The 57671-nt window shown below is 64.2% G+C and carries 48 protein-coding genes (1 of these 48 running past the window's edge); 35 read left to right on the forward strand and 13 right to left on the reverse strand.

The window, feature by feature from the left end:
- Positions 1-91 precede the first annotated feature (91 nt).
- A complete protein-coding gene (gene gap / locus LU684_RS13270; protein ID WP_016485087.1) occupies positions 92-1093 on the reverse strand; it encodes a type I glyceraldehyde-3-phosphate dehydrogenase in 1002 nt (333 codons plus the stop codon).
- Between the two features lie 264 nt (positions 1094-1357).
- Between gap and edd the strand changes: the two genes are divergently transcribed.
- From edd to LU684_RS13325, 11 genes are all read left to right on the forward strand, one after another.
- The gene (gene edd, locus LU684_RS13275) at positions 1358-3184 is read left to right on the forward strand and encodes a phosphogluconate dehydratase (RefSeq protein WP_016485088.1); all 1827 of its coding nucleotides are present in this window, start codon (positions 1358-1360) and stop codon (positions 3182-3184) included.
- Entirely contained in the window at positions 3181-4143 is a 963-nt protein-coding gene (locus LU684_RS13280) for a glucokinase (protein ID WP_060517591.1), read from the forward strand. The genes edd and LU684_RS13280 overlap by 4 nt, the downstream gene beginning before the upstream one ends.
- Before the next feature lie 129 nt (positions 4144-4272).
- Complete coding sequence (gltR, locus tag LU684_RS13285; RefSeq protein ID WP_016485090.1) at positions 4273-4998, forward strand: two-component system response regulator GltR; 726 nt, start codon at positions 4273-4275, stop codon at positions 4996-4998.
- Positions 4979-6433, forward strand: a complete 1455-nt coding sequence (locus LU684_RS13290; protein ID WP_016485091.1) for an ATP-binding protein — start codon at positions 4979-4981, stop codon at positions 6431-6433. The genes gltR and LU684_RS13290 overlap by 20 nt, the downstream gene beginning before the upstream one ends.
- 229 nt (positions 6434-6662) lie before the next feature.
- A complete protein-coding gene (locus tag LU684_RS13295; protein WP_060517589.1) occupies positions 6663-7913 on the forward strand; it encodes a D-mannose isomerase in 1251 nt (416 codons plus the stop codon).
- Positions 7914-8017: 104 nt separating this feature from the next.
- Positions 8018-9304 carry an ABC transporter substrate-binding protein gene (locus LU684_RS13300; protein ID WP_232894719.1) on the forward strand — a complete coding sequence of 429 codons (1287 nt, stop codon included), beginning with the start codon at positions 8018-8020 and terminating at the stop codon, positions 9302-9304.
- Positions 9305-9485: 181 nt separating this feature from the next.
- Positions 9486-10394: a carbohydrate ABC transporter permease gene (locus tag LU684_RS13305; RefSeq protein WP_232894720.1), complete on the forward strand. Its 909-nt coding sequence runs from the start codon at positions 9486-9488 to the stop codon at positions 10392-10394.
- The gene (locus LU684_RS13310; protein WP_209953365.1) at positions 10387-11232 is read left to right on the forward strand and encodes a carbohydrate ABC transporter permease; all 846 of its coding nucleotides are present in this window, start codon (positions 10387-10389) and stop codon (positions 11230-11232) included. Before LU684_RS13305 ends, LU684_RS13310 begins: the two co-directional genes overlap by 8 nt.
- A gap of 3 nt (positions 11233-11235) precedes the next feature.
- Positions 11236-12390: an ABC transporter ATP-binding protein gene (locus tag LU684_RS13315; protein WP_232894721.1), complete on the forward strand. Its 1155-nt coding sequence runs from the start codon at positions 11236-11238 to the stop codon at positions 12388-12390.
- A gap of 41 nt (positions 12391-12431) precedes the next feature.
- Positions 12432-13775 (forward strand): carbohydrate porin, encoded by a 1344-nt coding sequence (locus LU684_RS13320; protein ID WP_060517584.1) that lies wholly within the window; start codon positions 12432-12434, stop codon positions 13773-13775.
- Between the two features lie 117 nt (positions 13776-13892).
- Positions 13893-14747: a D-hexose-6-phosphate mutarotase gene (locus LU684_RS13325; protein WP_016485098.1), complete on the forward strand. Its 855-nt coding sequence runs from the start codon at positions 13893-13895 to the stop codon at positions 14745-14747.
- Here LU684_RS13325 and hexR read toward each other — a convergent pair.
- Positions 14740-15603, reverse strand: coding sequence for a DNA-binding transcriptional regulator HexR (gene hexR / locus LU684_RS13330; protein ID WP_172455959.1), 864 nt, complete (start codon positions 15601-15603; stop codon positions 14740-14742). The two genes, LU684_RS13325 and hexR, sit on opposite strands and share 8 nt — an antisense overlap.
- A 211-nt stretch (positions 15604-15814) precedes the next feature.
- Here hexR and zwf point away from each other — a divergent pair, with 211 nt between their 5' ends.
- From zwf to LU684_RS13345, 3 genes are read left to right on the forward strand one after another with little or no spacing between them, the layout of a single operon-like run.
- The gene (gene zwf / locus LU684_RS13335; protein ID WP_016485100.1) at positions 15815-17284 is read left to right on the forward strand and encodes a glucose-6-phosphate dehydrogenase; all 1470 of its coding nucleotides are present in this window, start codon (positions 15815-15817) and stop codon (positions 17282-17284) included.
- The gene (pgl, locus tag LU684_RS13340; RefSeq protein WP_016485101.1) at positions 17271-17984 is read left to right on the forward strand and encodes a 6-phosphogluconolactonase; all 714 of its coding nucleotides are present in this window, start codon (positions 17271-17273) and stop codon (positions 17982-17984) included. The genes zwf and pgl overlap by 14 nt, the downstream gene beginning before the upstream one ends.
- 17 nt (positions 17985-18001) lie before the next feature.
- Entirely contained in the window at positions 18002-18682 is a 681-nt protein-coding gene (locus LU684_RS13345; RefSeq protein WP_016485102.1) for a bifunctional 4-hydroxy-2-oxoglutarate aldolase/2-dehydro-3-deoxy-phosphogluconate aldolase, read from the forward strand.
- Between the two features lie 114 nt (positions 18683-18796).
- Here LU684_RS13345 and leuA read toward each other — a convergent pair whose 3' ends face one another.
- From leuA to LU684_RS13365, 4 genes are all read right to left on the reverse strand, one after another.
- Positions 18797-20470 (reverse strand): 2-isopropylmalate synthase, encoded by a 1674-nt coding sequence (leuA, locus tag LU684_RS13350; protein ID WP_023048427.1) that lies wholly within the window; start codon positions 20468-20470, stop codon positions 18797-18799.
- A gap of 380 nt (positions 20471-20850) precedes the next feature.
- Positions 20851-21678, reverse strand: coding sequence for a M23 family metallopeptidase (locus LU684_RS13355; RefSeq protein ID WP_016485104.1), 828 nt, complete (start codon positions 21676-21678; stop codon positions 20851-20853).
- Positions 21679-21681: 3 nt separating this feature from the next.
- Complete coding sequence (gene xseA, locus LU684_RS13360; RefSeq protein WP_024717654.1) at positions 21682-23061, reverse strand: exodeoxyribonuclease VII large subunit; 1380 nt, start codon at positions 23059-23061, stop codon at positions 21682-21684.
- Positions 23062-23266: 205 nt separating this feature from the next.
- Positions 23267-24145 carry a LysR family transcriptional regulator gene (locus LU684_RS13365; protein ID WP_016485106.1) on the reverse strand — a complete coding sequence of 293 codons (879 nt, stop codon included), beginning with the start codon at positions 24143-24145 and terminating at the stop codon, positions 23267-23269.
- Positions 24146-24242: 97 nt separating this feature from the next.
- Between LU684_RS13365 and LU684_RS13370 the strand changes: the two genes are divergently transcribed.
- The 6 genes from LU684_RS13370 to tadA all read left to right on the forward strand — a co-directional run bounded on the left by LU684_RS13370 (position 24243) and on the right by tadA (position 30942).
- The gene (locus LU684_RS13370; protein WP_023047717.1) at positions 24243-24998 is read left to right on the forward strand and encodes a sulfite exporter TauE/SafE family protein; all 756 of its coding nucleotides are present in this window, start codon (positions 24243-24245) and stop codon (positions 24996-24998) included.
- A 47-nt stretch (positions 24999-25045) separates the two neighbouring features.
- Complete coding sequence (locus tag LU684_RS13375) at positions 25046-25603, forward strand: hypothetical protein (protein WP_016485108.1); 558 nt, start codon at positions 25046-25048, stop codon at positions 25601-25603.
- 86 nt (positions 25604-25689) lie between these two features.
- A complete protein-coding gene (gene guaB / locus LU684_RS13380) occupies positions 25690-27159 on the forward strand; it encodes an IMP dehydrogenase (protein ID WP_012270723.1) in 1470 nt (489 codons plus the stop codon).
- Between the two features lie 78 nt (positions 27160-27237).
- Complete coding sequence (gene guaA / locus LU684_RS13385; RefSeq protein ID WP_016485109.1) at positions 27238-28815, forward strand: glutamine-hydrolyzing GMP synthase; 1578 nt, start codon at positions 27238-27240, stop codon at positions 28813-28815.
- Between the two features lie 265 nt (positions 28816-29080).
- Positions 29081-30463, forward strand: a complete 1383-nt coding sequence (locus LU684_RS13390; protein ID WP_232894723.1) for a multicopper oxidase family protein — start codon at positions 29081-29083, stop codon at positions 30461-30463.
- Positions 30463-30942: a tRNA adenosine(34) deaminase TadA gene (tadA, locus tag LU684_RS13395; protein ID WP_023047716.1), complete on the forward strand. Its 480-nt coding sequence runs from the start codon at positions 30463-30465 to the stop codon at positions 30940-30942. Before LU684_RS13390 ends, tadA begins: the two co-directional genes overlap by 1 nt.
- A 107-nt stretch (positions 30943-31049) precedes the next feature.
- Here the strand turns inward: tadA and mltF are convergent, their stop codons facing one another.
- Positions 31050-32507, reverse strand: coding sequence for a membrane-bound lytic murein transglycosylase MltF (mltF, locus tag LU684_RS13400; RefSeq protein ID WP_016485112.1), 1458 nt, complete (start codon positions 32505-32507; stop codon positions 31050-31052).
- A 557-nt stretch (positions 32508-33064) separates the two neighbouring features.
- On the opposite strand from mltF, the gene purL reads away from it, so the two are divergent.
- The gene (gene purL, locus LU684_RS13405) at positions 33065-36964 is read left to right on the forward strand and encodes a phosphoribosylformylglycinamidine synthase (RefSeq protein ID WP_016485113.1); all 3900 of its coding nucleotides are present in this window, start codon (positions 33065-33067) and stop codon (positions 36962-36964) included.
- 3 nt (positions 36965-36967) lie between these two features.
- A complete protein-coding gene (locus LU684_RS13410) occupies positions 36968-37279 on the forward strand; it encodes an NIF3 1 (protein WP_016485114.1) in 312 nt (103 codons plus the stop codon).
- A gap of 105 nt (positions 37280-37384) precedes the next feature.
- Here the strand turns inward: LU684_RS13410 and tatC are convergent, their stop codons facing one another.
- Genes tatC through tatA form a run of 3 tightly spaced genes read right to left on the reverse strand, consistent with a single transcriptional unit; the run spans position 37385 to position 38663 of the window.
- Positions 37385-38143 (reverse strand): twin-arginine translocase subunit TatC, encoded by a 759-nt coding sequence (gene tatC, locus LU684_RS13415; RefSeq protein WP_232894724.1) that lies wholly within the window; start codon positions 38141-38143, stop codon positions 37385-37387.
- Positions 38140-38430, reverse strand: a complete 291-nt coding sequence (gene tatB, locus LU684_RS13420; RefSeq protein ID WP_070086995.1) for a Sec-independent protein translocase protein TatB — start codon at positions 38428-38430, stop codon at positions 38140-38142. The genes tatC and tatB overlap by 4 nt, the downstream gene beginning before the upstream one ends.
- Positions 38430-38663, reverse strand: coding sequence for a twin-arginine translocase TatA/TatE family subunit (gene tatA, locus LU684_RS13425; protein ID WP_023049536.1), 234 nt, complete (start codon positions 38661-38663; stop codon positions 38430-38432). Before tatA ends, tatB begins: the two co-directional genes overlap by 1 nt.
- A 145-nt stretch (positions 38664-38808) precedes the next feature.
- On the opposite strand from tatA, the gene gspK reads away from it, so the two are divergent.
- Positions 38809-39774 (forward strand): type II secretion system minor pseudopilin GspK, encoded by a 966-nt coding sequence (gene gspK / locus LU684_RS13430; protein WP_070086996.1) that lies wholly within the window; start codon positions 38809-38811, stop codon positions 39772-39774.
- A 146-nt stretch (positions 39775-39920) separates the two neighbouring features.
- On the opposite strand, the gene LU684_RS13435 is transcribed toward gspK, so the two are convergent.
- Positions 39921-41996, reverse strand: a complete 2076-nt coding sequence (locus LU684_RS13435) for a PhoX family protein (RefSeq protein WP_023048691.1) — start codon at positions 41994-41996, stop codon at positions 39921-39923.
- A gap of 223 nt (positions 41997-42219) precedes the next feature.
- Here LU684_RS13435 and LU684_RS13440 point away from each other — a divergent pair, with 223 nt between their 5' ends.
- From LU684_RS13440 to LU684_RS13495, 12 genes are all read left to right on the forward strand, one after another.
- Positions 42220-43860, forward strand: a complete 1641-nt coding sequence (locus tag LU684_RS13440) for a lipoprotein UxpA (RefSeq protein ID WP_232894725.1) — start codon at positions 42220-42222, stop codon at positions 43858-43860.
- Positions 43857-44282 (forward strand): pilus assembly protein PilZ, encoded by a 426-nt coding sequence (locus LU684_RS13445; protein ID WP_095115761.1) that lies wholly within the window; start codon positions 43857-43859, stop codon positions 44280-44282. Before LU684_RS13440 ends, LU684_RS13445 begins: the two co-directional genes overlap by 4 nt.
- Positions 44283-44285: 3 nt before the next feature.
- Positions 44286-46052: a type II secretion system secretin GspD gene (gspD, locus tag LU684_RS13450; RefSeq protein WP_232894726.1), complete on the forward strand. Its 1767-nt coding sequence runs from the start codon at positions 44286-44288 to the stop codon at positions 46050-46052.
- Positions 46052-47500 carry a GspE/PulE family protein gene (locus tag LU684_RS13455; RefSeq protein ID WP_232894731.1) on the forward strand — a complete coding sequence of 483 codons (1449 nt, stop codon included), beginning with the start codon at positions 46052-46054 and terminating at the stop codon, positions 47498-47500. Before gspD ends, LU684_RS13455 begins: the two co-directional genes overlap by 1 nt.
- A gap of 3 nt (positions 47501-47503) precedes the next feature.
- Positions 47504-48706, forward strand: a complete 1203-nt coding sequence (gspF, locus tag LU684_RS13460; protein ID WP_060517569.1) for a type II secretion system inner membrane protein GspF — start codon at positions 47504-47506, stop codon at positions 48704-48706.
- Between the two features lie 17 nt (positions 48707-48723).
- Positions 48724-49158, forward strand: coding sequence for a type II secretion system major pseudopilin GspG (gene gspG, locus LU684_RS13465; protein WP_016485125.1), 435 nt, complete (start codon positions 48724-48726; stop codon positions 49156-49158).
- Between the two features lie 2 nt (positions 49159-49160).
- A complete protein-coding gene (gspH, locus tag LU684_RS13470; protein WP_232894727.1) occupies positions 49161-49598 on the forward strand; it encodes a type II secretion system minor pseudopilin GspH in 438 nt (145 codons plus the stop codon).
- Entirely contained in the window at positions 49595-49963 is a 369-nt protein-coding gene (locus LU684_RS13475; protein WP_016485127.1) for a type II secretion system protein GspI, read from the forward strand. Before gspH ends, LU684_RS13475 begins: the two co-directional genes overlap by 4 nt.
- Positions 49964-50025: 62 nt before the next feature.
- On the forward strand, positions 50026-50616 hold the full coding sequence (locus LU684_RS13480) for a type II secretion system protein (RefSeq protein WP_016485128.1): 591 nt from the start codon (positions 50026-50028) through the stop codon (positions 50614-50616).
- Positions 50613-51689, forward strand: a complete 1077-nt coding sequence (gene gspL / locus LU684_RS13485) for a type II secretion system protein GspL (protein ID WP_232894728.1) — start codon at positions 50613-50615, stop codon at positions 51687-51689. Before LU684_RS13480 ends, gspL begins: the two co-directional genes overlap by 4 nt.
- Entirely contained in the window at positions 51686-52072 is a 387-nt protein-coding gene (gene gspM / locus LU684_RS13490) for a type II secretion system protein GspM (protein ID WP_060517566.1), read from the forward strand. Before gspL ends, gspM begins: the two co-directional genes overlap by 4 nt.
- Positions 52069-52728: a hypothetical protein gene (locus LU684_RS13495; protein WP_060517564.1), complete on the forward strand. Its 660-nt coding sequence runs from the start codon at positions 52069-52071 to the stop codon at positions 52726-52728. The genes gspM and LU684_RS13495 overlap by 4 nt, the downstream gene beginning before the upstream one ends.
- Before the next feature lie 85 nt (positions 52729-52813).
- Here the strand turns inward: LU684_RS13495 and LU684_RS13500 are convergent, their stop codons facing one another.
- Positions 52814-57340: a hemagglutinin repeat-containing protein gene (locus LU684_RS13500; RefSeq protein WP_232894729.1), complete on the reverse strand. Its 4527-nt coding sequence runs from the start codon at positions 57338-57340 to the stop codon at positions 52814-52816.
- A gap of 27 nt (positions 57341-57367) precedes the next feature.
- A protein-coding gene (locus LU684_RS13505) for a ShlB/FhaC/HecB family hemolysin secretion/activation protein (protein WP_145913299.1) crosses the window boundary here: on the reverse strand, positions 57368-57671 show its 3' end. 1379 nt of this gene lie beyond the right edge of the window; only the last 304 of its 1683 coding nucleotides appear in the window; the start codon falls outside the window, past its right edge — the gene reads right to left on this strand; it ends in the stop codon at positions 57368-57370.

Genomic DNA, 57671 nt, shown 5'->3' on the forward strand with positions numbered 1-57671 from the left:
GGCCCGAAACAAACGTAGGAGCGAGCGCAGCTCGCGATGCGCCGCGCGGGCGGCGCTCGATCTCATAAGCGATGAAGATGCTGTGTCCGGCTCAACGGGCCTGGCACAACGCCAGGCAGTTATCCAGCATGCGGTTGCTGAACGCCCACTCGTTGTCATACCACGCCAGCACCTTGAGCATGCGCCCGTTGGCCCGGGTATGGTTGGCATCGAAAATCGACGACAGCGGGTTGTGGTTGAAATCGCAGGAAACCAATGGCAACGCGTTGTAGCCCAATACCTTGGAATGCCTGCTGGCTTCAAGGAACAGCTGGTTGACCTGCTCGGCCGTGGCCTCGCGCTTGAGGTTGACGGTGAGGTCCACCAGCGACACGTTGATCACCGGTACCCGCACTGCCATGCCGGTCAGCTTGCCCGCCAGCTCCGGCAGCACAAGGCCCACGGCTTCGGCGGCGCCGGTCTTGCTGGGGATCATCGACTGCGTGGCCGACCGCGCCCGGTACGGGTCGCTGTGGTACATGTCGGTCAGCACCTGGTCGTTGGTATAGGCGTGAATGGTGGTCATCAGGCCTTGCTCGATGCCGAACTCGCGGTGCAGCACCTGGGCGATCGGCGCCAGGCAGTTGGTGGTGCAGGAGGCGTTGGAAATGACCTGATGCGAGGCCCGCAGGATGTCATGGTTGACCCCGTAGACCACGGTGGCATCGGCGCCTTTGGCCGGCGCCGAGACAATCACCTTGCCCGCCCCGGCGGTCAGGTGGGCAGCGGCTTTGGCGCGGTCGGTGAACAGCCCTGTGCACTCGAACACCACGTCGATCGCTTCGGCCTTCCAGGGCAGGTCGGCCGGGTTGCGGATGGCACTGACGGCGATACGGTCACCATTGACCGTGAGGCTTTCGTGGTCGGCCTCGACTGTGGCCTCGAACGTGCCATGCACGCTGTCGTATTTGAGCAGGTGGGCATTCATGGCGCTGTCGCCCAGGTCGTTGATGGCGACGACCTGCAGGTCCTGGCGGTAGCCTTGGGTATACAGTGCGCGCAGGACGTTGCGCCCGATGCGGCCGAATCCATTGATCGCGATGCGTAGGGTCATGGCAGTACCTCTGGCAGTCCGAGTGAAACCTGTGGCAAAAAGGAGCTTCACTGAAACGGTTTTGTTGTTGGAATTACAAGATTATTCACTGGCTGATAGAAAACAAGCCTTTTTAGTGGCAGTATTTTGTTTAAACATACAACGAGTGGTTGGGCGTTGTGCCTCCACCGATGCAGCAGGCTCCTTGCCTTGAGCCTAGGCCGCAATCGTTTGGAGGGGAAATGCCCGGTAAACCGCCCTTACAATTAGCCTGGAGTCCAGTACATGCATCCGCGCATCCTTGAGGTCACCCAACGGCTGATCGACCGCAGCCGTGCCACCCGCGAACGCTACCTGCAACTGATTCGCGGCGCGGCCAGTGAAGGCCCCATGCGTGCCAGCCTGCAGTGTGCCAACTTCGCCCATGGCGTGGCCGGTTGCGGCAGCGAGGACAAGCAGACTCTGCGCTTGATGAACGCGGCCAACGTGGCCATCGTCTCGGCTTATAACGACATGCTGTCTGCCCACCAGCCGTATCTGCACTTCCCGGAGCAGATCAAGCAGGCCCTGCGCGAGGTCGGTTCGGTCGGCCAGTTCGCCGGCGGCGTGCCGGCCATGTGCGACGGCGTGACCCAGGGTGAGCCGGGCATGGAGCTGGCCATCGCCAGCCGTGAAGTGATTGCCATGTCCACGGCGGTCGCGTTGTCGCACAACATGTTCGATGCCGCGCTGATGCTGGGCATCTGCGACAAGATTGTCCCAGGCCTGATGATGGGGGCGCTGCGTTTCGGCCACCTGCCGACCATCTTCGTGCCGGGCGGGCCGATGGTTTCCGGCATTTCCAACAAGCAGAAGGCCGACGTGCGCCAGCGCTATGCGGAAGGCAAGGCCAGCCGTGAAGAGCTGCTGGAGTCGGAGATGAACTCCTATCACAGCCCGGGTACCTGCACCTTCTACGGCACCGCCAACACCAACCAGTTGGTGATGGAGGTGATGGGCCTGCACCTGCCGGGCGCCTCGTTCGTCAACCCGTACACCCCGCTGCGCGACGCACTTACAGCGCACGCCGCGCAGCAGGTGACGCGCATGACCAAGGCCAGCGGCAGTTTCATGCCGCTGGGCGAAATCGTCGACGAAAAGGCACTGGTCAACTCCATCGTTGCCCTGCACGCCACGGGCGGCTCGACCAACCACACCCTGCACATCCCGGCGATTGCCCAGGCAGCAGGTATCCAGCTGACCTGGCAGGACATGGCCGACCTCTCCGAAGTGGTGCCGACCCTGTCCCACGTCTACCCCAATGGCAAGGCCGACATCAATCACTTCCAGGCCGCCGGGGGCATGGCCTTCCTGATCCGCGAACTGCTGGATGCCGGGCTGCTGCACGAAGACGTCAACACCGTGGCCGGCCCCGGCCTGCGCCGCTACACCCAGGAGCCGTTCCTCGACAATGGCAAGCTGGTGTGGCGCGAGGGGCCGCAACAAAGCCTGGACGAAAGCATCCTGCGCCCGGTGGCGCGGCCATTCTCGGCTGAAGGCGGCCTGCGGGTGATGGAAGGCAACCTGGGCCGTGGCGTGATGAAGGTTTCCGCCGTCGCCCCCGAACATCAGGTGGTCGAGGCCCCCGCGCTGGTGTTCCATGACCAGCAGTCGCTCGCCGACGCGTTCAAGGCCGGTGAGCTGGAGCGTGACTTTGTTGCCGTGGTGCGCTTCCAGGGCCCACGTTGCAACGGCATGCCCGAACTGCACAAGCTCACGCCCTTCCTCGGTGTTTTGCAGGACCGAGGCTACAAGGTGGCGCTGGTTACCGACGGGCGCATGTCCGGCGCCTCGGGCAAGATCCCGGCGGCCATCCACGTTTGCCCCGAGGCTTATGATGGCGGCCCGCTGGCGCGCGTGCGCGATGGTGATATCGTGCGGGTCGATGGTGTCGAAGGCACACTGCGGGTAATGGTATCGGCCGAAGAACTGGCCAGCCGCGACCTGCCGCCGGTGCCCCAGGGCAATGACCTGGGTTGCGGGCGTGAGCTGTTCGGCTTCATGCGCATGGCGTTCAGCCCGGCAGAGCAGGGCGCGAGTGCCTTTACCTCGGCCCTGGAGAACCTTAAATGAAAGACCTGCTGGTTGGCGACATTGGCGGCACCAATGCCCGTTTTGCGTTGTGGCGTGACAACCAGCTGCATGAGGTAAACGTTTTTGCCACTGCGGACTACACCAGCCCGGAGCAGGCCATCGAGGCTTACCTCGAAGGCCAGGGCATAGCCCGCGGCGGCTTGGCGGCTGTATGCCTGGCGGTAGCCGGGCCGGTCGATGGCGATGAATTTCGCTTTACCAACAACCATTGGCGTTTGAGCCGTACGGCTTTTTGCAAGACCTTGCAGGTCGACCGGTTGTTGCTGATCAACGATTTTACCGCCATGGCGCTGGGCATGACCCGCCTGCGCGATGGGGAATTTCGCGAGGTGTGCCCTGGTCAGGCTGACCCTTCGCGGCCTGCGTTGGTGATCGGGCCGGGCACTGGCCTGGGCGTGGGCTCGTTGCTGCGCCTTGGCGAACAGCACTGGCAGGCCTTGCCGGGGGAGGGCGGGCATGTCGACCTGCCGGTGGGCAATGCGCGCGAAGCGGCCATCCATCAGCAGATCCACGGCCAGATCGGCCATGTCAGTGCCGAGACCGTGCTCAGCGGTGGTGGCCTGGTGCGGCTGTACCAGGCGATCTGTGCGCTGGATGGCGACACACCCCGACACAAGACCCCGGCACAGATTACCGAAGCCGCGCTGGGCGGTGAGCCAAGGGCGCTGGCGGTGGTCGAGCAGTTCTGCCGGTTCCTTGGGCGCGTGGCGGGTAACAACGTGCTCACGCTGGGCGCGCGAGGCGGGGTCTATATTGTCGGCGGCGTCATTCCCCGCTTTGCCGAACTGTTCCTGCGTAGCGGGTTTGCCGCGAGTTTTGCCGACAAGGGCTGCATGAGTGGCTATTTCGCTGGCGTGCCTGTGTGGCTGGTAACCGCAGAGTTTTCCGGCTTGCTGGGCTCCGGTGTGGCCTTGCAGCAGGCCTTGGACCACAGATAAGTGTAAAGGGCCGCTGATAGTTCCGGCACAGCGCGGTCCCTGTAGGAGCGGCCTTGTGCCGCGATGGGGCGCGAAGCGGCCCCAATAACAGGCAACCAAGACCTGTAACTAACAAGAGGAAGGACCACCTTGAGCACTGCCGGCAAATCGATCCTGATGGTCGACGACGACCAGGAAATCCGCGAACTGCTGCAAACCTACCTGAGCCGCTCCGGCTTCCAGGTGCATGCCGAAGCCGATGGAAAGGGCTTTCGCCGCGCCCTGGAAACCACCCCCTGCGACCTGGTCATCCTCGACGTCATGCTGCCCGACGAAGACGGTTTCAGCCTGTGCCGCTGGGTACGCCAGCACCCGCGCCAGGCGCGGGTGCCCATTATCATGCTCACCGCCAGCTCCGACGAAGCCGACCGTGTCATCGGCCTGGAACTGGGCGCTGACGACTACCTGGGCAAACCGTTCAGCCCTCGCGAGCTGCAAGCGCGGATCAAGGCCTTGTTGCGCCGCGCCGAGTTCGGCCTGTCGGCGCCAGGCAGCGCGGTGCTGGCCTTCGACGACTGGCGGCTGGACACGGTCAGTCACCGTCTGTTCCATCACGACGGTGAAGAGGTGATTCTGTCTGGTGCCGACTTCGCCCTGCTCAAACTGTTCCTCGACCATCCGCAGCAGATTCTCGACCGCGACACCATCGGCAACGCCACCCGTGGCCGCGAGCCAATGCCGCTGGACCGCATCGTCGACATGGCGGTCAGCCGCCTGCGTCAGCGCCTGCGCGATACCGACAAGCCCCCCCGGCTGATCCGCACGGTGCGCGGCAGTGGCTACCTGTTGGCGGCACATGTCTGCAGTGCGCCCTGAGCGGCGCTGGCGCCTGCTGCCGCGCTCACTGCTGGGGCGCATGCTGCTGCTGACCTTGCTGGTAGTGCTCTTGGCCCAAGGCTTGTCGAGCATCATCTGGGTGGCCCAGTTGCGTGCCAGCCAACTGCAGGGTCTGCGTGCGAGCGCCAGCAGCCTGGCCCATTCGATGAGCGCCAGTGTCAGTTACTTCCGCTCGTTGCCGGTGGCCTATCGGCCCATGGTGCTCGACCAGTTGCGCAGCATGGGCGGCACGCGCTTTTTCGTCTCGCTCAACGTCAAGCCGCTGGACATGCCGGTGCTGCCCATCACTGCACGCAAGCAGGCGGTGATCGAGGTATTCCAGCAGGTACTGCACGAGCGACTGGGTTCGCAAATGGACATTTCTGTCGAATTCGTCGGGCCTGACGACCTGCGCATTTTCAACAGCGGCCTGAAACTCGACGAGCTGCCACGCTCCTGGGCGCATTACTCATTGACACTGGAGCCGCTCAACCCGCCGGTGCTGGTGACGCAGATTCGCCTGGACGAGGGCGAGTGGCTGTACATTGCCTCGCTGCTGCCCGAGCCCTATACCAGCCTTGAGGCCGAACGCCTGCCACGGCAGCAGATCGGTTTCATCGTGCTCACCACAGCCTTGCTGCTGTTGTTCATCGGGTTGTTGGTGCACTGGCAGAGCTGGCCGCTCAAGCGCCTGGCGCGCGCTGCCCGGGAGATGTCGCTGGGTGCCGATGTGGCGCCGGTGGTTGAAGGAGGGGGGAGCGAAGTGGTGGAAGTCAGCCGGGCATTCAACAGCATGCGCGAGCGCATCAGCCGCTACCTGACCGAGCGTAGCCAGCTATTCAGTGCCATCTCCCACGACCTGCGCACGCCGATCACCCGCCTGCGTCTGCGTGTCGAACTGCTGGAGGACGAGCGCCTGCAGGCCAAGTTCAGCCAGGATCTGGACGAGCTTGAGCTATTGGTCAAAGGGGCGTTGCAGTGCGTGAAGGACACCGATATCCACGAAAACATCGAGCCGGTCGACCTTAACCATGTGCTGGAGATTCTGGCAGAGCCTTATCTGCGTGATGGCCGCATCACGGTCGACGGCCGGGCGCTGGCGCCTTACCCAGGCAAGCCGCTGGCGCTGCGACGCTGCATCGGCAACCTGGTCGACAACGCCATCAAGTACGGCGAGCAGGCGCGGCTGCGCATCATCGACAGTGCCGAAGGTTTTGTGCTGCAGGTGGACGACCAGGGGCCGGGCGTACCGCAGCAGCAGCTTGAGCAAGTGTTCGAGCCGCATTTTCGGCTGGCCGGACAGCAGCAGGGCTATGGGCTGGGATTGGGGATTGCGCGCAACATTGCCCACAGCCACGGCGGCGAGGTGAGCTTGCTCAACCTGCGCGAAGGCGGGTTGCGGGTGACCCTGTATCTGCCGCGGGGACAGGACTGAGTGGTTGGTGGTGGCAGTTCGGGCCCTATCGCCGGCAAGCCAGCCCCCACAGGTACAGCGTAAACCTTGAAAGTTTTAGGGTCTTTGTGGCAGCTGGCTTGCCGGCGATCGGGCCATTGCAGGCCACATAGATGTCACTGCCCCGTGACAATCCTGGTCTGCTTCGTGACCTGCCGGCCAAACCGGTTGGCTAGAATTCGCACACGACTGGCAAGGATCAAGCTGGCCCATGAACACCTCCAACCTGCCTTCCAGCAGCTGGCTCAACGCCCCGGCCCATGCTGCCTGGCGCCTGGCCGAAGCACAGCGCCTGCTGGCCTTCGCCAAGGCCGCGAAACTGCCCGACGGCTTCGGCAACCTGGACGCCGAGGGGCGGTTAGCGCCCGGCGCCTGCGCCGAAACCATGAACACTGCTCGCATGACCCACTGCTTCGCCCTGGCTCACCTGCAGGGCATGCCCGGCTGCCTGGACTACGTCGCACACGGCGTGGCCGCTTTGCGCGGTGCCATGCAGGATGCCAGCTACGGCGGTTGGTTCGCCCACCCCGGTGGCCACGACGACAGTGGCAAGGCGGCTTACCTGCATGCTTTTGTCGCCCTGGCCGCCAGCTCGGCAGTGGTGGCGGGCGCGGTCGATGCCCCCGCGCTGTTGGCTGACGCCATCCAGGTGATCGAAGCGCATTTCTGGAGCGAAGAAGAAGGCGCCCTGCGGGAAACCTTCTCCCGCGCCTGGCAACTGCCCGAGCCGTACCGTGGCGCCAATAGCAACATGCACGCGACCGAGGCTTTTCTGGCCTTGGCAGACGTCACCGGCAACAGCCTGTGGCTGAAGCGCGCCCTGCGCATCGCCGAACGTATCATTCATACCCACGCCGCGGCCAACGGCTACCGGGTCATCGAGCATTTCGACGCGCTCTGGCAGCCACTGGCGCACTACAACATTGAGCATCCGGCCGACCACTTCCGGCCTTATGGCACCACGCCCGGGCACGCCCTTGAGTGGGCGCGGCTGCTGCTGCACCTGGAGGCCAGCCTCGACCGGGCCGGCCTGCAGGCGCCGCAGTGGCTGGCGGATAGCGCTCGGGCCCTGTTCGACACAGCCTGCCAGCAGGCCTGGAAGGTCGATGGCGCGCCCGGTTATGTCTACACCCTGGACTGGGCCGGGCAGCCCGTAGTGCATGCGCGCCTGCACTGGGTGCACGCCGAGGCCTGCGCCGCCGCCGCAGCGCTCTTGCAGCGCACCGGCGAGGCGCATTACGAGCAGTGGTACCGCAACGGCTGGGATTTCATCGCCAGCCACTTTATCGATACCCATGGCGGCAGCTGGCACCACGAACTCGATGCAACCAACCAGCCGGCCGGGACCATCTGGCCGGGCAAGCCAGACCTCTATCACGCCTACCAGGCGCTGTTGCTGCCAGGCTTGCCGCTGGCATCCAGCCTGGCCAGCAACCTCGCCGCCAATGTAACCAGACGATGACATTCGCGCATCGCTTCGTTACCTGACGAGGCGGGCACGCTGTTTAGACTTCATGCAACGCAAGCGATCGACTTGCACGGCATAACAACAAGAAAGGTGCTTTGATGAATCCCACGTTCCGTCTCGCTGCCGCAATTTCCCTGGCTTCCTTGCTCCCGCTCAGTGCCCTGGCTGCCGAACCCAAAGGCAGCGTCGAGGTGGTGCACTGGTGGACTTCCGGTGGTGAAAAAGCGGCCGTCGATGTGCTCAAGGCCCAAGTCGAGAAAGACGGCTTTACGTGGAAGGATGGCGCCGTGGCCGGTGGTGGTGGTGCCACGGCCATGACCGTGCTCAAAAGCCGCGCCGTAGCCGGCAACCCACCGGGTGTCGCGCAAATCAAAGGGCCAGACATTCAGGATTGGGCTTCCACCGGCTTGCTCGACACCGATGTGCTCAAGGATGTGGCCAAAGAGGAAAAGTGGGACGCATTGCTCGACAAGAAAGTCGCCGATACCGTGAAGTACGAAGGTGACTATGTCGCCGTGCCGGTGAACATCCACCGCATCAACTGGCTGTGGATCAACCCCGAAGTCTTCAAGAAAGCTGGCATCGGCAAGGTGCCCGCCACCCTCGACGAATTCTACGCTGCTGCCGACAAGCTCAAGGCTGCCGGCTTCATCCCGCTCGCCCATGGTGGCCAGCCGTGGCAGGACAGCACGGTATTTGAAAGTGTTGTGCTGTCGGTAATGGGAGCAGATGGTTACAAGAAGGCCATGGTCGACCTCGACAGCGCTACCCTGACCGGCCCGGACATGGTCAAGGCGCTGACTGAGTTGAAGAAGGTTGCCACCTACATGGACCCGGACGGCAAAGGCCAGGACTGGAACCTGGAAGCGGCCAAGGTCATCAACGGCAAGGCCGGCATGCAGATCATGGGCGACTGGGCCAAGAGCGAGTGGACCCTGGCGAAGAAAACCGCCGGCAAGGATTACCAGTGCGTGCCTTTCCCGGGCACCGACAAGGCCTTCCTCTACAACATCGACTCGCTGGTGGTGTTCAAGCAGAACAACCCCGGCACGTCTGCCGGCCAGCAGGACATTGCCCGCAAGGTGCTGGGTGAGGACTTCCAGAAGGTCTTCAGCAGCAACAAGGGTTCGATTCCGGTACGCAACGACATGCTCGCCGATATGGGCAAGTATGGCTTCGATGCGTGCGCGCAGACCTCTGCCAAGGACTTCCTGGCCGACGCCAAAAATGGCGGCCTGCAGCCGAGCATGGCGCACAACATGGCCACCACGCTGGCCGTGCAGGGCGCGTTCTTCGATGTGGTGACCAACTACATCAACGACCCCAAGGCCGACCCGGCCGATGCAGCGAAGAAGCTGGCGGCGGCGATCAAGGCTGCCCAGTAGAGCTGACGCGATCCCCGTTGTAGGAGCGGCCTTGCGTCGCGATGGGCTGCGCAGCAGCCCCAGAACCTGCGCACTCGATCTTCCAGGTAGGTGTTGACCTTGGGTCCGTTGGGGCTGCTGCGCAGCCCATCGCGACGCAAGGCCGCTCCTACAGGGGAGTGCGGTACCTTTGAGGTGAACCATGATCACGTCTACCGCCCAACTGCGGGCCTCACCCCTGGACGCGCTTCAGCGCTGGCTGCCCAAGCTGGTGCTGGCACCCAGCATGCTGATCGTCCTGGTGGGCTTCTACGGCTACATCCTCTGGACCTTCGTGCTGTCCTTCACCACCTCGACCTTTCTGCCCACCTACAAATGGGCAGGCCTTGCGCAGTACGCCCGGCTGTTCGACAACGACCGCTGGTGGGTGGCGAGCAAGAACCTGCTGCTGTTCGGTGGCCTGTTCATCGGCATCAGCCTGGCCATCGGCGTACTGCTGGCGGTGCTGCTGGACCAGCGCATCCGCCGTGAGGGCTTCATCCGCACCATTTACCTGTACCCCATGGCGCTGTCGATGATCGTTACCGGCACTGCCTGGAAGTGGCTGCTCAACCCCGGCATGGGGTTGGACAAACTGTTGCGCGACTGGGGTTGGGAGGGCTTTCGCCTGGACTGGCTGATCGACCCCGACCGGGTGGTGTATTGCCTGGTGATCGCCGCAGTGTGGCAGGCTTCGGGCTTCATCATGGCAATGTTCCTGGCCGGCCTGCGGGGCGTCGATCCTTCGATCATCCGTGCGGCGCAGATGGATGGCGCCAGCCTGCCGCGCATCTACTGGACCGTGGTGCTGCCCAGCCTGCGCCCGGTGTTCTTCAGTGCACTGATGATCCTCTCGCACATTGCCATCAAGAGCTTCGACCTGGTGGCGGCGATGACTGCCGGCGGCCCGGGTTACTCGTCCGACCTGCCGGCAATGTTCATGTACTCGTTCACCTTCAGCCGCGGCCAGATGGGCATGGGCTCGGCCAGCGCCATCCTCATGCTCGGGGCGATCCTGGCGATCCTCGTGCCGTACCTGTACTCGGAGCTGCGGAGCAAACGCCATGCATAGCCCTGTCGACAAACCGGCGCTCAGCCTCAGCCGCATCGCCATCCACGCGGTGTTGTGGATCGCTGTGCTGTTGTACCTGGTGCCGCTGGTGGTAATGCTGCTGACCAGCTTCAAGACCCCCGAAGACATCAGCACCGGCAACCTGCTGAGCTGGCCGGCGGTGATTACCGGCATTGGCTGGGTCAAGGCCTGGGGCACGGTCAGCGGTTATTTCTGGAACTCGATCATGATCACCGTGCCAGCGGTGCTGATCTCCACCACCATTGGCGCGCTGAACGGCTATGTGCTGTCGATGTGGCGCTTCCGTGGCTCGCAGCTGTTCTTCGGCCTGCTGTTGTTCGGCTGCTTCCTGCCATTCCAGACCGTGCTGCTGCCGGCCTCGTTCACCCTCGGCAAGCTGGGCCTGGCCAGCACCACCGGCGGCCTGGTGCTGGTGCACGTGGTCTACGGCCTGGCCTTCACCACGCTGTTTTTCCGCAACTTCTACGTGAGCATCCCCGATGCACTGGTCAAGGCCGCGCGCCTGGACGGGGCCGGGTTCTTCACCATCTTCCGGCGCATCATCCTGCCGATGTCCACGCCCATCATCATGGTCTGCCTGATCTGGCAGTTCACCCAGATCTGGAATGACTTCCTGTTCGGCGTGGTGTTTTCCAGCGGTGATTCGCAACCGATCACCGTGGCCCTGAACAACCTGGTCAATACCAGCACCGGGGCCAAGGAATACAACGTCGACATGGCTGCAGCGATGATCGCCGGCCTGCCAACCCTGCTGGTGTATGTGGTGGCTGGCAAATATTTCGTGCGCGGGCTGACGGCCGGCGCGGTAAAGGGGTAAGTCATGGCAACGCTCGAACTTCGCAATGTGAACAAGACCTACGGCAGCGGCCTGCCGGACACCCTCAAGGACATCCAGCTGTCGATCAAAGATGGCGAGTTCCTGATCCTGGTCGGCCCCTCTGGCTGTGGCAAATCGACCTTGATGAACTGCATCGCCGGCCTGGAGCAGATCACCGGCGGTGCGATCCTCATCGACGAGCAGGACGTCAGTGGCATGAGCCCCAAGGACCGTGACATCGCCATGGTGTTCCAGTCCTACGCGCTGTACCCGACCATGAGCGTGCGCGAGAACATCGAATTTGGCCTGAAGATCCGCAAGATGCCGCAGGCGGCCATCGATGAAGAAGTGACGCGGGTCGCCAAGCTGCTGCAGATCGAGCACCTGCTGGCGCGCAAGCCGGCACAGCTGTCCGGTGGTCAGCAGCAACGGGTAGCCATGGGCCGGGCGCTGGCGCGGCGGCCGAAGATCTACCTGTTCGATGAGCCGCTGTCCAACCTCGATGCCAAGCTGCGGGTCGAGATGCGCACCGAAATGAAACTGATGCACCAGCGCCTGAAGACCACCACCGTGTACGTCACCCATGACCAGATCGAGGCCATGACCCTGGGTGACAAGGTGGCGGTGATGAAGGACGGCATCATCCAGCAGTTCGGCACCCCGCAGCAGATCTACAACGACCCGGCCAACCAGTTTGTGGCCAGCTTCATCGGTTCGCCGCCGATGAACTTCATCCCGGTGCGCCTCACGCAACAGCAGGGGCGCCTGCGGGCCGTGCTTGACAGTGGCCAGGCGCGCTGTGAGCTGCCCTTGGGGGTGGCCGATGGCGAGCTGGATGGCCGCGACCTCATCCTTGGCATCCGCCCCGAGCAGATCGCCCTGGGCGACGGCGAGTGCAACGGCCTGCCGGGCATTCGTGCCGAGGTGCAGGTAACCGAACCTACCGGGCCGGACCTGCTGGTGTTCGTCACGCTCAACCAGACCAAGGTGTGCTGCCGCCTGGCGCCGGATGTGGCGTGCCGCGTGGGTGACACCCTCAACCTGCAATTCGACCCGGCCCGGGTGCTGCTGTTCGACGCCGACAGTGGCGAGCGCATACGCCTGGCCAGCACGGACGCAACCGCAAAGGACAACGTGGCTCACTTCAAAGGCCGTTGACTCGTCTACACCATCAATAAGAAAAAAGAGGACGCATAGGGATGGAACAGCGCAAACGTATCAGGACATTGGGCTCGCTGGCTTTGCTCGCCGTTGTCGGCAGCAGCGGCGCGCAGGCTGCCGAGGCTTTTTCCAGTGAATCGAAGTGGATGACCGGCGATTGGGGCGGCACCCGTACCGAGTTGCTGGAGAAGGGCTACGACTTCACCCTCGACTACGTCGGCGAGGTGGCCGGCAACCTGCACGGTGGCTACAACGACGACAAGACTGCACGCTACAGCGACCAGTTCGCCCTTGGCGCACACCTGGACCTGCAGAAGATCTTTGGTTGGCACGATGCCGAGTTCAAGCTGGCGATCACCGAGCGCAGCGGCCGCAACCTGTCCAACGACCGTATCAGCGACCCGCGCGCCGGGCAGTTCAGCTCGGTGCAGGAAGTGTGGGGCCGAGGACAGACCTGGCGTCTGACCCAGATGTGGTTCAAGCAGAAGTATTTCGACGGTGCCCTGGACGTCAAATTCGGCCGCTTCGGCGAGGGCGAGGACTTCAACAGCTTCCCTTGCGACTTCCAGAACCTGGCCTTCTGCGGCTCTCAGGTGGGCAACTGGGTGGGCGGCATCTGGTACAACTGGCCGGTCAGCCAGTGGGCGCTGCGGGTGAAATACAACATCACCCCGGAATTCTTCGTACAGGTCGGCGCCTTCGAGCAGAACCCCTCCAACCTGGAAACCGGCAACGGCTTCAAGCTCAGCGGCAGCGGCACCAAGGGGGCAATCCTGCCGGTGGAGGCGGTGTGGTCGCCCAAGGTCAACGGCCTGCCGGGTGAGTACCGCCTGGGTTACTACTACAGCACGGCCAAGGCCGACGATGTGTTCGACGACGTCAACGGCAACCCGCAGGCGCTGACTGGCGGGGCCTTCAAGTCGCACTCCAGCAAGCATGGCTGGTGGGTAGTGGCGCAGCAGCAGGTCACGGATCATGGTGGCGACGTCAACCGCGGCCTCAGCCTGTTCGCCAACTTCACCGTGCACGACAAGGCCACCAACGTGGTCGACAACTACCAGCAGGTGGGGCTGGTCTACAAAGGCGCCTTCGACGCCCGGCCCAAGGATGACATCGGCTTCGGTGTGGCGCGTATTCATGTGAATGACGACGTGAAGAAACGCGCCGAACTGCTCAACGCCCAGAGTGGTATCAACGATTACGACAACCCAGGCTTCGTGCCGCTGCAACGCACCGAGTACAACGCCGAGCTCTACTACGGCTTCCACGTCACCAACTGGCTGACCGTGCGGCCTAACCTGCAGTACATCAAGAGCCCGGGCGGGGTGGATGAAGTGGACAACGCGCTGGTCGCAGGCTTGAAGATTCAGTCGTCATTCTGAGGCCATTTGTTGTAAATTTACGCCAATCCCTTTTCGGTTCCCGGCACCCACTGGCCTGCAGTGGTTGTCGGGGATAGGCCGAGACAGCGCTATCTCAAACAACAAGAGCTCTGAACCATGCCCGAACATCCGCTCCATCGCTTCTTTTCCTCGCAGCGGCCAAGGCCGACATTCGAGTGGGAGCGTTACCAGCAGCGCGATGTGCTGATCATTGATCACCCCCGTTGCCAGGCGGTATTCAGCCGCCAGGGCGCGCAACTGCTGCACTTTCAGCCGGCAGGTGAGCGGCCGTGGCTGTGGTGCGCCGAGCAGTGGCCGCAGGTGGGGGCGATCCGTGGCGGCGTGCCGGTGTGCTGGCCGTGGTATGGCCGCCACCCCAGCGAGGACCTGTGGCCAGCCCACGGCTGGGCGCGTTTGCTGGACTGGAAGCTCGTAGACAGCCGCGAAGACGAGGAGGGCGTTACCTTGAAGTGGCGCCTGGACCTGTGCGACTGGCAGGTCGACCTGCACGCCAGGCTGGGTAGCCGTATGGAACTGAGCCTGAGTACCGAGCACCAGGACAGCGAACCTTGCCAGCTGAGCCATGCATTGCTGGCCTATTGGCGGATCAGTGACGTCTCCGAGATAGCGCTGTCCGGGCTGGAGGATATCGAAGGTTATGACCGCCTGAATCGTCAGGCCTGCCGTGAAGATGGCGCGCTGAAGCTCAAGGGTGGCTGCCAGAAGGTCTACCCGGGCACGCCGCGGGTGCAGTTGCAGGACCCGGCCTGGCAGCGCGAGCTGTGCATTGACACCGGTGACAGCGATGACACCGTGGTCTGGCACCCGGGTAACCGACCGTTGATGGGCGTGACTGGCCGTGAAAGCCAGCGTTTTGTCTGCGTCGAGGCCGCCAGTGGCAGTGGCGAGGGCCTGAGCCTGGCGCCGGGGCAGCGTGCCCACCTGCGCCTGCAGGCGCACCGGCTCAGTTGAGTTCGTCGTCCTCGATCGGGTAGCGGCTGGCGTTCAGGCTTTCCTTGATCTTGCGCAGGTGTGGCTGGAAGTCGACGCCGCGGCGCAGGGTCATGCCGGTAGCCAGCACATCGAGCACGGTCAGCTGGATGATCCGTGAGGTCATCGGCATGTAGATGTCGGTGTCTTCCGGCAACGGAATGTGCAGGCTCAGGCTGCAGGCATTGGCCAGTGGCGAGCCGGCGGCAGTCAGGCCCAGCACCGAGGCGCCGTTTTCGCGGGCCAGGCGGGCCACTTCGACCAGTTCGCGGGTGCGCCCGGTGTAGGAAATGATCACGAACAGGTCGCCGGTATGGGCCACTGAGGCCAGCATGCGCTGCATCAGCACATCGGCGTGGGCCGATACAGCCAGGTTGAAGCGGAAGAACTTGTGCTGCGCATCCAGGGCCACCGGGGCTGAGGCGCCCAGGCCGAAGAAGTGGATCTGCCTGGCCTGGATCATCATGTCCACGGCACGGCTGACCTGCTGCGGGTCCAGTAGCTGGCACGCGCCGTCGAGCGAGGCGATGGCACTGGCGAAGATTTTCTGGGTGTAGGCTGCCGGGTCATCGTCGGCCTCTACCGCTCGGCTGACGTAAGCGGCGCCGCTGGCCAGGCTCTGCGCCAGCTGCAGCTTGAGTTCGGGGTAACCGCTGACGCCGAACGAGCGGCAGAAGCGGTTGACGGTCGGTTCGCTGACCTTGGCCGCCTGTGCCAGCGCAGCAATGCTGAAACGGGTGGCTTGTTGCGGGTTGAGCAGGATGACTTCGGCGACTTTGCGTTCGGCCTTGTTCAGCTCGTCGAGGCGTCCCTGGATCTGTTCCAGGAGGTTTCGCACGCGGTCCATGGGTGTGTCCTTGGGTCGGGAAGACAGCCGGCTGGCGAAGCAGCAGGCTTTTTGCACGGTCGTCTATCGTACTGTTGGTGCGGATGGCGCACCACTTGTCTGTAATACTTGTGTGTAATGTTGTGGTTTTTACTACATTATCCCTTGAAAACCGTATGTGAAAGCGGTATTCCTAGACCAACTTTAGGAAAGAACCTACATCATGGCTGCAATCAGTGTCGAACCTTGCACATTTGCCCTGTTTGGCGCCCTCGGTGACCTGGCATTGCGCAAGCTGTTTCCTGCGCTCTACCAGCTCGACCGGGCTAACCTGCTGCACCCCGACACGCGCCTGCTGGCGCTGGCCCGCGAGGCAGGCAGCGCACAGGAGCACCTGAACAGCATCGAAGCCCACTTGCGCCGGCATGTGCCCGAGGCCGATATCGAGCCTGCTGCATTAGGCCGTTTCCTGGCCCGGTTGAGCTACCAGCACCTGGACTTTCTGCAACCCGAGGGTTACCAGGCACTGGCCGAGCAGCTGCCGGGCGAACTGCCGCTGATCGCTTACTTCGCCACGGCGGCAGCGGTGTACGGGGCCATTTGCGAAAACCTCGACAAGGCCGGGCTGGCTCCGCGTACCCGGGTGGTGCTGGAAAAGCCCATCGGCCACGACCTGGAGTCGTCACGCCGGGTCAACGATGCCGTGGCACGGTTCTTCCCCGAAAACCGGGTTTACCGCATCGACCACTACCTGGGCAAGGAGACGGTACAGAACCTGATTGCGCTGCGCTTCGCCAACAGCCTGTTCGAAACCCAGTGGAACCAGAATTCCATCTCCCACGTGGAGATCACCGTGGCCGAAAAGGTGGGTATCGAAGGCCGCTGGGGCTATTTCGACAAGGCTGGCCAGTTGCGCGACATGATCCAGAACCACCTGTTGCAGTTACTGTGCCTGATCGCCATGGACCCGCCGAGCGAGCTGTCCGCCGATGCCATTCGTGACGAAAAGGTGAAGGTGCTCAAGGCCCTGGCACCGATCACTGGCGAGGGTTTGAGCACCCGAGTGGTGCGTGGTCAGTACATTGCCGGCTACAGCGAGGGCAAGCCGGTGCCGGGTTACCTGGAAGAAGACAACGCCAACGCCAGCAGCGACACGGAAACCTTCGTCGCCCTGCGTGCCGACATCCGCAACTGGCGCTGGTCGGGCGTGCCGTTCTACCTGCGTACCGGCAAGCGCATGCCGCAGAAGCTGTCGCAGATCGTCATTCACTTCAAGGAAACGCCCCACTACATCTTTGCCCCGGAACAGCGTTTGCAAGTCGGCAACAAGCTGATCATCCGCCTGCAACCGGACGAGGGTATTTCTTTACGGGTGATGACCAAGGAGCAGGGCCTGGACAAAGGCATGCAACTGCGCAGTGGCCCGTTGCAGCTTAATTTTTCCGACACCTGGCGCAGCACGCGGATTCCGGACGCTTACGAACGCCTGTTGCTCGAAGTGATGCGCGGTAACCAGAACCTGTTCGTGCGCAAGGACGAAATCGAATATGCCTGGAAGTGGTGCGACCAGTTGATTGCCGGCTGGCGTAATGCAGGCGATGCGCCCAAGCCTTACGCGGCGGGCTCCTGGGGGCCGATGAGCTCGATAGCTTTGATCACACGCGATGGGAGGGCGTGGTATGGAGATATCTGAATTGAATTTTCCAGCGACTGTGAAGGTTCACGACCTGGCGGATGCCAAGGCGTTGGCTGCCACCCTGGCCCAAGATGTTGCCGAACGCCTTCGTGCAGCGATTGCTGCCAAGGGCCAGGCCTGCGTGGTGCTGTCGGGTGGCCGCAGCCCGGTGCCATTCCTTGAGCAGTTGGCCAGTGAAACCCTGGACTGGGCCAAGGTCACCGTCAGCCTGGCCGATGAGCGCTGGGTGCCGGTGGAGCACGCTGACAGCAACGCCGGGCTGTTGGCCCGCCATCTGCTCAAAGGCGCGGCAGCCAAGGCCCGCTTTGTCGGCCTGTACCAGCAGGCGGACAACCTCGATACCGCAGCTGGCAAGGCCGACCAGGCTCTGCTTGCACTGCCGCCAATCGACGTGCTGGTACTGGGCATGGGTGATGATGGCCATACCGCCTCGCTGTTCCCTGGCAGCCCAAACCTGAAAGCAGGCCTGGACCTCGCCAGCGGGCGTCGCTGCCTGCCGTTGCTGGCGCCGAGCGTGCCGCACCAGCGCCTGTCGATGACCCGCTCGCTGCTGGCCAGCGCCGCCTTCACAGCGCTGTCCGTGCAAGGGCCGGGCAAACTCGCTACCCTGCGCGCCGCGCTGGCTGGCAACGACCTTACTGAAATGCCGATTCGCGCTTTTCTTCACGACCCCCTGGACATCTACTGGTGCCCATGAGCCAAGGATCCACTGTCATGACCACCCTCGAACGCCCACAGCCAAAGCTCTCGATGGCCGCCAAAGCCGCCCGGATCGACGCCATTTGCGAACAGGCGCGCATCCTGCCGGTAATCACCATCGCCCGTGAGGAAGACATCCTGCCGCTGGCCGATGCCCTGGCCGCCGGTGGGATCCGTACCCTGGAAGTGACCCTGCGTTCGCAGCATGGGCTCAAAGCCATTCAGGTGCTGCGTGAACAGCGCCCGGAGTTGTGCGTAGGCGCGGGTACCGTGCTCGACCGCAGTATGTTCGCCGCTGTCGAGGCTGCCGGAGCACAGTTCGTCGTTACCCCGGGCATTACCCAGGACATCCTGAAGGCGGGCGTGGACAGTGAAATCCCGCTGCTGCCGGGCATCAGTACGCCATCCGAAATCATGATGGGCTATGCCTTGGGCTACCGCCGGTTCAAGTTGTTCCCGGCCGAAATCAGCGGCGGCGTGGCGGCGATCAAGGCCTTTGGTGGCCCGTTCGGCGATATTCGCTTCTGCCCAACCGGCGGCGTGAACCCGGCCAACGTGCGTAACTACATGGCCTTGCCCAATGTAATGTGCGTGGGGGGGACCTGGATGCTCGACAGCAGCTGGATCAAGAACGGCGATTGGGCGCGGATCGAAGCGTGCAGTGCCGAGGCGATGGCGCTGCTGGACGCCAACTGAATTTGTTGTGTGCTTTACGGCTTGTGGGGCGCTTGGTCGGCGCCCCTTTTTTTTGCCCCGAATAATGGAAAAAGCCCGCTTTCAACAGCGGGCTTTTTCTTTTCGCAAGCGTGCTCAGGCTGCCTTGGCATCCTGCTGGCTCAGCGAGCGGTTCAACGCGCTGAACAGTGCCTTGAAGCTGGCCGTGGTGATGTTTTCATCGATGCCCACGCCATGCACCGGGCGGCCACCGGCCACGCGCAGTTCAATGTAGGCTGCGGCCTTGGCATTGGTGCCTGCGCCAATGGCGTGCTCGTTGTAGTCCATGATCTCCACGGCAATCGGCAGGCCGGCTACCAGGGCTTCGAGGGCACCGTTGCCCTTGCCGCGCCAGTGCAGGGTGGTTTCGCCTTCACCGGCAACTTCCACTTCCACAGCGCTGTGGCCGTTTTCTTCCTGCAGGCGGTGGCTGACCAGCGCGTATGGCGCGTTGGCCTGGAGGTATTCCTTGTGCAGCAGGCTGTAGATCTGCTGGGCGGTCATTTCCAGGCCGAGGCGGTCGGTTTCACCCTGAACCACCTGGCTGAACTCGATCTGCATGCGGCGTGGCAGGCTGATGCCATATTCCTGTTCGAGCAGGTAGGTGATGCCGCCTTTACCCGACTGGCTGTTGACGCGGATAACCGCCTCGTAGCTGCGGCCGATGTCGGCCGGGTCGATTGGCAGGTACGGTACCTCCCACAGTTCGCCTTCCTGCTGCTTGGCGAAACCCTTGCGGATGGCATCCTGGTGCGAGCCGGAGAAGGCAGTATGGACCAGGTCGCCCACGTACGGGTGGCGTGGGTGCACCGGCAGCTGGTTGCACTCTTCGACCACCTTGCGCACGCCGTCGATGTCGGAGAAGTCCAGCAACGGGTCGATGCCTTGGGTGTAGAGGTTCAGGGCCAAGGTCACCAGGTCGACGTTACCGGTACGCTCGCCATTGCCGAACAGGCAGCCTTCGGCGCGGTCGGCGCCGGCCATCAGGCCCAGCTCGGTGGCAGCAATACCGGTGCCACGGTCGTTGTGGCAGTGCAGGCTGATGATCACGCTGTCGCGGCGGCTGACATTGCGGCAGAACCACTCGATCTGGTCGGCGTAGATGTTTGGCGTGGACACTTCCACCGTGGCCGGCAGGTTGAGGATGATCTTGTGCTCAGGCGTCGGGTTCCACACCTCGATGACTGCATCGCAGACTTCCTTGGCGAACTCCATTTCAGTGGCGCTGAAGGTTTCTGGCGAGTACTGGAAGGTCCACTGGGTTTCCGGCTGCTGGGCAGCGTACTTGACGAACAGCTTGGCGGCGTTCACCGCGATGTCTTTTACGCCTTGCTTGTCCTGGTTGAAGACAATGCGGCGGAACGACGGGCTGGTGGCGTTGTACAGGTGGACGATGGCCTTCTTCGCACCGCGCAGCGATTCGAAGGTGCGTGCGATCAGGTCTTCACGGGCCTGGGTGAGCACCTGGATGGTGGTGTCGTCCGGGATGTGGCCGTCCTCGATCAGGGTGCGAACGAAGTCGAAATCGGTCTGCGAGGCAGACGGGAACGACGCTTCGATTTCCTTCACGCCCACCTGCACCAGGGTCTTCCAGAAGCGCAGTTTCTTCTCCGAATCCATCGGCTCGATCAGCGACTGGTTGCCATCACGCAGGTCGGAGCTGCACCAGATCGGCGCGGCGGTGATGGTCTTCGACGGCCAGGTACGGTCAGGCAGGTCGATGGTCGGAAAGGCGCGGTATTTCTTCGAAGGGTCTTTGAGCATGGTCATGGAAGCAATCCTTTTGTGTGCGGCCGAGATCGGGCCTGCCGAGCGATAACGAGATGAAGAGGCGAGGCGACGCGATTCAGCCTGGTAGTCGGGCGCTGACCAGGCAGAGGCTGCGATGTTGTCGGAGCAGGATGAGGGTGCTGAAGGTTTTCATGCCCTCAACCCTAACCAGAGAGGTCAGGGATGGCAAGTGTCCAGAAAAAATTGAGAGAAATGCTTAAAAAAAGCGATTAGGCGAGATTTTATGGCTTTAATTTGTTGAGTGTTTCGTGATTTTTGCGCGGTATATTTCGATGGCGCAACCCAGTGGTAAGGGTGCTGCCTATGCTGGCCTCTTCGCGGGTTTACCCGCGAAGAGGCCAGCATAGGCAGCACAGGTCTCAGGGTTGGAACGCGCCGATGAAAATAGCCGGGTCCACCCGCGCATCATTCAGGCTGACGTTCCAGTGCATGTGCGGCCCGGTTGCCCGCCCGGTCGAGCCCACGCGACCGACCACCTCGCCACGGCGCAGTGATTGCCCCACCTGCACATCGATCTTCGACATGTGGCAGAACATGCTGATAAAGCCCTGCCCATGGTCGACGAACACCGTGCGGCCATTGAAGAAGTAATCCCCCACCAGGATCACCTTGCCATTGGCCGGTGTCTTGATCGGTGTCCCCGCTGGCACTGCAAAGTCCAGCCCGGCATGCGGGTTGCGCTCTTCACCGTTGAAGAAGCGGCGCACGCCGAATTTGCTCGACAGCGGGCCGTTGACCGGCTTGTCGAGGACCAGGTTGCTTGGCAGGGTCGGGCTGAAGCTGCGGTAGGCCTTGATCTGTTCGGCCAGCTCGCGGTCGATGCGCTTGAGGTCGGCCGGGTTCGGGTTGACCTGGCGAGTGTTCTTCAGCGTGATGCGCTGTTCCGGGTATTTCTTGCTCCCGACGCTGAAGGGCAGGGTGCGGCCGTCCTGGCTCAGCACGGCAGTGCCGGGCTTCTGGGTCAGCGGGATGCCGACGATGGCCAGCCAGTTGTCCTGCTCCTTCACCACCAGCACCGGCTTGCCGTCGAAACGGGCGCTGGGCGCGCTTGTGGCGGGGCCCAGGTCAACCACCGCCACGCCACCCGGCACCGGCTTGTTCAGTGTGCGGGTGATATAGCTGGCCTGGGCGCCGCCGGCGAGCAGCACGAGGGAGAGGGCGAGCAGGGGCGCGAGCAGGCGGGGCATGTGTCAGTCCAGTAATGAGAGGGTGACCGGGGTCAGGTGGTTGTCTTCGACCCGCACCTGCAGTTCGCCTTCGTTCAGGCGGGCGGTCAGGCGCTGGCCATTGCGGGTCTGTTCGGCACTGCGAATGGCCTGGCCCTGGTCGTCCAGCAGGATGCTGTAGCCGCGGGCGAGGGTGGCCAGCGGGCTCACCACCTGCAGGGTTTGCAGTTGGGCCTGGAAGCGTTGGCGGCGGTCTTTCAGCACCTCGCGCATGGCCCGTGGCAGGCGCTCGGCCAGGCTGTCCAGGCGCTGGCTCAGCAATTTCAGGTTGCGCCCCGGGTGCTGCGCGGCCAGGCGCGTGTCCATGCGTGCCACGCGCTCGCGGCGCTGATTGAGGCTGAGCATGAAAGCGCGGCGCAGGCGCATGTCCAGGTCGTCCAGGCGCTGGGCCTGCTGGCGCAGGCGTTCGCCCGGGTGGCGCAGGCGCCGGGTCAGTGATTCCAGGCGCAGCCGGTCATGGGTCAGGCGGTTCTGCATGCGCAGCAGCAGGCGCCGCTGCAGGCCGTCCAGCCGTTGCTGCAAGCCACTGTTGTCGGGGGCCAGCAACTCCGCGGCGGCAGACGGCGTGGGTGCCCGTACGTCGGCAACGAAGTCGCTGATCGACACATCGGTTTCATGGCCCACGGCGCTGACGATAGGGGTGACGCAGGCGGCTACGGCACGCGCCACGGCTTCTTCGTTGAAGCACCACAGGTCTTCCAGCGAACCACCACCGCGGGCCAGTATCAGCGCGTCGAAACCAAGGCTGTCGGCCAGGCGAATGGCGCGCACGATCTGCGCGATGGCTTCACGGCCCTGCACCGCCGTGGGAATCAGGTTCAGCTCCACTTGTGGAGCGCGGCGGCCGAACACGCTGATGATGTCGCGGATCACGGCGCCGGTAGGCGAGCTGATGATGCCGATACGTTGAGGGTGGGCCGGTAGCGGTTTTTTGCGTTCGGCGCTGAACAGCCCCTCGGCACTGAGCTTTTCCTTCAGCGCCTCGAAGGCCAGGCGCAGTGCGCCGTCGCCGGCCGGCTCGACGGTGTCGAGGATCAGCTGGTAGTCGCCACGCCCTTCAAACAGCGAAACCTTGCCGCGTACCCGCACCGCCAGGCCGTCGCGCAGCGCCTGGCGCACCCGCGTGGCGTTCTGCCGGAACAGCGCGCAACGCACCTGAGCGCCGCTGTCCTTGAGGGTGAAGTACATGTGGCCGGATGCCGGGCGGGCAAGGTTGGAGATTTCGCCTTCCACCCAGACGCTGCGGAACACGTCTTCCAGCAGCACGCGGGCGCGGCCGTTGAGTTGGCTGACGGTAAGGACCTCACGGTCCAGGCCGAGTCGTTCGAAGGGGTCTTTGATCATGGCAGGCATCATAAAGGACATCGGCCCCGGTTGTCTGTCTTGCCCCTACTGCCAGCCTTGACCCAATCCTTGTGGAGGCGGCCTTACGTCGCGAAAGGGCCGCAACGCGGCCCCGGCACTTCATGCGGCGAAGCTGAAAACCTGGGGCCGCTTCGCAGCCCTTTCGCGACGCAAGGCCGCTCCCACAAGATCGCAGCCGGTGCCTTCAGCCCTGCATCGTCGCCACGAACTGCCGCACCATCTGGCCTGCATCGCGACGACAGGCCAGTGCCACTGTGCTCTGGCAATCACCGTCCAGCGCCACGAAGCTGACTGAAGCCGGCGCAATCTCACGCATGCACTGCGGCAACAGCGCCACCCCGAACCCCGCCTGAATCAGCTGCAACTGCGTGGTCTTGCGCGACAGCACCTGCGCCGCTTGCGGGAAGAAGCCTGCCTCCATGCACAGCGAAGCCGACAGGTAACTCAGCCCGCCACGGTCCCGGTGCGGGATGGAAATGAAGCGCTCTTCCCTCAGCTGCTCCAGTTTCACCCGTGGCGCGCTGGCCAACGGGTGCCCGGCAGCGACCGCCAGCAACAAGGGTTCGCTGAACAGTTCATGCAGCACCACACCTTCGTGCTGACGCAGCACCGGCAACCGCAGCAGGCCGATATCCAGCCGCCCGGCAGCAATATCTTCCAGCTGTGCCTCCGAAGACTGCTGCGCAATCTCCAGCGAAACCCCCGGGTTGTCTTTCAGGTAGTCGGCCAGGCGAGCCAGCAGCGTGCCGGTCAGCGGCACGGTACTGGAATGGTTCAGGCGCAGACTGCCTTGCAACCCCTCGCCAATGTCGCGGGTTACCCGCTCGGCTTGTGCAAGGTCGGCCAGCAAGCGCCGCGCCCGTTCAAGCAATGCTTCGCCGGCCAGTGTCAGGCGTGGCAGGCGCGCGGTGCGTTCGAACAGCGGCGTGCCCAGTTGCTGCTCCAGCTCCTTGATCTGCCGGCTAAGCGCCGACTGGGCGATGTACAGCCGTTCGGCGGCAGCGCTGAAACTGCCGCACTCGGCGATTTCAACGAAGTAACGCAACTGGCGGATCGAGGTCATGCCATGCCTTTTTGAGATGGGTTTGACAGTAAAGGCATATTAGTCGGCATGGCTCGTGTCTGGCTAATCTTTGCCTGTCTTCCCAGGAACCGCTGCCATGCTCGCCCAACTGTCGTTTTCCGGCCTCGATTGGCTACCCATCCTGCTGGGTGTCGGCGTTGCTTATGTCGTATTCGGCATTGCCGGTTTCGGTACCGCGCTGGTGGCCGGGCCGATATTGATCCATTTCATGCCGTTGTCGCGCATCATCCCGCTCCTGGTGCTGCTGGACTTCGTTGCCGCGTTCGGCAACCTGCTGCCGTCGCGCCGGGATGTGGTGCGCAGCGAGTTGTTGCGGCTGTTACCGTTCATGGCCCTGGGCTGCACGTTGGGCGTGGTGTTCCTGCTGCAACTGAAATCCGACCTTTTGCTGCTGTTGATGGGCGTGTTCGTGACCGCCTATGCGTTATACGGGCTGGCAGTGAAGGCCCGGCCGGCCACCCTGTCAGGCTTGTGGGCGGTGCCGATGGGTACGGCAGGCGGGTTGTTCGGGGCGCTGTTCGGCAGTGGCGGGTTTCTTTATGCGCTTTACCTGAGCGCACGGCTGGAGGTAAAGGAACAGGTTCGCGCCACCCAGAGTGCGCTGATCAGTTGCAGTACCGTAGTGCGCCTTTCGCTGTTCCTGATCGCCGGTGTCTATGCCGACCAAAGCCTGCTGCTGCTCGCCGCCTGCTTGCTGCCAGTCATGTTCGTCGGCCTCTGGGTGGGGCGCCGGCTGACCAACCGGTTGTCGCGTGAGGCTTTCGTTCGCCTGGTCACCTGGCTGGTGCTGGCCAGCGGCCTGGCGTTGATCGGTCGCTACCTGAGCGCCTGAGCGGTAGAATTGCGCCATTACCGGCGTTTTTCAGGCTTGTCCCGTTCATGAACACCCAGAGCATCATCGTTCCCAAGCTGTCCACCGTCCCGGTGCATGAAGCCCGCGCGCGCGCCATCGTGCGCTGGCTGGTGCGCGAAAAAGTCGTCGAAGAGCAGCTGACCACCTGTGGCCGCACCGGCAACCGCATGGGCCATGCCCTGGCCGCAGGGGCGCGCAAGGTGGCCCTTCATCCGGAAAAACTGCCCTTCGACCAGCCGGTCAACGGCATGGAGGTGGTGCTCAAGCGCTGCATCTACACCCCCACCGAAGGGTTTCTCGAAGAGGCCGGTTGCCCGGAGTGCCGGCGCGAGGTGGGCGAGCCGCTGTTCGAAAGCCTGGAGGAGTGGACGCCGGCGGTGACCGACAACTTCACCTGCCCGCTGTGCGGCTTTGAAGATGACATCAATGGCTTCATTTACCTGCAGCCATGTGCCTTTTCCAACCTGGGGTTCATCTTCAACAACTGGGGCGAGGCCGGGTTTACCCAGGCCTTTCTCGACAGCTTTGCCGACTGGCTCGACCAGCCGGTGACCGTGGTGCAGGTAAAACTGCCACAAGGCTGACCGAAGGCCCTTATTTTGCATTGAGCGGCGCGCCGTGGATGAGTATAATGGCGCGCTTCCATTTTTCCCGCCCGGGAGCCCCCGCGATGCTGCGTATCAGCCAAGAAGCCCTGACCTTCGACGATATCCTCCTTGTACCTGGCTATTCCGAGGTACTGCCTAATGAAGTCAGCCTCAAGACCCGTTTGACCCGTGGCATCGAGCTGAACATTCCGCTGGTTTCCGCCGCCATGGATACCGTGACCGAAGCGCGTCTGGCCATTGCCATGGCCCAGGAAGGCGGCATCGGCATCATCCACAAGAACATGACCATCGAGCAGCAGGCCGGCGAAGTACGCAAGGTCAAGAAGTTCGAGGCTGGCGTGGTCAAGGACCCGATCACCATCGAAGCCGACGCCACCGTGCGTGACCTGTTCGACCTGACCCGCCTGAACAACATCTCCGGTGTTCCAGTGCTGGCGAATGGTGACCTGGTCGGTATCGTCACCTCCCGTGACGTACGCTTCGAAACCCGCCTGGACGCCAAGGTCCGCGACGTGATGACCCCCAAAGAGCGTCTGGTCACCGTCCGCGAAGGCGCCGACAAGAACGAAGTCCGCGAGCTGCTGCACAAGCACCGCCTGGAAAAGGTCCTGATCGTTGACGACAAGTTCAACCTCAAGGGCATGATGACCGTCAAGGACATCGAAAAAGCCAAGGCTTACCCGCTGGCCAGCAAGGACGACCAGGGTCGCCTGCGCGTTGGCGCTGCGGTCGGCACCGGCAAGGACACCGGCGAGCGTGTTGCCGCGCTGGTTGCCGCTGGCGTTGATGTGGTGGTAGTCGACACCGCACACGGTCACTCCAAAGGCGTGATCGACCGCGTTCGCTGGGTGAAGGAAACCTACCCGCAAGTGCAGGTGATCGGCGGCAACATCGCCACCGGCGCCGCAGCCAAGGCCCTGGCCGAAGCTGGCGCTGACGCCGTCAAGGTCGGCATCGGCCCAGGCTCCATCTGCACCACCCGTATCGTTGCCGGTGTCGGCGTGCCGCAAATCAGCGCCATCGCCAACGTTGCTGCCGCACTGGAAGGCACTGGCGTGCCACTGATCGCCGACGGCGGTATCCGCTTCTCCGGTGACCTGTCCAAGGCCATTGTTGCCGGTGCTTCCTGCGTGATGATGGGTTCGATGTTTGCCGGTACCGAAGAGGCCCCAGGCGAAGTCGAACTGTTCCAGGGCCGTTCCTACAAGGCCTACCGCGGCATGGGCTCGCTGGGTGCCATGGCACAGGCGCAAGGCTCGTCGGACCGTTACTTCCAGGACTCCTCGGCCGGCGCCGAGAAGCTTGTTCCTGAGGGGATCGAAGGCCGTGTGCCTTACAAGGGCGCCCTGGCTGCGATCATCCACCAGCTGATGGGCGGCCTGCGTTCGTCCATGGGCTACACCGGCAGCGCCACCATCGAAGAGATGCGCACCAAGCCGGAATTTGTACGCATCACCGGTGCCGGCATGGCCGAGTCCCACGTGCATGACGTGCAGATCACCAAAGAAGCCCCTAACTACCGCGTAGGCTGAGGCTTCCAGCAATACAAGCATGCGGGGCTGTCACGACAGCCCCGCGTCGTTTCCGATTTCCACTGACGAGATTGAGTCATGGCCCTCGACATTCACGCTCACCGCATCCTGATCCTCGATTTCGGTTCCCAGTACACCCAGCTGATCGCCCGCCGCGTGCGCGAAATCGGCGTGTACTGCGAACTGCACCCGTTCGACATGGACGATGAAGCGATCCGCGAATTCAACCCGCGCGGCATCATCCTCGCCGGCGGCCCCGAGTCGGTCCACGAAGCCAACAGCCCGCGCGCGCCGCAGGCCGTGTTCGACCTGAACGTACCCGTGCTGGGCATCTGCTACGGCATGCAGACCATGGCCGAGCAGATGGGCGGCAAGGTTGAAGGTTCCGACCTGCGTGAGTTCGGTTATGCCCGCGTGGACGTGGTCGGCAAGAGCCGCCTGCTCGACGGCATCGAAGACCACGTTGACGCCGATGGCGTGCTGGGCCTTGATGTATGGATGAGCCACGGTGACAAGGTCACCCAGATGCCCGGCAACTTCCATGTACTGGCCAGCACCCCGAGCTGCCCGATCGCCGGCATGTTCGACGATTCTCGCGGCTACTACGGCGTGCAGTTCCACCCGGAAGTGACCCACACCAAGCAGGGCGGTCGCATCCTGTCCCGTTTCGTGCAGGACATTTGCGGCTGTGAAGCCCTGTGGACCGCCTCCAACATCGTTGAAGACGCCATCGCCCAGGTGCGTGCGCAAGTCGGTTCGGCCAACGTCCTGCTGGGCCTGTCCGGCGGCGTTGACAGCTCGGTGGTTGCTGCACTGCTGCACCGCGCCATCGGCGACCAGCTGACTTGCGTATTCGTCGACAACGGCCTGCTGCGCCTGCACGAAGGCGACCAGGTGATGGCCATGTTCAAAGAGAACATGGGCGTCAAGGTGATCCGCGCCGACGCTGAAAAGCAGTTCCTCGACAACCTGGAAGGCGAAGCCGACCCGGAGAAGAAGCGCAAGATCATCGGCCGCACCTTCATCGACGTCTTCGACGCCGAAGCCAGCAAGCTGGATAACATCCAGTTCCTCGCCCAAGGCACCATCTACCCGGACGTGATCGAGTCGGCTGGCGCCAAGAGCGGCAAGGCCCACGTGATCAAGTCGCACCACAACGTGGGTGGCCTGCCGGAGGAAATGAACCTCAAGCTGGTCGAGCCGCTGCGTGAGCTGTTCAAGGACGAAGTGCGCAAGATTGGCCTGGAACTGGGCCTGCCGTACGACATGGTCTATCGCCACCCGTTCCCGGGCCCGGGCCTGGGCGTGCGTATCCTTGGTGAAGTGAAGAAGGAATACGCCGACATCCTGCGTCGCGCCGACCACATCTTCATCGAAGAACTGCGCAAGGCCGACTGGTACCACAAGACCAGCCAGGCATTCGTGGTGTTCCAGCCGGTCAAATCGGTGGGCGTTGTTGGCGACGGCCGTCGCTACGCCTGGGTCGTGGCCCTGCGTGCCGTCGAAACCGTGGACTTCATGACCGCGCGTTGGGCACACCTGCCATACGAGCTGCTGGAAACTGTCAGCGGCCGTATCATCAACGAAATCGACGGTATCTCGCGCGTTACCTACGACGTGTCGAGCAAGCCGCCGGCCACCATCGAGTGGGAATAAGTTGAGCCACAAGGGCGCCGCAAGGCGCCCTTGTTGTATCTGTCGCCTGTCCCGGCCCCTTCGCGGTAAAACCGCCCCCACAAAGTGCTGCACAAGCCTCAATCACTGTGCGGTCCCTGTGGCAGCGGGTTTACCCGCGAAGAGGCCAGCCCAGGCAAAACAAGACTTCACTTAATCTTTCGCATTTGCAGGTGTATCGTATTCGCCCTTCATTGCCAGCCACTGCTGGCAGCTTGATTGCGCCGAACACGAGGTACCCGCACCGATGTCCTTCACCCGTCGACAAATGCTCAAAGGCCTGACCGGCCTGGTTGTGGTTGGCCTGGGCGCCGGTGGCGCGGTGCGTTACTGGCTGGGCAAGGTCGAAGATGACAACGCCGGGCATGATTACGAGCTGATCGCGGCGCCGCTGGACGTCGAACTGGTGCCGGGCTTCAAGACCGAGGCCTGGGCCTTCGGCCCGTCGGCACCGGGCACCGAGCTGCGTGTGCGCCAGGGTACCTGGCTGCGGGTACGCTTTATCAACCACCTGCCGGTGGAAACCACCATCCACTGGCATGGCATTCGCCTGCCGCTGGAAATGGACGGCGTGCCCTACGTGTCGCAACTGCCGGTCAAGCCAGGCGAGTACTTCGACTACAAGTTCCGCGTGCCGGACGCCGGCAGCTACTGGTACCACCCGCATGTCAGCAGCTCCGAAGAGCTGGGCCGCGGCCTGGTCGGCCCGTTGATCGTCGAGGAGCGCGAACCTACAGGGTTCCAGCATGAGCGCACGTTGAGCCTGAAGAACTGGCATGTGGACGAGCAGGGTGCCTGGCTGCCTTTCAGCATCCCTCGCGAGGCGGCGCGTAACGGTACGGCTGGGCGGCTGATCACCATCAACGGCCAGGCCGACTCGGTCACCGAGCTGCCGGCCGGCCAGGTGGTGCGGGTGCGCCTGCTGAACCTGGACAACACCTGGACCTACCGGCTCAACCTCAAGGGCAACTGCGAGGCGAAAATCTACGCGCTCGACGGCAACCCGGTGACCCCGCGGCCGCTGGAGGATGAGTACTGGCTCGGCCCCGGCATGCGCATCTGTCTGGCCATACGTATTCCCGAAGCGGGTGAAGAAATCTCCCTGCGCGACGGTTTCGTGCGCCTGGGTACACTGCGTTCAGTGCCCAGTAACGACGCCGCGGGTGGCTGGCCGCCAGCGCTGCCGCCCAACCCGATCGCCGAGCCTGACCTGGAGAATGCCGAAAAGCTCAACTTCAATTTCGAGTGGGCGGCCAGCGTCTCTGTCACCCCCGACACGGACAAACCGTCGAGCATGTGGCAGATCAACGGCCAGGCCTGGGATATCACCGACAAGACCTGCGCCGACCGCCCCATCGCCACGTTGAAAAAGGGCAAGAGCTACATCTTCGAGCTCAAGAACATGACCCAGTACCAGCACCCGATCCACCTGCACGGCATGAGCTTCAAGGTGATCGCCTCCAACCGTCACGACATAAAAGAGCCGTGGTTCACCGACACCTACCTGCTGGGCAAGAACGAGCGCGCCCAGGTAGCGCTGGTGGCGGATAACCCGGGTACCTGGATGTTCCACTGCCACGTCATCGACCACATGGAAACCGGCCTGATGGCCGCGATTGCGGTGGTCTGATGCGCCCGCAGATCATCGATCGCAGCCGTGACCAGGAGTTCATGCAGTTGGCCCTGGCCCTGGCGGCCGAGGGCGCGGCCCTCGGCGAGGTGCCGGTGGGCGCGGTGCTGGTGCAGCATGGGCAGGTGATCGGCCAGGGGTTCAACCGGCCGATCATCGACAGCGACCCCAGCGCGCATGCCGAGATGGTGGCCATCCGCGCAGCGGCGAAAACAGCCAGTAATTACCGGCTGCCCGGCAGCACCCTGTATGTGACCCTGGAACCGTGCAGCATGTGTGCAGGGCTGATCGTGCATTCGCGGGTGATGCGGGTAGTATTTGGCGCGCTGGAGCCCAAGGCAGGCATTGTGCAGAGCCAGGGGCAGTTCTTCGGCCAAGGCTTCCTCAACCATCGGGTGATGGTGGAGGGCGGGGTGCTGGCGCAGGAGTGTGGGCAGATCCTCAGCGATTTCTTCAAGGCCCGCCGGGCCAAGACCTAGCGTTCCAGAAAGGCCCGCATGGCAATAGATTCTTTGTGGCTATACCGGCCTCTTCGCAGCGCAAGGCTGCTCCTGCAGGAAATCTATTGGCCTGAGGGCGATGGTGCCTACATCGGCGGCGACTGTTCTGCCGGCTTGGTCTTGTTGACCCCGGGCACATGCAGGTTGCCTTCGGCCACCTGGCCTTCCAGTTGCGGCTGGGTCACCCAGGTAAGGATGTCGTAGTAGCGGCGGATGTTGGCCACGAAGTGCACCGGCTCGCCGCCACGGGCATAACCGTATTTGGTCTGCCGATACCACTGCTTCTGCGACAGGCGCGGCAGCATCTTCTTCACGTCCAGCCACTTGTTCGGGTTGAGCTTCTCGCGCTTGGCCAGGGTACGGGCGTCTTCCAGGTGGCCACTGCCGACGTTATAGGCAGCCAGGGCGAACCAGGTGCGGTCCGGCTCCTGGATACTGTCGTCCAGCTCGGCCTTGATCTTCATGAAATACTTGGCACCACCCTGGATGCTCTGTTTCGGGTCCAGCCGGTTGGACACACCCATGGCCTGGGCGGTGCGCTGGGTCAGCATCATCAGGCCGCGAACACCGGTCTTGGAGGTGACCTCCGGCTGCCACATCGATTCCTGATAGCCGATGGCGGCCAGCAGACGCCAGTCCACCTGCTCGACCTTGGCGTAGCTCTTGAAGTGCTTTTCGTACTTGGGCAGGCGCTGTTGCAGGTGCTGGGCGAAGGTGTAGGCACCCACATAACCTAATACGTCGACATGGCCGTAATAACGGTCTTTCAGGCGTTGCAGGGTGCCGTTCTTCTGTGCCTTGTCGAGAAATTCGTTGATCTCGTTGAGCAGGCTGTTGTCTTCGCCCGCTGCCACTGCCCAGCGCTGGTCGCGGGTGTCGCCCACGTCGAAGGCCACGCGCACGTTGGGGAAGTACACCTGGTTCATCGCCAGCTCGTTGGAGTCGACCAGGGTCAGGTCGATCTGCCCTTCGTCGACCATGCGCAGCAGGTCGACCACCTCCACCGCATCCGACTCTTCATATTCAAGGCCGGGGTTCTGCTTTTTCAGCTCGGCCAGCAGGTCGGCATGGCTGCTGCCTTTGAGCACCATGATCTTCTTGCCGACCAGGCCCTTGGCGTTGGTTGGGCGGGGCCGGCCGTTGCGGTAGATGACCTGTGGGGTCACTTCCAGATAAGGGTGCGAGAATTTCGCCTGGGCGGTGCGCCGTTCGCTGCTGACCAGGCCGGCTGCAGCCAGCACCGGGCCGGAGGGTTTGCCGAGGTCGTCGAACAGCTCATCGAGGTTGTCGGCAGTCTCGATCTCCAGTTTCACACCGAGATCGTCGGCGAAATGCTTGACCAGCTCGTATTCGAAACCGGTTTCGCCGTTGCGATCCTGGAAGTAGGTGGCCGGGCTGTTGCGGGTGATCACGCGCAGCACGCCATCCTCCTTCACGCGCTCGAGGGTGCTGGGTTTTTCAACGCAGGCACCGAGCAGCAGAAAGAGTCCGGTTGCGAGAAGCCATTTGGCGCAACGCTGGCGCAAAGCAGTGTGGGCGAACATAGGTTGCAGTATACGCAAAGGACCGGTTCAGCCATATCTCGACAACGGTTAGCTTGTCTGGTAGCGGTTTATGTGTTGTGGGGCGTGGCGGAGGATTGCGTTGGGGCCCCCAGGTGCTGGCCTTGGGAGGTGTTGCGCCTGTGAGATCGAGCGCCGCCCGCGCGGCGCTTCGCGGGGCAAGCCCGCTCCCACATTTGTTTCGGGCCAGTTTCTCCTGCCTCCATTGGCGCGCGCACCCTGGGTGCATGGCTGGAAAGGGATGAAAAGCATCAGCGCAACACGCGATATCGAATGGAGCAAACAAGGGCCCGCGCGCCAATGGTTCAGGAATGATTGGCCCGAAACAAATGTGGGAGCGGGCTTGCCCCGCGAAGCGCCGCGCGGGCGGCGCTCGATCTTCCACGCGACAAACCTCTCAAGGCGAGCACTTCAAATTCTGACCCGAAAGTCCGGTTACGCCGCCCGGCAGCCGTGGCTTAGAGCGGGTGCCGAAAACCATCGAAGTAGGCTAGAATGCACGGCCTCTAAGCACACCCCTTCCTGAGGCTGTCCCGACGATGTTGATCCTGCGCGGCGCTCCTGCCCTTTCTGCCTTTCGCCACGGTAAATTACTCGAGCAACTGAGCCAGAAAGTCCCCGCTGTTACTGGTTTGTATGCCGAATTTGCCCACTTCGCCGATGTCGATGGCGAGCTGACCGCCGACCAGCAGCAGGTGCTGGGCCGTCTGCTCAAGTACGGCCCGAGCGTGCCGGTACAGGAGCCGACTGGCCGCCTGTTCCTGGTCGTGCCGCGCCTGGGCACCATTTCGCCGTGGGCCAGCAAGGCCAGCGACATCGCCCACAACTGCGGCCTGCAGTCGATCCAGCGCCTGGAGCGCGGCATCGCCTACTACGTTGCCGGCACCCTGAGCGACGCTGATGCCGCGTTGATTGCTGCCGAACTGCACGACCGCATGACCCAGCGCGTGCTCGGCCAGCTGGAGCAGGCGTCCGACCTGTTCAGCCACGCCCAGCCCAAGCCGATGACCTCGGTGGACATCCTGGCCGGTGGCCGTGACGCCCTGGCCCAGGCCAACATCGACCTGGGCCTGGCCCTTGCCGAAGACGAGATCGACTACCTGGTCGCTGCCTTCCAGGGGCTCAAGCGCAACCCGAACGACATCGAACTGATGATGTTCGCCCAGGCCAACTCCGAGCACTGCCGCCACAAGATCTTCAACGCCAGTTGGGACATCGACGGCCAGGCTCAGGAAAAAAGCCTGTTCGGCATGATCAAGAACACCTACCAGATGCACAGCGAAGGCGTGCTGTCTGCGTACAAGGACAACGCCTCGGTCATCGTCGGTAACGTGGCCGGCCGCTTCTTCCCGAACCCTGAAACCCGCCAGTACGGCGCGGTGCAGGAGCCGGTGCACATCCTGATGAAGGTGGAAACCCACAACCACCCGACTGCCATCGCCCCGTTCTCCGGCGCCTCCACCGGCTCCGGTGGCGAAATCCGCGATGAAGGTGCTACCGGCCGCGGCGCCAAGCCCAAGGCGGGCCTGACCGGCTTCACCGTGTCCAACCTGCGCATTCCGGGCTTCGAACAGCCTTGGGAGCAGGCCTACGGCAAGCCTGAGCGTATCGTCGACGCCCTCGACATCATGATCGAAGGCCCGCTGGGTGGCGCCGCGTTCAACAACGAATTCGGTCGCCCGGCCCTGACCGGTTACTTCCGTACCTTCGAGCAGGCCATCAATACCCCGCACGGTGAAGAAGTGCGCGGCTACCACAAGCCGATCATGCTGGCCGGTGGTATGGGCAACATCCGTGAAGACCACGTGCAGAAGGGCGAGATCACCGTCGGCGCCAAGCTGATCGTGCTCGGCGGCCCGGCCATGCTGATCGGCCTGGGTGGCGGCGCCGCTTCGTCGGTGGCTACCGGTGCCAGCTCGGCTGACCTGGACTTTGCCTCGGTACAGCGCGAAAACCCGGAAATGGAGCGCCGTTGCCAAGAGGTCATCGACCGCTGCTGGCAGCTGGGTGACAACAACCCGATCGCCTTCATCCACGACGTGGGCGCGGGCGGTATCTCCAACGCTTTCCCCGAGCTGGTCAACGACGGTGGCCGTGGTGGCCGCTTCGAGCTGCGTAACGTGCCCAATGACGAGCCGGGCATGGCCCCGCACGAAATCTGGAGCAACGAATCGCAAGAGCGTTACGTGCTGGCCGTCAGCGCGGTCGACTTCGAGCGTTTCCAGGCCATCTGCGAGCGTGAGCGTTGCCCGTTTGCCGTGGTCGGTGAAGCAACCGAAGAGCCGCACCTGACCGTAAGCGACAGCCACTTCGGCAACACGCCTGTGGACATGCCGCTGGACGTGCTGCTGGGCAAGCCGCCGCGCATGCACCGCTCGGTTACCCGCGAGGCCGAGCTGGGCGATGACTTCGACCCGAGCGAGCTGGACCTGGACAATGCCGTGCAGCGCGTGTTGAACCACCCGGCCGTGGCCAGCAAGAGCTTCCTGATCACCATTGGCGACCGTACCATCACCGGCCTGGTTGCCCGCGACCAGATGGTCGGCCCGTGGCAGGTACCGGTCGCTGACTGCGCCGTCACCGCCACCAGCTTCGACGTCTACACCGGTGAAGCCATGGCCATGGGCGAGCGCACCCCGCTGGCGCTGCTGGATGCCCCGGCGTCCGGGCGCATGGCCATCGGTGAAACCCTGACCAACCTGGCGGCTTCGCGCATCGAGAAACTGTCCGACATCAAACTGTCGGCCAACTGGATGTCCGCCGCCGGTCACCCGGGTGAAGATGCCCGCCTGTACGACACCGTCAAGGCTGTCGGCATGGAGCTGTGCCCGGAGCTGGGCATTACCATTCCGGTCGGCAAAGACTCGATGTCGATGAAGACCAAGTGGAGCGATGAGGGTGGCGAGAAGAGCGTCACCTCGCCAATGTCGCTGATCATCACCGGCTTCGCCCCGGTCACCGACATTCGCAAGACCCTGACCCCTGAACTGCGCATGGACAAGGGCGAGACCGACCTGATCCTGATCGACCTGGGCCGTGGCAAGAACCGCATGGGCGCCTCGATCCTGGCGCAGACCTACGGCAAGATTGCTGCCCAGGCACCGGACGTGGACGACGCCGAAGACCTCAAGGCCTTCTTTGCCGTGATCCAGGGGCTGAACGCCGACGGCCACCTGCTGGCCTACCACGACCGCTCCGACGGCGGCCTGATCACCACCGTGCTGGAAATGGCCTTCGCCGGCCACTGCGGCCTGGACCTGCAACTCGACCCACTGACTGACAACCGTAAAGACGTACCGGCCATCCTCTTCAACGAAGAGCTGGGTGCGGTTATCCAGGTTCGCCAGGATGCCACCCCGGACGTGCTGGCGCAGTTCAGCGCGGCTGGCCTGGGCGAGGAGTGCGTCGCGGTGATCGGCAAGCCGGTCAACAACGCCGAAGTGTCCATCAGCCTGAACGGCGAAGTGCTGTTCGACGACGACCGTCGCATGCTGCAGCGTCAGTGGGCCGAGACCAGCTACCAGATCCAGCGCCTGCGCGACAACGCTGACTGCGCCGACCAGGAATTCGACCTGCTGCTCGAGGAAGACAACCCAGGCCTGTCGGTCAAGCTGGGCTTCGACGTCAACGACGACATCGCTGCGCCGTACATCAAGAAGGGCGTGCGCCCGCAAGTGGCCATCCTGCGCGAGCAGGGCGTCAACGGCCAGGTCGAGATGGCCGCTGCCTTCGACCGTGCCGGCTTCGCCGCCATCGACGTGCACATGAGCGATATCCTGGCGGGCCGTGTCGACTTCGAGGCCTTCAAGGGCCTGGTCGCCTGCGGTGGCTTCTCTTACGGTGACGTGCTGGGTGCCGGTGAAGGCTGGGCCAAGTCGGCGCTGTTCAACGCCCGTGCCCGTGATGCGTTCCAGGCCTTCTTCGAGCGTACCGACAGCTTCGCCCTGGGCGTGTGCAACGGTTGCCAGATGATGTCCAACCTGCACGAGCTGATCCCGGGCACCGAGTACTGGCCGCACTTCGTGCGTAACCGCTCGGAGCAGTTCGAGGCTCGCGTTGCCATGGTCGAGGTGCAGAAGTCCAACTCGATCTTCCTGCAGGGCATGGCCGGTTCGCGCATGCCGATCGCCATCGCTCACGGTGAAGGCCATGCCGAGTTCGCCAATGAAGCGGCACTGCTGGAAGCCGACCTGTCCGGTTGTGTGGCCCTGCGCTACGTCGACAACCACGGCAAGGTCACCGAAGCCTACCCGGCCAACCCGAACGGCTCGCCGCGTGGTATCACCGGCCTGACCAGCCGCGACGGCCGCGTGACCATCATGATGCCGCACCCGGAGCGCGTGTTCCGCGCCGTGCAGAACTCCTGGCGCCCGGATGAGTGGCAGGAAGATGCCGCGCTGATGCGTATGTTCCGCAACGCGCGGGTGTGGGTGAACTAAGGCGTGTACAAGCTCGCCTTCTTTGTCCCCGCCAGCCATGTCGAGGTGGTCAAGGCCGCTGTGTTCGCTGCTGGTGGCGGGCGCATCGGCGACTATGACCACTGCGCCTGGCAAACCTTGGGCCAGGGCCAGTTCCGCCCGTTGGACGGCAGCCAGCCGTTCCTCGGGCAAGCCGGTCAGGTCGAGGTGGTGGAGGAGTGGAAGGTAGAGCTGGTGGTGGCTGACGAGCTGATTGCCCAGGCTGTCGCAGCGCTGAAGCAAAGCCACCCGTACGAGACGCCAGCCTATGAGGTCTGGCGGCTCGCCGAGTTCTAGACCGCATCAAGGCCATCGTTGGCGAGCCAGCGCCCACAGGGATATCACCCTTTTCAGATCCTGTGATATCCCTGTGGGCGCTGGCTTGCCGGCGATAGGGCCCTGTCAGTCAGCCACCATCTCCTTGCCTTGTTCAGGCTGCTTCAACATTCCACACGCCAGCAACCCCACCTCGAACAGCACCCACATCGGCACCGCCAGCATCGTCTGCGAAAACACATCCGGTGGCGTCAAAATCATCCCCATCACAAAGCACCCGACGATCACGTAGGGCCTGCTGCGCCGCAATGTGGCCACATCCGCCAACCCCACCCAGACAACGATGAACGTTGCCACCGGGATCTCGAACGCCAGCCCGAATGCCAGGAACAGCGCCAGGATAAAGTCCAGGTACTGGCTGATATCGGTCATCATCGCCACACCGTCCGGCGTCACGCTGGCAAAGAAACCGAACATCATCGGGAATACCAGGAAGAACGCGAACGCCATGCCGGCATAGAACAGCACGATGCTCGACACCAGCAGTGGCAGGGCAATGCGCCGCTCACGGCGGTACAGCCCCGGTGCCAGAAAGCCCCATGCCTGGTGCAGTAGCAGCGGCATGGCGATGAACAGTGCGCACATTGCGGTCAGCTTGAACGGCGTCAGAAACGGCGAGGTGACGCTGGTGGCGATCATGCTGGCGCCTTCCGGCAAAAAGCGCCGCAGCGGTTCGGAGATGAGCGTGTACCACGTCTGGGCGAAGGGGAACAGGCCGGCGAATACCAGGGCCACCAGTGCCAGGCAACGCACCAGGCGTTTGCGCAGGTCCCGCAGGTGTTCGGTCAGCGGCATGCTGGCTGTCGGGTCCATGGCAATACTCATGAGGCGTTTTCCTTGGGGGCGGCGACCGTGGTGGCATCATTGGCCGGCACCGTGTTCAGGCTGATGCCCTGGCGTATTTCCTGTTCCAGGCGCTGCAGCGGTGCGCTGTCGAGGTTGGGCAACTCGATTTCGCGTTCTACCTGCGTGCGCAAGGCGTACATGGCCCGGCGTGCCTGGCCCAGGCCGCGCCCGAGGGTGCGCGCTGCAACCGGCAGGCGCTCCGGGCCCAGCACCAGCAGCGCGACGACGCCCACCAGCAGCAGCTCGCTGAAGCCTACCTCGAACATCAGGCCTGACGGTCCGCTTGAGGCTGCTGCGCGGCTTGGCCGGTCAGCGGGGCCTGTTGCTGAACCTGCGCCTGGCCAGTTGCGCTGGCGTCAGTGTCGCCGCCCATGGACTTGCGAAAACCCTGGATCGCCTCGCCCACATCGCTGCCCAGGCCCTTGAGGCGCTTGGTACCAAACAGCAGGAATACGATCAGCAGTACGATCACCAGTTGCCAGATTCCAATGCCACCCATTGCCACCACTCCTGTAAGGTCATGAAAAGGAAGGGCAATCCTGCCTCGTGCAGATGACGCGCAGATGACGGACTGGCATTGCCATCTACCTGCAACACACCGCGTGTTGACTGGCGTCTTTATTCTGCGAGCGAGGCACGCACGGATGGGTGGCAGGCAACAGCAGGGTGCGGCCCTGCTGATGGTGATGGTGGTGCTGGCAATGCTGGCGGCGGGCATGGCCTGGTTGGTGGAAGATGGCCGGCGCCAGGTGGATGAAGTGCGCCTGCTGCACCAGCGCATACAGGTGCGGGCTATGGAGCAGGCCGGCCTGGCCTATGCCGAGCAGGCTCTGCGCGACCCCGCCTGGCGGCTTAGCCCGCTGTTCTGGCAGGCCTTGCGGGGGCAGCCGCTGAATTACGACTTTGGCGCCGGGCAGGCGCAGCTGCGGGTGCGCGACCAGCACACCTGCTTCAACGTCAATGCGCTGCTGGGTGCCGATGGCGAGCGCGCCGAGCGCCAATTGCGTCACCTGCTGGGCGACGACATGGCCGCCGAACGCCTGGTCGATGCGCTGGCCGACTGGCTCGACGCCGACAGCGACACCCGCCTGCAGGGCGCCGAAAGTGCCCAGTACCTGCGCCAGCAACCGCCGCGCCTGGCGGCCAACCAGCCGATGCTCGACACCAGCGAACTGAACCTGTTGCTGGAGCCGGACGCCAGCCGCCAAGCGCGTTATCCGATGCTGTGCGCCTTGCCCGAGATCACCGGCTGGCGTCTGAACGCCAATGCGCTCGGGCTGGAGCACCTCCCGTTGCTGGAAGCGCTGTACGAAGGGCGCTATTCGCGGTCGCTGCTCAGCCGCATCATCAGCGGGCGGCCGGCGTCGGGGTATGTGGATGCGGCCGCGTTGCGCCAGGCGCTAGGGGCGGTGGATGACGAAACGTTTGAACGGCTGAGTGAGGGTTTGCTGCTCAACAGCGGGTACTTCCTGCTGCAGCTGTCGTTCGAGGAAGAGGGGCGGGTGATACGCAGCGAGTTTCAGGTGGAGGCGCTGGGAGTGGTGCAATGGCATGCCCGGGTGCCGGCGCAGCAGGTGCGGGTGCGTAGCCGGGAGCCGATGGCCTGGTAGGGCTCGATATTGCCGGGGCTGCTTTGCAGTCCTTTCGCCGGCAAGCCAGCTCCCCCAGGAAACCAAGGCATTCATGGCCTGTGATATCGCTGTGGGAGCTGGCTTGCCGACGAAAGGGCCGCAAAGCGGGCCCGTAAACAGCTCGATCAGGCAGTCCCGATCTCCCCGCCATCAATCCGCTGAATCACCACCGTCGAAGCCCGCGGCCTTACCTTGGTTCCGGCCGGCGCAGCATCGATCGCCTTGTCGGTATACGGCCAGTTCCCCGGGTGCTGAATGTTCACGAACAAGGTCTTGTTGTCCGGGGTAAAGGCAATCCCGGTCACTTCGCAGTCATTCGGCCCAACGAAGAAGCGGCGCAGGTCCACCTGGTTCTGTGCGTTCACCGGCACCTGCTTGCCGGTGGCGTCCACCAGGTCGGTAGGGATCACCGCCAGCAGTTGGTCGTTGGTGTAATCGGTGAGGGTGCTCTCGCCGTTGTCGGTCTCGAACCACAACACGCCACGGCTATCGAAACTCATGCCGTCGGGGCTGGCGAACTGGTTCAGTTCGGTCAGGCCGGAGCGGTTGATGTCGGCGGTACCGGCCGCGTTGGCGCCGAACACGAAGATGTCCCAGGTAAAGCTCAACTGGTCGTCGCTGTCATGCCAGCGAATGATATGGCCGTGGCGGTTCGGGCCGCGCGGGTTGGCCGCATCGACCTTCTCCGGGGTGCGCGCGCTGTTGTTGGTCAGGGTCAGGTACACATCGCCATTCAGCGGGTTGACCGTGGTCCATTCCGGGCGGTCCATCGGTGTTGCACCCACGGCATCGCCGGCACCCCGGGTGTTGAGGATGATGCCCGGCAGGTCACCATACAGCGCACCCAAGGTGCTACCGCCCGTGGTGGCAGTGGCCACATCCAGCAGCAGCCATACACCGGTGCCATCGGCATTGAAGCGGGCCACGTAGAGTTTGCCCTGGTCCAGGTACTTGGCGCCGGTGGCCAGGCGGTCCGCCGGAGTGGCGTCGGCGGCATCCCACACGGCGGTGGACACCCACTTGTACAGGTACTCATTGTTCGAGTCGTCACCCATGTACCACACCAGCGGCTTGCCGGCGACAGGCAGGCCTGGTGCGCAGCCCTCGTGGCGGAAACGGCCCAGGGCGGTGCGCTTGGTGGCCAGGGTGCTGCTGTTGTACGGGTCGATCTCGACGATATAGCCGTAGGTGCTGGCTTCGTTGCGGTAGTCGTCGGTAGCGCTGGCGCCCTTGACGGTCACATCGAAACGGGCGAATTCGTCAGCCACTTCAGTGCTGTCACCGGCAGCGCTTTCCCACTTGTACTGGCCGCTGGAGGTGCCTACGCCAATGCGGCGCTGGTCTTCGGGGCGGGTGCCCTTGTTGACGAAGATGCCCGGCCAGTTCTCTTCACAGGTCAGGTAGGTGCCCCACGGGGTATAGCCGTTGCCGCAGTTGTTGTTGGTACCGCGGCAGTGGGTACCGGCGGTGGAGTATTTGGTCTTGACGTGGTCGGTGCCGCGCAGCGGGCCGGTGATTTCCATGCGCGAAGCCGTGGTGAAGCGGCGGTTCAACGGGTCGTTGTCGACCACTTGCCAGCGGCCGCTGACTTTCTGCAGGCGTACCACGCCAGCGCCATGGGCATTGATTTCCTTGCGCACCTCCTCGACCGGGCGCTTGCCGTTGACATCGGTGGTCGGGCCGGCCGGGTGCAGGGCGGCGGTGTCGATGTACTCGAAGTTGATCGCCAGCAGGCCGTCTTCCGAGCTGCCGTTGATAGGGAAGAAGTGCATGCCGTCATGGTGCATGCCCATGGCGTTGGCCTGGTCGGTCGAGGTGTTGCTGCCGTCGGGCTTCCATGGGTTGGCGTTGCTGTTCAGTGGCGTGCCCCAGGGCGCCAGCACGTAGGCGCTGTAGCCGGCGGCAACCACGCAGGCGTCGGTACGCGAGCCGGGGATGGACTGGAAGCCCAGTGCCAGTTTCGGCACCTCTGGCTCGGTGACAGGCGGCTCGGTCACCGGTGGTTCGGTGACCGGATCATCGTGATCGGAACCACCACCGTCGAAGCAGCCTGTCAGGCCGGTACCGGCGATCATGGCGATGGCGGCGCCCAGGCTGCCGCGCATCACGCTGCGGCGGCTCAGGTAGGCGTCCATGACATTGGCCATCGGCATGTTGCCGCTGTGGTTCCGGTCCAGGTTGTCGCCGGTATCTCGACTCATCAGGGTGTCCTTGTAGTGGCTGAGTTAGAGGAACCCGCGACTTTAGGGGGGAAATATGATGATTGATTGGCAGAAATGTTAAGGGGCTTTTAAAACGGCGCGCTCTTAGAAATTGCGCTTACAGATCAATTTGGAATTGCTGTCGGATTTCTGCCATCAAACTGTAATGCCAACGCCGCAACATCCGGGGCCCTGAATGGTGCGAAAAAGGATGGCGGGTGCGATGGCGAGCAGTGTGCACAGGCGCGAAGTGATCGGCTGGATGGGTGTCGGGGCATTGGCACCGCTGCTCGGCGCCTGTTCCGCCTTCCCTGGGCAGCAGGGCGGCAACGCCCGGCTCGACGTGCTGTACGTGGCCGATACCCTCGATGCCCGCCAACCCGGCCAGGCCGTGGTGCCAGCCACCCGCCTGGGGCCGGTCAGCCACCTGGGCCGCGCGCCGTGGATGACCGGTAGCAGCGCCAGCCTGGCCTACCCGCAGCTGGCGCCGCTGCTCGATGCCAGCCAGGCAACATCAGCCCAGCTCGGCGGCTATGCGGTGCTGGCGGCCCTGCTGGAGCAACTGCGCGGCGAGGCCGGCGCAGGCAACAGCCTGACCCTGGAGAATGGCCAGGGCTGGAACGGCAGTGGGCTGGCCTACCTGACCCAGGGCGAGAGCGGGGTGCAGGGCAGCCAACTGCTGGGTATCGAAGCGCGGGTCAGCAGTGACGAGCGTGTGCTGTGGCCACAACGCAGCACAGGGCTGTATCGCCAGGCGGGTGCAGTTAGCCTCGGCGCCGGCCTGGCGGACGGGCAACGCCAGGCCCTGGGCCTGGAAGCCTTGCACGTCTTCGAGCGCGGCGGCGCCCGGGTTGCCGTGGTCGGCGTGACCGACCCCTACGCCCAAGACCAGAAAGCCTCTCTCAAACAGTGGTACCAGTCACTTCAGCCGGTCTTCGAGCAGGCCCGGCGCGAGGCCGACCTGGTGGTGGCCATGGCCGATGTCGGCACCGGCCCCGGCCTTTGGCTGGCCGAGCGTGTGCCCCACATCGATGTGCTGTTGTGCGCCCGTGGCCAGGACCTGTGGCCGGCGCCCGTCGAGGTAACCCAAGCCAGTGGTCGCCGGGTACCGGTGCTGTTCGCCGGTTGCCGGGGCAGCGGTGCGTTCCGCCTGCGCTGCCAGCGTGTGGCCGGGCAGTGGCACTTCGACGGGCGTTTTTTCCCGGCCTTTGAACAACAACTGGCGCCTGCCGCGCAGCTGCGCGTCGCGCCATTGCAGGCAGAGCTGCGCCAGCAACGTGCCGGCCATGCGGCGTGGCTCGACCAACCGCTGGCCCGTGCGCCTCAGGCCTTGTGGCGCCGCGATACCCGTGGCGGTAGCTGGGACCGCCTGCTGCATCAAGCCTTGGCCGATGACAGCAGCATGCCCGTGCTGTTGCCGGGCCTGCGTTACGACTACCCGCTGCCCGCAGGTGCATCGATCACACGCGAACACCTGATCAGCCTCACCGGTGGCTACCCGGCGCCGGTGGTCGAAGCGCCGGCCCGGCAAGTGGAGCAAGTGCTGGAGAACGCGGCAGAGCAGCTGTTCGGTGACCCGCTGTTGCTGGACAACAGCCAGGATCTGCCCCGCTGGCAGAGCCAGGCTTGGCGCGTCAGCTACAGCCCGCAAGGCAAGCGCGTCACTGGGCTGGAGCCAGTGCAGGGCCTGTGCCGCACCTTCGGCCTGCAGTTTGAAAGCCAGGCCGGCGAACCCCTGTGGCAACGGGTCGAAGCCTGGCTCGCCCGGCAGCGTGGCGACTGGCAGTTGGCATCGCTGCCACTGCCCGAAGTGCGTTACGTGCAGGGGCATCCGGGCTGGCACCCACGGCAGTTGGCCTCGTGACGCTGGCCTCGCGCGTTTTCACCGGCGCTGGCCTGACCCTGGCCGGTTGGCTAGCCGCCCAGTGCGTGCTGCAACTGAGCCGCCAGCCGCAACCGGCCATCGCGCCGGTGGCCGCCGCCAACCCGCTGCCCGGGCTGATGGTCGGGCACTGGCAAGCGCCCATCGACGATGGCGCCATCGCCATTACCCGCCTGCCATTGCACTACCTCGGCGGCCTCAGGGCGCAGCCGCTGTCTTCCAGCGTAGTGGTGCTGCGCTACGGCCAGCAGGTGCGCACCCTGGCCCGCGGTCAGCGCCTGGCGCCGGGGATCGTGCTGCAGGACATCGACACCGATGGCCTGATTTTCAACAACCAGGGGCGGCGTGAACGCTTGCCCTGGCCGCCACGCCCCGCCGTGACCGGCTTCAAGCGGCAAGGATGAACGATGCCTGTTAGATACTGCGTGGCCGCCGTGTTGAGCCTGGCCCTGGCCACAGGCCTGCCTGAGGCCCGCGCCGAAGAGCCAGTGTTCGATGAAAATGGTACGCCGATGTACGAGGTGAACTTCGTCGACACCGAACTGGGCGAATTCATCGACAGCGTGTCGCGCATCACCGGCACCACCTTCATCGTCGACCCCCGGGTCAAGGGCAAGGTCACCGTGCGCACCGTTGACCTGCACGACGCCGATGCCATCTACGACATCTTCCTGGCGCAGTTGCGCGCCCAGGGCTACGCCACCGTCGACCTGCCCAACGGCAGCGTGAAGATTGTCCCCGACCAGGCCGCGCGCCTGGAGCCGGTGCCGGTGGAGGCGGGTGGGCAGCAGGGCGAGGGCAGTGACAGCGTGGCAACTCGGGTATTCAATGTGCGCAACGCCGCCAGCGAGCAGGTGCTGGGGATCCTCAAACCGCTGATCGACCCACGGGTGGGGGTGATCACCCCGTACCCGGCGGCGCACCAGCTGGTGGTAACCGACTGGCGCAGCAACCTGGACCGTATCGCCAGCTTGCTGCGCCAGCTTGACCGCCCTCAGGAAGCACCCGGCAGCGGCAGTACCCAAGTCATCTACCTGCGGCACGCCAACGCAGGTGAAGTGGTCAAGGTGCTGCGCGGGCTTGGTCAGGAAGGCATGGCGCCGGCTGAAGGCACGGGCGAAGGCGAGGCCAAGGACCGGCCGGTGATGGCCGCTGCCGGTGCCCCGGGCATCCGTCTGGAGTATGAAGAAGGCACCAACGCCGTGGTCATGGTCGGCCCCGACAGCGAGCTGGCCGCCTACCGCACCATCGTTGAACAGCTGGACATCCGCCGCGCCCAGGTCGTGGTGGAGGCCATCATCGCCGAGGTGTCCGATAGCAGCGCCCAGGAGTTGGGCGTGCAATGGCTGTTTGCCGACGAAAAATTCGGGGCCGGCATCGTCAATTTCGGCAGCAATGGGGTAAACATCGCCAACATTGCCGGGGCTGCTGCCGGCGGTGACAACCAGGCCCTTGGCGACCTGTTGTCCGCGACTACCGGCGCCACGGCGGGCATCGGCCATTTCGGCGGCGGGTTCAACTTTGCCATGCTGGTCAATGCGCTGAAGGGCAAGAGCGGCTTCAACCTGCTGTCCACGCCTACCCTGTTGACCCTGGACAATGCCGAAGCATCGATCCTGGTCGGCCAGGAAGTGCCGTTCGTTACCGGCTCGGTGACGCAAAACAACGCCAACCCCTACCAGACCATCGAGCGCAAAGAAGTCGGGGTGAAGCTGCGCATCAAGCCGCAGATCAACATCGACAACAGCGTGCGCCTGGACATTGTCCAGGAAGTGTCGTCGATCGCCGAGTCCAGCGCGGCCAGTGACGTCATCACCAACAAGCGCGAGATCAAGACCAAAGTCATGGTGGAAGACAATGGCCTGGTCATTCTCGGCGGCCTGATCAGCGACGAGTTGAGCACCAGCAACCAGCGCGTGCCGCTGCTCGGTGACATCCCTTACCTGGGCCGGCTGTTCCGCTCCGATGCCAGCAAAAACACCAAGCAGAACCTGATGGTGTTCATCCGCCCGCGCATTCTGCGGGACGGGCCGAGCCTGGCCGGGCTCAGCGAAGAAAAATACCGCACCTTGCAGCAGACCACGCCATTGCAACTGCCGGACCTTGCCGAGGGCACGCCGCTGTTGCAGGTATTCCCCTCCAGCCGCGCGCGCCTCGAAGGCGGTGCCTGGTGATGCTGCCCTATCGCCAGGCGCGGCAGAGCGGGGTGGCCATGACCACCACGGAACAGGGCTGGCAGCTGTGGCTGCGGCCCGACGCCGACAGTGCCCAGGTGCAGGAGCTGCTGCGGGTGCATGGCCAGCCGTGCAGGCTCGAATACCTGGAACCTGCCGTGTTCGATGAGCGCCTCGGCCAGCTGTACCAGGCTGGCGATGGCGCCACTGAAGCGCTGATCGAAGGCATTGGCGACCAGGTCGACCTGGACAGCCTGATGAGCGAGATGCCGCAGATCGAAGACCTGCTGGAAAGCGATGACGAAGCCCCGGTAATCCGCCTGATCAATGGTCTGTTCGGCCAGGCCCTGCGCCTGCGTGCCTCGGATATCCATATCGAAACCTTCGAGCAAAGCCTGGTGGTGCGCCTGCGGGTCGATGGCCACCTGCGCGAAGTGTTGCGCCCGCCACGTGCGCTGTCGGCCATGCTGGTGTCGCGGATCAAAGTCATGGCACGCCTGGATATCGCCGAGAAGCGCCAGCCCCAGGACGGCCGTATTACCCTGCGCGCGGCAGGGCGTGAGGTGGATGTGCGGGTTTCGACCCTGCCCGGCATTCATGGCGAGCGCGTGGTCATGCGTGTGCTCGACAAGCAGGCCAGCTTGCTGGCGCTGGGCAACCTGGGTATGCCGCCCTCGGTATTGCAAGGCCTGCGCAGCTGCCTGGCCCGCCCCAATGGCATCGTGCTGTCCACCGGCCCGACCGGTTCAGGCAAGACCACCACCCTGTACGCCAGCCTCAACAGCCTCAACGATGGCAGCCGCAACATCCTCACTGTCGAGGACCCGGTGGAATACGCCATCGCCGGCATCGGCCAGACCGCTATCAACCCGCGTGCGGGGCTGACCTTTGCCAGTGGCCTGCGTGCGATTCTGCGCCAGGACCCGGACGTGATCATGCTCGGCGAAATCCGTGACCAGGAAACCACGCAGATCGCCGTGCAGGCCAGCCTGACCGGCCACCTGGTGCTGTCCACCCTGCACACCAACAGTGCCGTGGGCGCGGTGACCCGCCTGCGCGACATGGGCATCGAACCGTTCCTGATTGCCTCGTGCCTGCGTGGGGTGCTGGCCCAGCGCCTGGTGCGGCGCCTGTGCAGTTGCGCCGTAGCGCAGCCGCTGCAACATGCCGAGCGTGGCCTGTGGCCGGAACTGGCGGCGCTGGGTAGCAGCTACCACCCGGTGGGCTGCGAGCTGTGCCAGGGCAGCGGCTATGTCGGGCGCGTGGGCCTGTACGAATTCATCGAGCTGGATGCCGGGCTGATCGGCTTGCTGTATGACGGCGCCAGTGAACTGGCCATGCAGGATTACCTGGCCGAACGCCGGCAGAGCCTGGTCGCGATGGCCAGCGACTGCCTGGCCCGTGGCGAGACCAGCCTGGCCGAAGTGCTGCGCGTGGTGCAGGGCTAACCCATGCCGACCTATCGCTACCTGGCCGTGGACCTCACCGGCAAGACCCGCAAGGCCAGCCTGCAGGCTGACAGCGAACGCCATGCGCGCCAGTTGCTGCGCGAGCAGGGCCTGTTTGCCCGCCAGTTGCAGCGCCAGGACATCAGCAACCGGCAACCCCGGCGCCAGCGTCTGAGCCAGCCCCAACTGTGTGAGCTAACCCGTCAATTGGCGACGCTGACCGGTGCCGGCATCCCCTTGGTCGATGCCTTGGCCACCCTTGAACGCCAACTGCGCCAGCCGGCCCTGCACAGTGTGCTGGTGGCCCTGCGCGGCGCTCTCGCCGAAGGCCTGGGCCTGGCCCGCAGCCTGGCCCGCCAGGGGGCGCCGTTCACTGGCTTGTACTGCGCGTTGGTCGAGGCCGGCGAACGCTCCGGACGCCTGGCACAGGTGCTGACCCGGCTGGCCGACCACCTGGAACAGGTGCAACGGCAACAACACAAGGCGCGTACTGCGCTGATCTACCCCACCGTATTGATGGGCGTATCGCTTGCCGTGGTCATCGGCCTGATGACCTTTGTCGTGCCCAAGCTCACCGAACAGTTTGCCCACGCCGGGCAAAGCCTGCCGCTGATTACCGCGTTGCTGATCGGCCTGAGCCAGGGGCTGGTGCACGCCGGGCCCTGGTTGCTGGGGTTGGCGCTATTGACGGGTGGGCTTGGCACCTGGCTGCTGCGCAAGCCGCACTGGTGCCTGCGCCGTGACCACTTGCTGCTGCGCTTGCCGCGTATCGGCAGCCTGTTGCAGGTGCTGGAAAGCGCACGCCTGGCGCGCAGCCTGGCGATTCTCAGCGGCAGTGGCGTGGCCCTGCTCGAAGCCTTGCAAGTGGCCACCGAAACCGTCGGCAACCGGCGCATACGCCTGGCCATGGAGCAGGTGCGCCAGCAAGTGCAGGGCGGCACCAGCCTGCACCGTGCCCTGGATGCCAGCCAGCAATTCCCGCCGCTGCTGGTGAACATGGTCGGCAGCGGCGAGGCCAGCGGCACCCTGGCCGACATGCTCGAGCGTGTGGCCGACGATCAGGAGCGTGGCTTTGCGCGCCAGGTGGATACCGCCATGGCACTGTTCGAACCCCTGATGATCCTGGTGATGGGCGCCGTGGTGCTGTTCATCGTGCTGGCGGTGCTGCTGCCGATCATGCAACTCAACCAGGGCCTGCAACTGTGAATACAAGGAGCACTGCCATGCAGCATCGACGTAACCGCCAGCGCGGTTTCACCCTCATGGAAATCATGGTGGTGATCTTCATCATCGGCCTGCTGATCGCCGTGGTTGCACCCAGCGTGCTGGGCAACCAGGACAAAGCCATGAAGCAGAAGGTAATGGCCGACCTGGCCACCCTGGAGCAGGCGCTGGACATGTACCGGCTGGACAACCTGCGCTTCCCCAGCAGCGAGCAGGGCCTGGCCGCACTGGTGAAAAAACCTAGCCAGGAACCGCTGCCGCGGGCCTGGCGCAGCGACGGCTATGTGCGACGCCTGCCGCAAGACCCGTGGGGCACCCCGTACCAGTACCGCATGCCCGGTGAACATGGCCGGGTTGATGTGTACTCGCTGGGTGCAGATGGCCAGCCAGGCGGCGAAGGCCAGGATGCCGACCTGGGTAACTGGGCGCTGTAAGGGTGCGCCGTCAGCGGGGCTTCAGCCTGATCGAATTGCTGGTGGTGCTCGCCATCGCCGGGCTGATGACAGGCCTGGCAGTGGTCGGCCTCGGCGGTAGCCAGGCCCGTGTCGATCAGGCCCTGCAACGCCTGGCCAGCGAAACTCGCGCCCAGGCCGCGCTGGCCCGGCATGCCGGGCAACTGCGGGGCCTGCGCTGGAATGGCCGACGCCCGGAGTTCGTGCGGCGTGAGGGGAATGCCTGGGTGGTCGAAGCGGTCGGGCTGGGCGACTGGCCCAAGGGCCTGCACCCGGACTGGCCCGCCAGCCCGCAGCCCCACTTGCTGTTTACCCCGCATGGCTGGGCACAGCCGGGCAGCGTGCGCTGGCGCTGGGCCGATGGCAGCCAGCAATGGGCCTGGAGCCGCGATGGCCGTTTACAGGTCGTGGTTGCACCATGAAGCGACGCCAGCGTGGCTTCACCTTGCTGGAGGTCACTGTGGCCTTGGCGATCGCCGCTGTGCTGGCGGTGATCACCAGCCAGGTCCTGCGTCAGCGCCTGGCCGTGCAGCACAACCTGCAACAACACCGCCTTGGCCTGTTGTGTGCCCGCGAACTGCAAACACGCTTCGCCGTCGAGCAATTCTGGCCTGCCGCCAACCCGGTGAGGGGTGAACTGAGCCAGGGTGGCCAGCCGTGTCATTGGCAACTGCAACTGCGCCGCACTGGTGTGCGCGACCTGCGCCGTGGCGAACTGCAACTGTTCGCCGACCGCGACCAGCGCGTGCCACTGGGCCAGTACACCGTGTTTCTGGAGCGCCCATGACAAGCTCGCCACCACTGCTCCTACAAAGGTTCTGTGCAGGCATTGAACCCGAGCATCAATACATGAAGCGCCGCCAGGCGGGCCTTACCCTGATCGAACTGATGGTCGCCCTGGCCCTGACCGTCCTGCTCGGCATCATGCTCGCTGCGTTGGTCAATGGCTGGCTGAAAGTGCGCGAGCGCCTGCAGGTGACCACCCAGGAAACCTCGGTGCTGGACTTTTGCCTGGCCCTTGAGCGGCGTTTCGACAGCCCGGTGCTGCGCCGCGTCTACGACCAGCGTCTGCCGCTGGCCAGCCGCTGGCTGGACTGGCAACCGGCAAGCAACCAGTTGCAGTGGGTTGCCACCACCGGCCTGCCGCAAGCCGAAGGCGGCTCGCGCCTGCAACGCCAGCGCTTGCGCTTCGAGCCCCGTGAGCAGCGCCTGCTGCTGGAAAGCTCGGCCGACCTGTACGCCGCCGCCGCACCGCACTGGGTACAGCGTGAGCGGCTCGACCGGGTCGGTGCCATGAATATCCTTTATTACCAGGGCGGCCGTTGGCTGGCCTGGCCTTCTGACCAGCCTGCGCACCCCGGCCGTGGCGTGCGCCTGGAACTGCAGCGTGATGGAGCACCTTATGTCTGCACCTTCGCCCTCCCGTGGGGGCGCTCATGAAATTTGAATGGCGACAGCGCAGATTTGCTCAGCCGTGGTTGCTGCTGCGCCCGGGTGATGTCTGGCACTGGGCGCTGGCGGACGGTGGCACCGTGCAAAGCCAGGGGCAGGGTGAGCCACCGGCTAACCTGCAAGCCCGGGTTGCCCTGATTCTGCCTGCCGAGGCCTGCAGCCTCTTCCACGTGCCCGCCCCACCCGGGCTCAAGCGTGAGGAGTGGCCGTTGTTGCTCGAAGACCGCTTGCTGCAACCGCCGGACGAAGTCAGCTGCGCGTGCCTGGCCCGTGCGCCGGGGCACCTTCGCTTGCTGGTGGTGGCGCGTGAGCAACTGGACGGCTGGCGCGGGCAGTGTGCCGCATGGGGCTGGCAGGTAGAGCGTTGCTGGGCGGAGTTGCAGTTGCTGCCGGGGCCTGAGGCAGGCACCGCCTGGCATTGGCAGCGCACGCCCGGCATGTCCTTGTACAAAGGGCTGGCCGAGGACGGGCAGGAGCATTGGCTGGCATGGCCGCAAGCACTGGGTGAGACGCCGCAGCAACCGTGGGCGCATCTGCAAAGCGTGCCGCTGAGTGGAAACTGGCCAGGCGCGCTTGCGCCGCTCGACACGATACCCGGCCTGTTCGAGCGTGCACGCAAGGCCCCTTCGTTGCCCGACGTTTCACGCCCGCAGCAACGACTGTTGGCAGCCTGCCTGGTACTGGCGACAGTCTGGGGCGGGCTGTGGTTGAGCCAGCAATGGCGCCAGGCACAACTTTGGCGCGCTCAGGTCATTGCCGTGACGGCCGAGCAGGCCAGCCCACGCCACGCCGCGCAGGCCCTCAAGCGCCTGCGCGAAAGCGAGCTTCAGCAGCAGGTACGCACCCGCCAGCTTGAAGACCTGCAGGCAGCGTTACAGGCCTGGCTGCAGGATCACCCCGGCTGGCGCCTGCAAGCGGTGCGTTTCGACGGCCAGCGCTGGCACTTGCGGCTAGAGGGCGACGGCGCCGCGCCACCCTGGCAGGGCATGGCCAACGCTGCCGGTGCTGCCGTACAGGTACAGGGTGGTGAAGTGGTCTTCGACTTGGGGGTGGCCGCATGAACCGGGCCTGGATGCAGCGCCATCGGCTGAAATTCGCCTGGTTGCTGATTGCCGTGTTGCTGACCTTCCTGGCGGTGCGCGAGGGCTTGGCGCAATGGCGCGAGCTCAGTCAGTGGCGGGGGCTGGCAGAACAAGCCGCCAACCTGCATGGCGGCCCCGGGCTGAACCTGGAACGGCTACGCCAGTCGGCCCAGGCCCGGCAGATCGAACTGGCCGAGGTCGATGTGCAGGGCAACACCTGGCAACTGCAGGGCCGGGTGGCTGATGAGCGGGCCCTGCAAGGCTGGTTGCAAAGCCTGCGCGCAGAAGGCGCACAGCCGCTGCAATGGGGGCTGGAGCTGGATGGCAAGGGATTACGGTTCGATGTGCGGGTGCAGCCATGAACCGCAGAGCGATGGTGTGGGTTCTGCTGGTCTTCGTGCTGACGCTGCTGGTTGAGCTGCCGGCCAATTGGCTGGTGCGTGCGTCCGGCCTGCCAATGCGTGAGGTGAGCGGGAGCCTTTGGCAAGGCCAGGCACATCAGTTAGGGCCAGTCGGGCCGCTGCGCTGGGTGGTGCAGCCTTGGCACTTGCAGGCGGATGCGCAGTTTGGCGTCCAGGGGCAGGGCTGGCAGTTGCACATCGCGGGCTGGCCATGGCGCTGGCAGATGGAGGTTACCGCACGGGGCGCCGAGGCGACGGTGTCCACGGATTATCGTCTGGCGGGTCAGTGGCAGGGCGCGTTGAAGGTGCAGGGGGCAGGGCGGCTATGCCGAGCCAGCGAAGGCCGCGTAACGGTAACCGACCTGGCCCTGAGCGAGCCATGGTCACTGGGCTTGGGGCAGGGCTGGCTGGAGATGGACTGCCACAGTGGGTGGCGGCTTCGTGGGCAACTGGCGCAGCAGGGGCAGCATCAATTGGACGTGGATGCCGACCTCGGGGCGCGCCGGGCAGAGGTGGTATTCGAGCTGCAACCAGAGGCGGCACTGACGCCATTGTTGCGGGGCGCCCAATGGCTCGGGCCCCAGGCGCTGGCGGGGCAGCGAGACCTACGCTGGTAAAACGCAACCTGACGCGGCCCCCGGCAGGGGCGGTTGCTCCTGCCGGGGCCGCTCGACTTGGTCTTGCGCGGCCTGCGCGTGTGCTTCAGTTTTTCTTACCCTGCACACTCGAAGCCCATTGCTCGCTGCGGCTGTAGCCACTGGTCCTCAATACACCCAGGTCCAGCGCATTTTCCCCCTCCGCAGCCCCTTTGCCCTTGGCCATCTCGGCGATGGCCGTGCCCAGGTCCACTGGCGAGTTGGATGCATTGAGCGACACATCCCGGCGATAGTCACTACCGCTGAGCGTTTCCCGGGTGACCGCGTCGGCGTCGAGCACCACGTCGCCCTTGGCCGACTGCACGCGTGCCCCCAGCAACCGGGCATTGCCACCGACCTGCAGGTCGATACCGTCGCGGCCCTTGAGCACGGCCTGATGGGCCACGCCGTCGCGCTGCACATGCGACACGTCAAGGCTGAAGGTTGGCGAGAACCCAGGCTCAGCCTTGCTCAGGGCCGGACCGGCCTTTTTCTCGACCTTGCTCGCCAACGGCCCTGCCATCGAAGTGGCTGCGTTGACATAGCCCTGCGGGTTTTTCTCCTGGCTGAGCCTGGCATCGCCGTTCACACTCAGGGTATCGACGCTGTCCTTGCGGCTGGCGATGTACAGGTCTCCGTCGATCGCGCCACCGATGTGCCCCGCTTCCAGGCTTGTGCCCTCGATCCGGGTGTCGCTGAGGCTTTTCAGGTCGATGCGCTCGGCGCGCAGGTCACTGGCATTCCAGGTGAGGTTGTCGCGCTTGTCGAGTGCCACCTTCAGGCGACCATGTACGCCGCGTGTGTCGAGTGCGCCCTGGGCGATGTTGAAACCGGCACCGGCGGTGATGTCGAGGTTGTCGCGTTGCTCCTGGTTGGAGGAGGCCTCCACCCGCATGCCGCCATTCGGGGTCTCGAGGCTGATCTGCCCGGCCGTGGCCTGCAGGCCTTGCAGGTGCAGGGCGACGTCCTCGCGGGCATTGCTGCTCAGGGTCAGTGTGCCGTTGCTTGCAAACTGGGCATCGACCGCCTGCCGCGCATTTTCGTTCTGCTTGCCGTGGCTGAAGTGGCCGCCTATGGCGCCCCCCTTGGTCTCGCCTGCCTTCACCGCCAGCTCCAGGCCGCCGCCCAGCTTGGCGCCGGTGGCTTGCTGGGTATTGCTGGCGGCCTTGACCTGCAGCTGGCCACCACTTTGCACCAGAATGTCGCCGGTCTTGGCCGCTCGGCTGCCAATGCGGGTGCCTTCGAGCATCAGGTCGCCTGTGCTGGTCAGCTGCACCTCGCCTTTGGCGTCGATTTGCGCCACTTGGGCCTTGGTCTGCGTGCTCAGCTGTTGGCCGTGGTCGAGATAGCCACGGCCATCGACACCGGTGCTGCCTGGTCGATTGCCGACTTTGGTCCAGGCATTGCCGTCGAGCTGGCGTGACTGCTGTTCGGCCTGGTCGGTCGCCTGCAGCAGGGCCAGCGAGCCGGCACTGTGCATGACCACGCTGCCTTCACCGCCATCGATGCGGGCGCCTTCGTAGCGGCCATCGCTCCCCAGCTGGACCTGGATACCCTGTTGCCCGTAGAGGCTGCCCGGCACAGCCGTGCTGGCGCTATCCTTTTTATCCAGCGACCCGCCTTTGCCTGCCACGCGCACATTCAGGTCCTTGCCGGTGCTGGTGTCCAGGCGTGCGTCGCCGCCATAGGCCAGACGTTGTACGCTGGTTTCCTCACTGTTCCTGGCGGCGCGCAAATCATGTTGCTGCGCCTCGATCTTCAGCGAGCCGGCAGTGGCCCGCCATTGGGTGCCCTGGTCTGCAAGGGCGTCGGCCTTGACCTCGGCCTTGGCCCCTGACAGCTCGCTCACCTGGGCAAAACCACGGCGCTGGTTTTCCAGGCGCTTGAGGTGCTCGACGGTCATGTCGGCACCTGCGCTGGGCAGCGCCATGGCATCTTCGGGCGAGGCCTGCTGGAAGCGAGCGGCTTCCTCACCCAGTACCAGGCGTTCGATGGGGCGGGTCAGGTCGCGGTACTCGACACTCGCGCCCAGGCTGCCCGACCAGTCGTCACGGCGCTGCTCATGCGCCTGGGTATCCTGCACCGCGCGGTTGTCGATGCGTTTTGCGGTCACCTGCAAGGTGTTGCCGGCCTTGACGCGTGCGGCCTCGGTGACCAGGTCGTCGCTGCGCAATTCAAGATCGCCGCTGGCTTGCAACTCGCTGCGCTGCACCTTGCTTTCGCGCTCAGTCCGCACCTCGCGGTTGTGATGGCCTTCGAACGCGCTGCCCAGCCGGTCGATGCCGCCGGTTACCGTCAAACCGCCACCACTGTGGGTGGTACTGGTGGTCGCGTCGCGGTCATTGCGGGCTGCGCCCAGCGTCGTTTTACGCGCCTGTACATCAAGGCCACCGGCAGTGGCCTGGACCTTGCTGGCATTGACCTGCAGGTGTGCGCCACTGTTCATGCCCACCGAGGCAGCCTTGAGTTCACTGGCGACCTGGCCGGTCGTGCGTTGCCTGGTGGTGCTGGTAGCCACCTCGTACGCCACGCCAGCTGCGTACTGGCGGGACTCGGGTTTGCCATCCTCGGCTTCCTGGGTTTGCCTGGCGCTGGCTGTGAAGCCGCGATGCTGGTCGCGGGTTTCGCGCTCATCGACCGATTGCGCGCTGCCCACCCGCAGATCGCCTTTAGCCTCGACCTGCAAGTGCTTGCCAGCTTCGATCTTGGCGCCCTGGATGCGTAAATCGGCGGCGCTGGCCAGGCGCAGGTTGCTGGCCGAGCTGACGTCGCTGACCAGTACCTGCTGTTTACGGTCCGTGCTTTCATGCTCATTGCCAATCAGGCCGAACAGCTTGCTGTCCTGGGTACGGTGGGTGGAAGTGCTGCGGCTGTGGTCAGCCTCGATGGCCAGCGCCCCTTTGTCGCTGTAAAGCACCGCGTCCTGTTTGCCGTGCACGGTACTGCCTTTGATGGCGACCTGTTCGGCTGTCACGGTAAGCTTGCCATCGCTCGCAACTGTGCTGCCGGCAATGGCCTGGCCCTCGCTGTCGTTCCCTTCGCGGTCGGCAAAGAAGGTGCCTGATACCAGGTCGCCACGGTAGTTACGCCCGGTTCCGCGCTCTTGCAGGGTGGTGGTGCCGATATCAGCCTGTTTCGCATGGATGGCCATATCGCCGCGGCTTTGCAAGCTGCTGCCTTGAACATTGAGGTTGCCGCTTGCCTTGATCTTCATGTGCGTGGCGCCGAGAGTGCTGCCGTTTGCGGTTTCCTTCAGCTGATCGGTATCCCGGTCACCGCGCCACAAGTCCTTGCGATGGCGCACCTGCTCTTCGACGCGCTGGCTGTCGATGCCGGCCACGATGTCCAGGCCGGCGCCGCTGTCTACCGTCAGCGTGTTGCCTGCCGCCACGTTCGCGGCGGTCATGCGCATGTCGTCACCGGACTGCAGCAGCACGCTGTCACTGCCCAGCAATTGGCTGCCCTGTTGCTGCTGCTCGGTGGTGGTGGTTTTGCGGTTGTAGGTTTCGCGGGTGATGAACAAGAACTTTTTGTTCCAGCTGTCAGTGTCGTGTTCGATGCGCTCGCGGGTCTTGGCATCCAGCGTCAGCTTCTTGCCGGCCTTGGCTTCGATTCGCGGGGCCTGGCCGTCGACCGCTTCAAGCGTCAGGTCATCGGCAGCGGTGAGTTTCAGTGTACCGTGCTCGCTGCGCAGCTCGGCGGGGGTGTCGGCCTCGCCGCTGACATGCAGACGCCCCGCCGAGCGTATTTCCACCCCTTCCGTGCCCAGAATCTGTGATGTGCCCACCCGCACGCCTGCGCCCTCGGCCGTGCTCACCACGCGGATCCGCCCAGCGCGCATTGCACCGAACAGGCTGGCATCAATGCTCGACGTGGGGCTGGGCAGGTGTTCGACCACCTCGCTACTGCGGCTGTCGATACGGTTGCGCCCGACCGTGATGTCGAGCGCTTCGCTGGCCATCAGCAGGCCTTTGCTGTCCACGCGCGGCGCAATCAGTTCAATGGCGCCAGCGGTATTGCTCAGCCCCTGCTCCAGTACCTGCAGAGAGCCGCTGGCGTTGAGCGTGTCGAGGTAGCGCAGTTGCTCCTGCTCGAATTCCGGGGTGCCAACCACCAGGCCTGCGCGCGTGGTGTTGATGAAGCTTGCGCCATTGAGGGTGATGCCATTGGGGTTGGCCAGGATGTAGTCGGCCGGGCGCCCGAAGATCTCCTGCGGCCCTTCGATCATTGAAGCGTTGCGGCTGACTACCTCGTTGAGGATGGTTGAAGCGGCCTGGCCCTGAAACTGCGGGTTGGCGGCCAAGGCGCCGGCCAGTTGCGACTGCCCGGCTCCGGTGGCGTTGTTCAACACCAGGCCAGGGTTGCCAACGTTGTAGTTGATGAACTGGTTGTGGGACAACCCGCTGGCATTGGGCGGCACGATGTCTATCACCGGTATTCCGTGGCCGTTGTGGATGACCGGCATGCCACCCGGTCCGCTGGCTGCCTCCAGCGCACTGTCTGCCAGTGCGGCGCTGGAGCCGAGCAAGGCGAGGAAGATGGCCCAGCGCAGGGTGTTCGGGCGAATGGGCGGTAACTGCGAGAGTGTTTGCATTTTCTCGTTCTCTTTGTTGTGGGTGAATCAGATGCTCAGGGTCCAGTCCAGTACCCAAAACCCCGGTTCCAGCAGCGGGCGAGGCAGGTCGCTGGCGTTCAAGGCGCGTTGGTAGTCCAGGCGCAGGCGGCTGCCGGGCAGGCTCAGCTCCAGCCCGGCGGCCGCCCCTGCCAGGCGTTGTGACGGGTTGCCTTGGGCGGTACGGGTCCAGCCCAGATCCAGGCCGATGTACGGGCGAACCTGGACGGGAGAAGCCCAGGGGAGGGGCAGCGGTTGGCTGAACGTGTTGCGCCAGACGGCGCTGCTGGCGCCGGAGTAAGTGCGCAGACGA

The organism is Pseudomonas sp. NMI542_15, from assembly GCF_021283425.1.
Taxonomy (GTDB): Bacteria; Pseudomonadota; Gammaproteobacteria; order Pseudomonadales; family Pseudomonadaceae; genus Aquipseudomonas; species Aquipseudomonas fortuita.

Excerpts from the sequence above, each read along its gene's own strand:
- gap (WP_016485087.1), bottom strand. The coding sequence starts at position 1,093 with ATGACCCTACGCATCGCGATCAATGGATTCGGCCGCATCGGGCGCAAC.
- edd (WP_016485088.1), top strand. The coding sequence starts at position 1,358 with ATGCATCCGCGCATCCTTGAGGTCACCCAACGGCTGATCGACCGCAGC.
- LU684_RS13280 (WP_060517591.1), top strand. The coding sequence starts at position 3,181 with ATGAAAGACCTGCTGGTTGGCGACATTGGCGGCACCAATGCCCGTTTT.
- LU684_RS13290 (WP_016485091.1), top strand. The coding sequence starts at position 4,979 with ATGTCTGCAGTGCGCCCTGAGCGGCGCTGGCGCCTGCTGCCGCGCTCA.
- LU684_RS13295 (WP_060517589.1), top strand. The coding sequence starts at position 6,663 with ATGAACACCTCCAACCTGCCTTCCAGCAGCTGGCTCAACGCCCCGGCC.
- LU684_RS13300 (WP_232894719.1), top strand. The coding sequence starts at position 8,018 with ATGAATCCCACGTTCCGTCTCGCTGCCGCAATTTCCCTGGCTTCCTTG.
- LU684_RS13305 (WP_232894720.1), top strand. The coding sequence starts at position 9,486 with ATGATCACGTCTACCGCCCAACTGCGGGCCTCACCCCTGGACGCGCTT.
- LU684_RS13310 (WP_209953365.1), top strand. The coding sequence starts at position 10,387 with ATGCATAGCCCTGTCGACAAACCGGCGCTCAGCCTCAGCCGCATCGCC.
- LU684_RS13315 (WP_232894721.1), top strand. The coding sequence starts at position 11,236 with ATGGCAACGCTCGAACTTCGCAATGTGAACAAGACCTACGGCAGCGGC.
- LU684_RS13320 (WP_060517584.1), top strand. The coding sequence starts at position 12,432 with ATGGAACAGCGCAAACGTATCAGGACATTGGGCTCGCTGGCTTTGCTC.
- LU684_RS13325 (WP_016485098.1), top strand. The coding sequence starts at position 13,893 with ATGCCCGAACATCCGCTCCATCGCTTCTTTTCCTCGCAGCGGCCAAGG.
- zwf (WP_016485100.1), top strand. The coding sequence starts at position 15,815 with ATGGCTGCAATCAGTGTCGAACCTTGCACATTTGCCCTGTTTGGCGCC.
- pgl (WP_016485101.1), top strand. The coding sequence starts at position 17,271 with ATGGAGATATCTGAATTGAATTTTCCAGCGACTGTGAAGGTTCACGAC.
- LU684_RS13345 (WP_016485102.1), top strand. The coding sequence starts at position 18,002 with ATGACCACCCTCGAACGCCCACAGCCAAAGCTCTCGATGGCCGCCAAA.
- leuA (WP_023048427.1), bottom strand. The coding sequence starts at position 20,470 with ATGACCATGCTCAAAGACCCTTCGAAGAAATACCGCGCCTTTCCGACC.
- LU684_RS13355 (WP_016485104.1), bottom strand. The coding sequence starts at position 21,678 with ATGCCCCGCCTGCTCGCGCCCCTGCTCGCCCTCTCCCTCGTGCTGCTC.
- xseA (WP_024717654.1), bottom strand. The coding sequence starts at position 23,061 with ATGATCAAAGACCCCTTCGAACGACTCGGCCTGGACCGTGAGGTCCTT.
- LU684_RS13365 (WP_016485106.1), bottom strand. The coding sequence starts at position 24,145 with ATGACCTCGATCCGCCAGTTGCGTTACTTCGTTGAAATCGCCGAGTGC.
- LU684_RS13370 (WP_023047717.1), top strand. The coding sequence starts at position 24,243 with ATGCTCGCCCAACTGTCGTTTTCCGGCCTCGATTGGCTACCCATCCTG.
- LU684_RS13375 (WP_016485108.1), top strand. The coding sequence starts at position 25,046 with ATGAACACCCAGAGCATCATCGTTCCCAAGCTGTCCACCGTCCCGGTG.
- guaB (WP_012270723.1), top strand. The coding sequence starts at position 25,690 with ATGCTGCGTATCAGCCAAGAAGCCCTGACCTTCGACGATATCCTCCTT.
- guaA (WP_016485109.1), top strand. The coding sequence starts at position 27,238 with ATGGCCCTCGACATTCACGCTCACCGCATCCTGATCCTCGATTTCGGT.
- LU684_RS13390 (WP_232894723.1), top strand. The coding sequence starts at position 29,081 with ATGTCCTTCACCCGTCGACAAATGCTCAAAGGCCTGACCGGCCTGGTT.
- tadA (WP_023047716.1), top strand. The coding sequence starts at position 30,463 with ATGCGCCCGCAGATCATCGATCGCAGCCGTGACCAGGAGTTCATGCAG.
- mltF (WP_016485112.1), bottom strand. The coding sequence starts at position 32,507 with ATGTTCGCCCACACTGCTTTGCGCCAGCGTTGCGCCAAATGGCTTCTC.
- purL (WP_016485113.1), top strand. The coding sequence starts at position 33,065 with ATGTTGATCCTGCGCGGCGCTCCTGCCCTTTCTGCCTTTCGCCACGGT.
- tatC (WP_232894724.1), bottom strand. The coding sequence starts at position 38,143 with ATGAGTATTGCCATGGACCCGACAGCCAGCATGCCGCTGACCGAACAC.
- tatB (WP_070086995.1), bottom strand. The coding sequence starts at position 38,430 with ATGTTCGAGGTAGGCTTCAGCGAGCTGCTGCTGGTGGGCGTCGTCGCG.
- tatA (WP_023049536.1), bottom strand. The coding sequence starts at position 38,663 with ATGGGTGGCATTGGAATCTGGCAACTGGTGATCGTACTGCTGATCGTA.
- gspK (WP_070086996.1), top strand. The coding sequence starts at position 38,809 with ATGGGTGGCAGGCAACAGCAGGGTGCGGCCCTGCTGATGGTGATGGTG.
- LU684_RS13435 (WP_023048691.1), bottom strand. The coding sequence starts at position 41,996 with ATGAGTCGAGATACCGGCGACAACCTGGACCGGAACCACAGCGGCAAC.
- LU684_RS13440 (WP_232894725.1), top strand. The coding sequence starts at position 42,220 with ATGGCGAGCAGTGTGCACAGGCGCGAAGTGATCGGCTGGATGGGTGTC.
- gspD (WP_232894726.1), top strand. The coding sequence starts at position 44,286 with ATGCCTGTTAGATACTGCGTGGCCGCCGTGTTGAGCCTGGCCCTGGCC.
- LU684_RS13455 (WP_232894731.1), top strand. The coding sequence starts at position 46,052 with ATGCTGCCCTATCGCCAGGCGCGGCAGAGCGGGGTGGCCATGACCACC.
- gspF (WP_060517569.1), top strand. The coding sequence starts at position 47,504 with ATGCCGACCTATCGCTACCTGGCCGTGGACCTCACCGGCAAGACCCGC.
- gspG (WP_016485125.1), top strand. The coding sequence starts at position 48,724 with ATGCAGCATCGACGTAACCGCCAGCGCGGTTTCACCCTCATGGAAATC.
- LU684_RS13475 (WP_016485127.1), top strand. The coding sequence starts at position 49,595 with ATGAAGCGACGCCAGCGTGGCTTCACCTTGCTGGAGGTCACTGTGGCC.
- LU684_RS13480 (WP_016485128.1), top strand. The coding sequence starts at position 50,026 with ATGAAGCGCCGCCAGGCGGGCCTTACCCTGATCGAACTGATGGTCGCC.
- gspL (WP_232894728.1), top strand. The coding sequence starts at position 50,613 with ATGAAATTTGAATGGCGACAGCGCAGATTTGCTCAGCCGTGGTTGCTG.
- gspM (WP_060517566.1), top strand. The coding sequence starts at position 51,686 with ATGAACCGGGCCTGGATGCAGCGCCATCGGCTGAAATTCGCCTGGTTG.
- LU684_RS13495 (WP_060517564.1), top strand. The coding sequence starts at position 52,069 with ATGAACCGCAGAGCGATGGTGTGGGTTCTGCTGGTCTTCGTGCTGACG.
- LU684_RS13500 (WP_232894729.1), bottom strand. The coding sequence starts at position 57,340 with ATGCAAACACTCTCGCAGTTACCGCCCATTCGCCCGAACACCCTGCGC.